Below are 57671 nucleotides of genomic sequence, written 5' to 3'. Positions count from 1 at the left end.
TGCTCGACACCTACCACGACGAACGGCACCCGGTCGGCGCCCGCCTGCTGATGAACACCCGCGCCCAGGGCATGATCTTCCTCGGCGGCCCCGAGGCCGACCCCGTCCGGGCCGTGTTCGGCGAGCTGATGGAGCTGGAGGACGTCCGCCGCCGGCTCGCCGGCATCGTCAGCCACCTCGACGTCACCTACGACCTCGGCCCCGGCACCCACCCCCTGCTCGGCCGCCGCCTCCCGCCGCGCCCGCTGGAGCTGCCCGACGGCACCCGCACCGGCACCCCCGACCTGCTCCACCCCGCCCGCGGCGTCCTGCTCGACCTGGCCGGCGACCCCGCCCCGCGCGAGGCCGCGGCCCGCTGGACGGACACCGTCACCGTCGTCACCGCCCGCCCCGAGGACCCCGCCGCCTTCGCCGGGGCCACCGCCCTCCTCGTCCGCCCCGACGGGCACGTCGCCTGGGCGGCCGGCGGCGACAGCGCACGCGACGACGTGGCCGCCGGGGTCGACCGCCTCGTCGAGGCCCTGCACCACTGTTTCGGCAGCCCGGAGGTGGCGTGACGCCATGACCACCGCGTCCCTGTCCGTCGGCCCCCGCGTACGGCGGATCACCCTGAACGCCGCCGGGCACACCCTGTCCGCCCTGCTGAGCGCGCCGCCGGACACGCCACCGCGTGCCACCGTCGTCGCGCTGCACGGGGCCGGGATGAGCGCGGGGTACTTCGACGGCGGGGCCCAGCCCGACGCCTCCCTGTGCGCGCTCGGCGCGCACCTGGGCTTCCAGGTCCTCGCCGTCGACCGGCCCGGCTACGGCGACTCCGCCGCCGGGCTCCCCGACGGCCTGGACCTCGCCGGGCAGGCCCGCGTCCTCGGGGCCGCGCTCGACGACTTCCGCGCCGGGTACGACACCGGCGTCGGAACGTTCCTCCTCGCGCACTCCTTCGGCGGCAAACTCGCCCTGACCCTGGCCGCCGAGGCACCGCCGCCCGGACTGCTGGGCCTGGACATCTCCGGCTGCGGACACCGCTACGCCCCCCGCTCGGAGGAACTGCTCACCGGCACCGACCGGGCCCGCTGGAAGCACAACTGGGGCCGGCTCGCCCTGTACCCGCCGGCCACCTTCCGGCACAGCGCCGACTTCGTCCGCCCGGTGCCCGAACGGGAACTGCGGGCCGCGTCCGCCTGGCCCGACGTCTTCGACGCGCTCGCCCCGCGCGTGCGCGTCCCCGTCCGGCTGACGTTCGCCGAGCACGAACTGTGGTGGCGGCACGACGCCGACGCCCTCGACGACCTGCGCGCCCGGCTCAGCTCCGCCCCGCGCGTGGTCGTCGACCGGCAGCCCGACGCCGGGCACAACATCAGCCTGGGCCGCACCGCCCGCGCCTACCACCTGCGCGCGCTCGCCTTCTTCGAGGAGTGCCTGCCCGAACGGGACGGTCCATGACCGGGTCCCACGCCGGGAAACGGGGGCCGCGGGGGCTGCTCGCCGCGGGGACGCGCTCGCTGGGCGTGCGCAACTTCCGGCTCTTCGCCGGCGGGCAGATCGCCTCCGTCACCGGCACCTGGATGATGGTCGTCGCCCAGGACTGGCTCGTCCTCGACCTCACCGGCGACTCCGGCACCGCCCTCGCGACCGTCACCGCCCTCCAGTTCACCCCGATGCTGCTGCTCACCCTGTACGGCGGCCGGATCGCCGACCGGTACGACAAGCGGGCGCTGCTGACCGGGGCCAACATCGCCTCCGGGCTGCTCGCGCTGCTGCTCGGCCTGCTCGTCACCGGCGACGCCGCCCGGCTGTGGCACGTGTACGCGTTCGCCCTGGCCCTCGGCGTCACCAACGCCGTCGAGGTGCCCGCCCGGCTGTCCTTCATCGCCGAGCTCGTCGGGCCGGAGCTGGTGCCCAACGCCTCCGCGCTCAGCGGCGCCTACTTCAACATCGCGCGGGTCGTCGGCCCCTCGCTCGCCGGGCTGCTGATCGAGGCCGCCGGCACCGGCGCCGTGATGCTGCTCAACGCGGCCAGCTACGCGGCGACCGTCGCCGGGCTGCGCGCCATGCGGCCCGGCGAACTGCACCGGCCCGAACGGCCCGCCGCCCGCGACGCCCGGGTCAGGGAGGGACTGGCCCATCTGCGGTCCCGGCCCGACCTGGTGGCCACCCTGTCCCTGCTCGCCGCCGTATCCCTGTTCGGCCTCAACCTCCAGCTGACCCTGCCGCTCATGGCCCGGACCGTCTTCCACACGGACGCCGCCGCGTTCGGCCTGCTCACCGCCGCGCTCGCGGCTGGCTCCCTGCTGGCCGCCTTCACCAGCACCCTGCGCCGGGGCCGCCCCCCGGCCCGGCTCGTCATCGGCTGGGCCTGCGCCTTCGGCGCGCTCGCCGCCGCCACCGGCTGGGCGCCGAACCTGACGGTCGCCCTGCTCCTGCTCGTCCCCACCGGCTTCGCGTCCCTGTACTTCGCGCAGGCCGCCAACCACCGCGTCCAGCTGGGCAGCGACCCCGCCTACCGGGGCCGCGTCATGGCCCTCTACACCCTCATCCTGCAAGGCACCGCCCCGCTCGGCGCCCTGTTCGTCGGCGCCGTCACCCAGTACCTGGGCACCCGCGCCGCGCTGTGGGCGGGGGGACTGATCTCCCTGGCGGCCGCGCTCGTGGCGGCGGCCGCCGACCGCCGCGGCGCGCACGACGCCGGTACCGCAGGGACCGAGCGGACGACCCACCCCACCACCCGGACCGGGAGCCGCCCGTGAACCACCGCCTCGACCCGCACCCCGCCCGCGGCGCCCGCCCGCTCGGCCCGGCCGACCTGCATCTGTGGCTGCTGCCGGCGCCGGTCTCGGCGCGCGACGCGCCCGTCGGCGAACTCGACGACGACGAGCGCCGGCGCGCCGCCGCCTACCGCCGGCACGCCGACCGGCAGATGTACGTCGCCGCCCATGTGGGCCTGCGCCGGGTGCTGTCCGTCTACACCGGCGTCGCGCCCCGGCGCCTCGTCATCGGCCGCGAGTGGTGCGAGGAGTGCGGGGAACGGCACGGCCGGCCCGTTCTGCTCGACCTGCCGGGCGCCCCCGAGTTCTCCCTCTCCCACAGCCACGGGCTCGCCCTGGTCGCCGTCGCCCGCACCCGGGTGGGCGTCGACGTGCAGGCGCTGCCGTCGCCCGCGACCGTCGACGCCTGCCTGCCCCTGCTGCACCCGGCCGAGCGCCAGGAGATCGCCCGCGTCCCCGCCGACCGGCGGCCCACCGCCTTCGCCCGGCTGTGGTCCCGCAAGGAGGCCTACCTGAAGGGCCTCGGCACCGGGCTCGCCCGCGCCGCCGACCTCGACTACCTCGGCGAGGGCGCCGAGTCCTGGCGCCCGGCCGGCTGGACGGTACGCAACATCCCGCTGTGCGAGGGCCACGTCGGCGCCGCCGCGCTGGCCGGCGCCGGCGACCGGCGGGCCGCCCTGCACCCGGTGCCCGCCGACTGGCTGCACGCCCGGGACGCCGTGGAGCGCATCCACGCCGTCGAACCGGGACTGCGCACCGTGCTGCGCGCCCACGACCCGTCGTCCGTCCGCCCGCACGACCTCATCGACACCAGGAACAGGAAGGAAAGGGCCCAGGCATCATGACCGTCGTCGATCCCGAGACGCTGCTGCCCGACACCGACGCCCCCGGGGCGGACCGGTTCTCCGAACTGGCGGCCATCAAGGAACTCGCCCGCACCGGCCCCGACCCGAGGGCCACCGAACGCCAGCACACCAAGGGCAAGCTCACCGCCCGCGAACGCATCGAACTGCTGCTGGACCCCGGCTCGTTCACCGAGGTGGAGACCCTGCGCCGGCACCGCGCGCAGGGCTTCGGACTCGAGGCCAAACGGCCGTACACCGACGGTGTGATCACCGGCTGGGGCACGGTCGAGGGCCGCACGGTCTTCGTGTACGCCCATGACTTCCGCATCTTCGGCGGCGCGCTCGGCGAGGCCCACGCGCAGAAGATCCACAAGCTGATGGACCTCGCCATCGCGGCCGGCGCCCCGCTCGTGTCGCTCAACGACGGCGCGGGCGCCCGCATCCAGGAGGGCGTCTCCGCGCTCGCCGGGTACGGCGGCATCTTCCGGCGCAACACCAAGGCGTCCGGGGTGATCCCGCAGATCAGCGTGATGCTCGGCCCGTGCGCGGGCGGCGCCGCGTACAGCCCGGCGCTCACCGACTTCGTGTTCGCGGTGCGGGACATCTCGCAGATGTTCATCACCGGGCCCGACGTCGTGAAGGCGGTGACGGGGGAGGAGATCACGCAGAACGGCCTCGGCGGCGCCGACGTCCACGGCGGCACCTCCGGCGTCGCCCACTTCGTCTACGACGACGAACGCACCTGCCTGGAGGAGGTCCGCTATCTGCTGACCCTGCTCCCCTCCAACAACCGCGAACTGCCGCCCGCCCATCCCACCGGCGACCCGGCGGACCGCCCCGGCGACGCCCTGCTCGACCTGGTCCCCGCCGACGGCAACCGCTCCTACGACATCCGCAAGGTCGTCGAGGAGATCGTCGACGACGGCGACCACCTGGAGGTGCACGCCGCGTTCGCCACCAACCTCGTCTGCACGCTCGCCCGGATCGACGGGCACGTCGTCGGCATCGTCGCCAACCAGCCCGCGGCCATGGCCGGCGTCCTCGACATCAAAGCCAGCGAGAAGGGCGCCCGGTTCGTCCAGTTCTGCGACGCCTTCAACATCCCGCTGGTCACCCTCGTCGACGTACCCGGCTTCCTCCCCGGCGTCGACCAGGAGCACGAGGGCATCATCCGGCGCGGCGCGAAACTCCTGTACGCGTACTGCAACGCCACCGTGCCCCGCGTCTCCGTCGTCCTGCGCAAGGCGTACGGCGGCGCCTACATCGTCATGGACTCCCGGTCCATCGGCGCCGACATCGCCCTCGCCTGGCCCACCAACGAGATCGCCGTGATGGGCGCCGAGGGCGCGGCCAACGTCGTCTTCCGCCGCGAGATCGCCGCGGCCGACGACCCCGAGGCGATGCGCCGCCGCAAGATCGAGGAGTACCGCAGCGAACTCGTCCACCCCTACTACGCGGCCGAGCGTGGCCTCGTCGACGACGTCATCGACCCCCGCGAGACCCGCCTCGCCCTCAGCCGCGCGCTGACGATGCTCGCCACCAAGTCCGAGTCCCTGCCCACCCGCAAGCACGGCAACCCGCCCCAGTGAGGAGGAGCACCCCGTGAACCCCACCGACCTGCTCGCCGCCACCTCGGTCCGCGTCCTGCGCGGCGCCCCGAGCCCCGAGGAACTGGCCGCCTTCACGGCGGTCCTCACCCTGCGCCTGACCCCGGCCGCGGACCCGGTGCGGCCCCGCCCCTCCACAGCGGCCTGGTCCCGCCCCGACCGCACCCGCCCCTACACAAGCCCTCGGGCCTGGCATACCTGACAGATCCGCTCGGCAGTACGAGCGCCTGCCGCCGGGCCACACAGGCGCCACCGGCCCGCCTCACACCCCGCCTCGGCCGCAACATCCGCGCACTCGGCCGAGGGCGGGGGACAGAGGTACGGGCCGTCGGGACGCCTCGACGCCACCGGCCTGCCTCACATTCCGGGCCCTTCGCCGCAGCGTCCGCGGATCCGGCCGCCTGGGGGGCAGGGGTGCGTGGTCACCGGGTCGCGCTGGTGCCACCGGCCTGCCTCACATCCCTGGCCCTGCGTGGCAGCATCCGCGGACCCGGCCGCTCGGGGGCTCAGGGGTACGGGGTCACCGGGTCGCCCCAATACCGTCGACCGCCTCACATCCCCGCCTCCGCCGCAGCACTCGGTGCACCCGGCCCCCTAAGGCGCAGGGATGTGGGGCCGCCCCCGTCGCAGCGCCTGCGCCCCCGCCGACACGAGCAGTGCCACCCCCGCCGCCACCACCGGCACCGCGTACCCCGCGGACGCGGACACGTGTTCCACCGTCCAGCCGCCGGCCGCGCTGCCGCAGGCTATGCCGCCGAGGAGGGCCGTCACCGCCAGGGTCATGCCCTCGTTGAGGCGGCCCGGCGGGGTGCGGCGCTGGACCAGGGCCATTTTGGTGATCATCGTGGGGGCGGTGGCCATGCCGGCCAGCAGCAGGGCCGCGGCCAGCACCAGCAGCGAGCCTGTGGTGGACGCGGCCAGGGCCGGCAGGAGGAGCAGCGCGGTCATCGCCGCCACGCACCACGGGTAGCGGCGCTCGGGCGAGCCGGTCAGCCGCAGCCGGCCGTACACCAGGCCCGCCACGCAGGACCCGGCCGCCTGGAGCCCCAGCACCACGCCCGCCGCGGCCCGGTACCCCTGCTGGTCGGCGTACGCGATCGTGACGACCTCCGTCGCCCCGAACACCGCGCCCAGGGCGAGGCAGACGGCCAGCAGCGCGGGCATGCCGGGCGCGCGCAGCGGCGCCGGGCCGGGCGCCGACGCCGGGCCGTGCGCGGGCGGCTCGGTCGACCGCTGGGCGGCGAAGGCCAGCACCCCGGTCACCAGCAGTGTCACGGCGACGAGTGTGCCCGCCTCGGGGAAGAACGTCCCGCACAGGAAGGCCGCGAGCACCGGGCCCAGCATGAAGCACAGTTCGTCGACGGACTGCTCGAGGGAGTTCGCGGTGTGCAGGGCCCCCGGGTCGTCCTTCAGCAGATGGGCCCACCGCGCCCGGGACATGCCCCCGGTGTTGGGCGTGCTCGCGGTGGCGGCGTACGCGGCGAACAGCGTCCACGTCGGGGCGCCGTACCGCACGCACAGCAGCAGGGCGAGGCTGCCCAGCGCCGCGAGCAGCGTGGCCGGCACGGCGACCCGCGCCTGCCCGTACCGGTCGACGAGCCGCGCGACCCCGGGCGCGACCACGGCGGTCGCCGCGAGCCCGGTCGCGGTGACGGCGCCGGCGAGGGCGTACGACCCGCGCGTTCCGGCGATCATCACGACCGCGCTCACGCTGAACATGCCCATGGGCAGCCGGGCCGCCAGGTTGGCGACGGTGAAGGCGAGCGCGCCCGGCCGGGCGAACAGCCGCCGGTAGGGCCCCGGCGGACGGGGCGTCCGTCCACGGGAAGGGATCCCGGCAGCACCGGAGGGGGAGGGGACTTTCCGGACTTCCCCGGCATCAGGGGCACTTGGGGCACTCGTGGTGGTCGGTCTCGGCATGCGCCCAGCCTCGGCCGTCGCCGATCACGCGGTCCAACACCTGCTCCGCACCGATTCACGCACTCCTGTTGTAAGTTCGGCGCATGCCGGCTCCCGCCCACCTCGACCCCCGCCTCCTGCGCGCCTTCCTGGCCGTCGCGGAGGAACTGCACTTCACCCGTGCAGCCGCCCGCCTGTACGTCGCCCAGCAGGCGCTCAGCCGGGACGTGCGCCGACTGGAGCGCGAGCTCGGCGCCGAGCTGTTCGTGCGGACCACCCGTCAGGTCACCCTCACCCCCGACGGCGAGCGCCTCGTGCCGTACGCCCGCCGCGCCCTCCAGGCCCAGGACGACCTGCTCGCCGCCTTCGGGCAGGTCCGCCCCCTGCTCGTGGACCTGAACTCGCCCGGACTGCGCACCACTCGCGCGGTCCTGCACCGGGCCCGCGAACTCGCGCCCGAGCTGGAGCTCATGGCCCGCTTCGAGAGCGGCCTGACGGGCGCCGCCGCCGATCTGCTCGCCGGGCGCCTCGACGCCTCGTTCGGCCGGTTCGCCGGCCTCGACCCGGCGCTGCGGGCCGGCCTCGACCACCAGCCGGTCCGCCTGGAGCCGATGGCCGTCGTCCTCCCCGAGGACCACCCCCTGGCCGCCCGGGAGACGGTGCCGCTGGCCGTGCTCGCCGGCGAGACCGTGTACGCCGGCGCCGGCAACCCCCGTACCCCCGAGTGGACCGCGCTGGCGCGAATCCTCTTCGAGGGGCGGGGGGTGGAGGTGGCCGCCCCGGCGCCCCTGGCCGTCGGCGACGAGGAGTTCCAGCGGGTCATGGCGAAGACGCGGACCCCGGTGCTCGCGGTCGTCGACTTCCCCCCGATGCCGGGCACGGTGCTCCGTCCGCTGACGCATCCGGTCCCACTGTCACCAGTATCACTTGTATGGAGAAAGGGTCTCGAACATCCCGGACTTATCGCCCTTCGGCGGGCAGCCTCCCAGGTCACAGGCGAGGAAGGATGGCTGGATCGACCACCTGAGGGATGGATTCCGGCCACCGACGCATGCGTCATGGGCGTCCATTAGTTGGCACGTGGCAACCACGAAACCTCCGCGTGCGCTACATTCTTCGCCTGAGCACAGTGTGGTAAAGGGGGGCGCTCGGCCGGGTGGGGGCTCGGTGCGACGACGCGTGCTCGGAGTCGTGTGCGCACCCGGAACGGTCCCGTGGGGGGATGTGCGTGCGCGTGAAGAAGTGGCGAGAAGACGCCCAACCGGAGTGGCCCCAGGCCGCGTACCGGTCTGTGGGCAATTCTCCCGCGGGGGGCGCCAGGGTGGACACCCAGGCCTTCCCGGCGACCGGGGAGACCGGGCTCCCGGGTCGGGGGCCGCGCTCCCGGACCGAGGCGAGGGAGACGGACATACTCCAGGGTGACAGGCGTGCCTCGACGGACGCCGACAAGACGGAGATCCTGCGCGGCGTACCCGCCGCGGCCGGAGACGAGACCGCGGTCCTGCCCGGCGTCGGAAGACCGGCGGGACCGCCCCGGCACGGCCGCCACGCGGCCGGCGCCGCCGACCCGTTCGCGGCGTCCGGCGGCCCCCGCACGGCACCCGTGCGCGACCCGTGGGCCGAGCACGAGCAGGCGGCGGGCCCCGCGGGCGCCGGCGCCACCCACGACCCGCACGAGGTCACCGTCCAGCTCGACGGCATAGGGCTCCAGCTCGACGGCATGATGCGCGCCGCCAAGGACGCCCCCGGCCCCGAGGGCTCCGACGGACCCGTGTTCGTCGACGAGACCGGCCGCCGCAGCCGCCGCTTCCGCCGGCTCGGCATGGCCGTCGCCCTGGCCTGCGCCGTCTACGCCGTGGTCATCGTCGCCACCCTCCTGTCCGGGAACTCCGACGCGCCCTGGCTGCCCGTCGAGGGCCCCGCGGAGAAGCCCGCCGGCCAGGTCGACACCTCGCCGCTGCCGGCCGACTCGGTGACGCCCACCGAGTCCTCGGACGTCTCCCCGGGCGCCTCCCCGTCCACGTCCGCGGACGAGAGCCTGCTGCCGGGAACCGGCGGCACCACGTCCGGCGCGACCGCGGGCGCCGAGGACCCGGCCGCCTCCGGCGAGCCGAAGCCGAGCAACAGCAAGGCGACGTCCAACCCCGGCGGCACCAACCCGACGCCCGACCGGCAGACACCCACGAACCCGGTCACCAACAACCCCGCACCGAGCCCGACGGACGGCGGTGGCACCACCACGGAGCCGACCGCACCCACGACCACCGAAGACCCCGGAACGGGGACGGTCGCCAACGGCCCGAGCAACCCTGAGCCCGTCGCGCAGGAGCCCGGAGGCACCACCTCCGCTCCCGCCGCCCCGTTCCCGGAGAACAACGTCTGATGGCATCCCGCAACCGCCGCCGTGGGGCAGAGCACGGAGCCCGCGGCGGCTCCTCGCGTCGCCACGCACCCGATCACCGCGCCCGCGCCGCGGCCCAGCGCCGCCGACGCGTACCCATGCGCCTGCTCCTGCCCTGCCTCGTCCTCGTCGCCCTGATGGCGATGCTGATGCTGCGGGGCTACGTCCACAGCGAGATCCTCGCCGACCACCGGATCGCCCCCGCAGCCGCCAACGACAAGGTTCCGCGGGACGTGCTCACGGGCGGCCCCGTCATCGACACCCGCAACGGCAAGGCCACCACCCTCCGGGTGCCGGACAACAAGGTGGTCCTCACCTTCGACGACGGTCCGGACCCCGAGTGGACGCCCAAGGTGCTCGACGCCTTGAAGCGGAACAACGCGCACGCGGTGTTCTTCATCACCGGCACCATGGCCTCCCGCTACCCAGACATCGTCAAGCGCATGGTCGACGAGGGCCACGAGATCGGGCTGCACACCTTCAACCACCCCGACCTCTCCTACCAGTCCAAGAAGCGCATCGACTGGGAACTCTCCCAGAACCAGCTGGCGCTCGCCGGTGCGGCCGGCATCCGCAGCTCCCTGTTCCGCCCGCCGTACTCCTCCAAGTCCAAGCACATGGACAACACCTCATGGCCGGTGACGGAGTACATCGGGAGCCGGGGCTACCTCACGGTGGTCAACGACAGCGACAGCGAGGACTGGCGCAAGCCGGGCGTGGACCAGATCGTCCGGAACGCCACACCCGAGAAGGGTGAGGGCGCCATCGTCCTGATGCACGACTCCGGCGGCGAGCGGCATCAGACCATTCAGTCGCTGGACAGGCTCATTCCCCAGCTCCAAGCGCAGGGCTACGAGTTCCGGAACCTCACCGAGGCTCTGAAGGCGCCGAGCGCGCACACCGAGGTCACCGGTCTGGAACTGTGGAAGGGCAAGGCCTGGGTCTTCCTCGTCGGAGCATCCGGCAGCATCACCTCGATCCTCGTCGTCGGCCTCGCCGCGATCGGCTTCCTCGTCATCGCCCGGTTCGGCCTGATGCTGCTGCTGTCCGCGATCCACGCCCGCCGGACGCGTCGCCGTGGCTTCACCTGGGGCCCGAACGCACCGATCACCGAGCCGGTTTCGGTGCTCGTCCCCGCGTACAACGAGGCCAAGTGCATCGAGAACACGGTGCTCTCCCTGACGCGCAGCGAGCACCCCATCGAGATCATCGTCATCGACGACGGCTCCAGCGACGGCACGGCCCGCATCGTCGAGGCGATGGGACTGCCCAACGTCCGGGTCGTCCGCCAGCTCAACGCCGGCAAGCCCGCGGCGCTCAACCGCGGCCTCGCCAACGCCCGGTACGACCTGATCGTGATGATGGACGGCGACACGGTGTTCGAACCGTCCACGGTCGGTGAACTGGTGCAGCCCTTCGCCGACCCGCGCGTCGGAGCGGTGGCGGGAAACGCCAAGGTGGGCAACAAGGACACGCTCATCGGTGCCTGGCAGCACATCGAGTACGTGATGGGCTTCAACCTCGACCGCCGTATGTACGACGTCCTCCAGTGCATGCCGACCATCCCTGGCGCGGTCGGCGCGTTCCGCCGCTCGGCCCTCGAGCGGGTCGGCGGCATGAGCGATGACACCCTCGCCGAGGACACCGACATCACGATGGCGCTTCACCGGGACGGCTGGCGGGTGGTGTACGCCGAGAAGGCCCGAGCCTGGACCGAGGCACCCGAATCGGTGCAGCAGCTGTGGTCCCAGCGCTACCGCTGGTCGTACGGCACGATGCAGGCGATCTGGAAGCACCGCCGCGCCCTCGTGGAGAAGGGGCCCTCGGGCCGCTTCGGCCGGGTCGGCCTGCCGCTGGTGTCGCTCTTCATGGTCCTGGCGCCGCTTCTCGCCCCGCTCATCGACGTCTTCCTGATCTACGGCCTGATCTTCGGCCCGACGGAGAAGACGGTCCTCGCCTGGTTCGGCGTACTCGCCATCCAGGCGGCCTGCGCCACGTACGCGTTCATCCTCGATCGTGAACGCCTCACCCCCCTGATCTCGCTGCCCCTCCAGCAGATCCTCTACCGACAGCTCATGTACGTCGTCCTGCTGCAGTCCTGGATCACCGCCCTCACCGGCGGCCGCCTGCGCTGGCAGAAGCTGCGGCGCATGGGCGGGGTGTCCGCCCCGCCGACCGTGCCGGCCCAGGACCGGCAGATCTTGGACGAAAGGCCCGTGCGATGAACCCTCCTTACGACCCCGCGGGGGCCACCGTCCCCGGCGGGGTTCCCGCAGCGCGCCCTGCCGCTGACGCGACCATGGCCGCCCAGCCCTATGCCGCCGACATCGCGGTACCGACTGCTCCGGCTGCCCCGCAACCGGCCCGGCAGGCTCCGAAGCGGGACCGCTACTTCGACCTCCTCAGAGCCCTCGCGCTGTTCCGTGTGGTGCTGTACCACCTGACCGGCTATGCCTGGCTCCCCCTGGTCTTCCCGTCCATGGGCGTCATGTTCGCGCTCGCCGGCAACCTCATGGCCCGCTCCCTGAAGCGCCCGGCGATCCAGGTGATCCGGAGCCGCATCCGCCGCCTCCTGCCTCCGCTGTGGCTTCTGGGAGTCATCGGCGTCACGGGGATGGTGATCCAGGGCTGGGGCCCCGACCCCGACAACCACCCCGGCTGGTGGTGGATCCACCTCGCCTACTGGATCGTCCCGTTGAGCGATCCGCCGTATGCCGAGGGCCTCCCGGGCCTGCACGGCATCATCGGTGACAACTGGGCTTCGGACCTCGCCGGCCCGCTCTGGTACATCCGTGCCTACCTCTGGTACGTGCTTCTCTCGCCGTTCCTGCTGAAGGCGCTCCGCGCGGTGCCGGTTGCGACCATCCTCGCGCCGCTCGCCCTCTCGCTGGCTTTCGACCAGGGATGGATCCAGCTCCCCGGTGAGCGGTTCCCGTCGGCACTCACGGACTTCAGCACCTTCGGGGCCTGCTGGATCCTCGGCATGGCACACAATGAGGGCATCCTGAAGCGACTTCCGCGGTACATCGTGCCGTCGGTCGCACCGATCTTCGCCCTCGTGGGCCTCTGGTACGCGCTGACCCACGACTTCTCCATGGAGAACGATCTGGACAGCATGCCGCTGGCCCAGGCGCTCTGGTCCTTCGGAACGGTCCTCCTGCTGCTGCACGTGAGCCCGTCCTGGTCGGAGTGGCCGCGCAGGCTGCGGCGCTGGGACCGCGTGATCACTCTGCTCAACTCCCGAGCGGTGACGATCTACCTCTGGCACAACATCTGCATCCTCATCGCCGCCACCCTGTGGGACCAGCTGTGGGGCTTCGACGTGATGTGGATGCACTTCTCCTGGCTCCTGGAGAGCCCATGGCCGGTGCTGGCGCTCACCTGGGTCCTGATCTGCAGCTGCATCGTGTGGTTCGGCTGGGCGGAGGACCTCGCCGCGAAGCGGAAGCCGCAGCTGTGGCCGGACGGGTCGAAGAAGCAGGGGCACCGCCGGGCTCGGTGATGACACTGTTCCGGACCGGCCGTACGGCCTGACCACTTAGGGGCACCACGACCGAGGGCCCGCTTCCACTGCGGAAGCGGGCCCTCGGTCGTTCCTGGTGAAGGTCACCCGATGGTGATGCGCTTCGGCCACCAGGTGTTGGTGCCGATCACTTGGGTTCCAGGCTCGGCGATGGCTGTCTTGCCGCCCGCGTGGAAGAACACGGTGCCGTTCGGGCGCACGGACCAGATGTCGGGGATGCCGTCACTGTTGGCGTCCGGAGTGCCGTGCAGGAAAGGCATGCTGCTGCTGGACCAACCCGTACCGCTGTAATAGGTGTCCACACCGCCCGCGGAATTGGCCGCTGTCGCCAGAGAGTTCAGGTCGACAGCGTCGGAACCGTCAGCGATGCCCTTGCGCAGGAGCAGCCGCCCCGACGTGTCCGAGCGATAGACGAGGTCCGTGACGCCGTCGCCCGAGACATCCCCGACGATGACGATGTCGCGCCCCTTCCAGGCGGAGCCTGACAGACGAACCGCCTGATTCACGGTCGCTCCGTGGTAACCGGTGAACGCCCACAGCTCATCGTCGGTCCCGGCGGCGTTCTCCACCGTGACGAAGAAGTCGGTCCGGCTGTCGCCCGTTACGTCGCCCGCGGCCACGATCTGGGTGAAGGACGCCGGGTCCGGCGCACCGGCGGGTAGCAGGATCTCCTGACGTCGATCGATGTTCACCGCCCCGTATCCATCCCCGGGGTAGACCCACAACCTGCCACCGACCCGGACGACAAGGTCCTGAAGGCCGTCGCCCCCGTAGATGTCGCCGTTGTGCGTGATGAGGGCGCCCTTGAAGTGACCACTGGGCGGAGCTGAGTACGGGGGTTTGTCGTCGTCGCCGTTCGGGTCCTTGTCGGGGTTGGCCCGGTAGGCGCCGGCCATGGAGTAGTCCAGGTCGCCCGTTCCCTCGGTCAGGTCGGAGCTCTTGGCCTGGGACGGGTACATGGCGAGGTTGCCGGCCTCGGTGACGGCCATGAGGTCAGGTAGCTGATCGCCGGTGAAGTCCCCAGCCTTGTCGGCCTGGTCACGTGGGGTGACGTAGAAGAAGTACTTCGTCGGCTCCGAGGGGTTTCCGGAGCTGTCGACGGCCCGGACATAGAGCACGTTCGGCCCGGCGGTGGGCGGCTTGGCGCCCGAGATGGTCGCGCTGACGGTGGTGGCGGTGCCCGCGGTGCGGGCCACGCTCCCGGTGTAGCTGGGCGAGTTGAAGCCGTACTCGTAGCGCACGACGTCCGTGTTCAACGCTCGCACCGTGAAGGAACCCGGCGTCCCGAACTTCTTCTCGGACCAGTTGCTGTCCTCGCCGTCATTGCCGAAGCCGTCTTCCTCACCGTCGGCGTTGGGGAAGTCGGTTGAGCTGACCTTGGGAGGCCGCGGCGCCGTTGTGTCGAGCACGAACCGGCAGGGCGTCTTCGGGTACCAACTGGAGGTGGAACCGGCGTCGTCGACAGCGCGCACTCGCCATGAGTACGTGGCTCCGCTCTTGAGAGAGCTGGTGGAGAACTTCGACGTGGTGCGCAGTGCCGTGTCCTTGTCACCACCCACGGACACCTTACCGGTGGACTTCAGCAGGTCACCGGTGCTGTCCCACTGTCCTGTCGGCCAGAGGTCGAAGTCGAAGAAGTCGAGGTTCTTGTCCTTGTCCGTGCTCTTGGCCGTGAACGTCAGGTCACCCGACCCCATCCGGACGTAGGGCTTGGTCGTGGTGCACTTGCCGTCCGGCCCCATGTCCAGGGAGTTGGCCACGATCGACGGCTTGCGGTTGTAAACCAGCTCGAGCACCGGCGCGTGATCACCGTTGGCGTGGAATTTCTTCCAGGCGTACTGCGCGTGCTCGTCCCGGGCCCGGAGCCCGAAGGTGATCATGTCGCCGCCCTTGTCGGCGGTCTTCTGCGCGCCCTTCTTGACGTCGAAGGTCTCGTAGGCGTCGCGGCAGTGGGACTTGTAGCCGTGGGCGAAGCTCTTCGTGGCCAGCTTGTTGCCGTCGTGGAGCTTGGGGGCGTTCTTCCAGTTCGTGTGAGAGTCGATGTCGCCGGTGAGGTGAACGCTCATCGAGCGGGACTGGCAGGACCAGGAGTAGCTCTCCAGCATGCGCAACTTCGCGCTGGTGATTTTCGTGCCCTTCAGATCCTTGTCGAAGGAGATGTTGAAGAACGAGCGAGAGGTGCCCCATGTGTCGGACTCGAAGCCGACACGCGCTTCCTGGGTACCGCCCTTGTTGAAGCCCTTGCCGTTGTAGAACGTGGCATTGGGATGCCGGTTGTAGGCCGTGGTCCAGTTCTGGGTGTGCTTCTTGACCGACGGGTCGATGAAGACCGGGTATGTCGTGTCCGGGTCGTTCAGGAAGTCCTGGTCGGGTGTGAGTGTCCACCGGCCCACCGCCAAGTCGGCCTCCACCAGGTTGCCGCGCGAGTCGGGCGACGGCCCGTCCAAGGAGGTCAGGCTCAGAGTGGAGGCAGGCCCCGTCTGTGACGGGCTGGGTGTCGGTTCGGCGGGTGCCGGAGGCAACGAGGTCTCTGTGTCGGTGGGCGCCGGACCGTCGGTCGCGTCGGGCAGCGACTCGACGTCCGTGTCCCCTTGCTCGTCGGACTGAGGAGCCTCTTCCTCAGTGGGGGTGGGGTTCTCCGAGGGCGATTCTGTCGCCGTGTCGGTCGGATCCGGTGACTCCTCCTCGGTCGGCTGGGCGCTGGCCCCGACACCGCCGTCGGTGACGGCGGGCTGCCCACTGTTGTCCCACATCAGGGGGGTGGGTGACAGCGCGACTTCCTCGCCGTAGGCGTTCTCCGCACCGACGATGCCCGAGACCGGATCGAGCCGGAACGTCAGACTCGCGGAGTGCAGACCGTAGGAGAGCTGCTGCGCGTGAGGGTCGGACGCGGCTTCTCGGTTCTTCAGAACCAGGACCTGCCCGAAGCCGTCGTCGTCGGCGGTCAGCACCAGGTCGCCGCCGGGGAAGATCTCCGGATACAGGGCCCGGCTGCCCTCGATGATCGGAGCGGGTACCGGGCCGGGCCAGGTGAGCTGGATCGCGTGCTGTTCGCCATCACTGCCCACGTACAAGGTGACCAGGGGCGTTCCGTCGTCGTCTGCCGCGTCGCGTACGAGGGGGACGCGGCGCACAGTCGAGCGCGAAGAACGAGATGCGTCGCGTGCCTCCGAACCGGACGAGAAGACCATCCGCGTGTTGGTGGCTCTCGGTTCCCAGCCGGCCTTGGTACGGCGCAGGCTGGGATCGATCTTCTTCCACTCACCCCCGACCTTCGCCCGGACAGGGGAGGACCGCAGATGCTTCTCCATCAGGCCGTCGGGTCTGGCCCAGGTGGTCGAACGCTCGGTCCGCGCGCCGGTCACCTCGACGTTTCTGCCTGTTGCGGCGGCTCGTGCCAGCGCTGCGGACTCGGTCACCGCTCGTGGGTGACGGCCGCCGGACTCCTCGGCGTTGTCGTCGGTCATATGGAATCCGGCATACACCACACCGGTGGCCGCGACCGCGGCTGCGACCAGCGCGGCGATGGACCGACGGCCGGGTGTGCGACGCCAGTTGCGCGTCATCGGGCGAGTTCCCCTTCCCAGAAGGCCGACGGCAGGCTCCCGCGCCGCCGGTGCGATCGGCCGGCCAAGGCCCATTCGACTCTGGTCCCGAAGCGGGTCCCCCGATTCAAAATGGATATGGCGAGGCGAGGCGATGATGACTCATGGAGACGCTGTCGTCATCCAGTGGCTTTCCTGTGCGAGGGACAGCAGTTGACTCGTGAACCGTGAAAGACCGACGGGGCCGGGCCTTCCCGAAAGCCGAACTCGTTTGAAGACGGAATCAAAAAGTCACACCTTCAGGCGGGAAACGGTCAAACCGCCTGCGGTTTTAGGGCGTTGGGTACGAGGTTCCGTTTGTGCGTCATATTGCAGACGAAGGTGCCCTTTGGGCAGCATGCAGTTCTGTATGCCCAGCTTGATGGAAGGCGTCCAATTACGTGGCGTGACCATGTTCACATCGTGCGTGACGATCTAGCGTTCCTTCACAGTGGGGCCACAGAATCTCCGGGTCTGACAAACATCTTGCGTGGCCCCTAACCGGTCCCGCCTCGAGTGGTCCGGGGGGACCCCGTCGTGTTCGGCCACATCTCGCCCAGTCGTCGCCGCGTTGCGCGCACCGCCGTTCCCACGGTGGCCGCAGCACTGTTGCTGGCCCTGCTGCCCACCCAGTCGCTGGCTTTGCCGCCCGTCCCGAGCCCGTCGCAGGACGATGTGGCGCGCGAGACGGTGGAGTTGGAACGGCTGGAGAAGGAGGAGCCCGTTCCCGGGCAGGCCTTCTCCCGTGATCTTGAGTCCCTGAAGGCAGACGTACCCAAGGATCTGCTCCAGGCTCCTACGGACAGCACCACTCCGCCGTCCAACCTGACGGGTACGGTGAACTTCGGTTCGACGACGACGCAGGCATCCACTGGTGCAGCCCGCCAGACCGCCACGACTCCGGTCGGGACCCTGCCTGTCAGCCTTGGCCGGGCACCCGACCAGCCTGCGCCCACGGGTACGTGGCAGGTGACCATTCCAGACCGAACGTCAGCCGTTAGCGAGGGCGTTGACGGAGCCGTCCTGACGGTGCGTGGTCCGGAAGCCGGCGCGGTCCCGGTCAACGTGACCCTCGATTACGGGAAGTTCGAAAGCCTCTACGGAGCAGACTGGGCCTCCAGACTCCATTTCGTTCAGTTCCCCGAGTGCTATCTGACGACGCCGGACGATGAGGCGTGCCAGGAGTACGAAGAGCTGGAGACCACCAACGACACCGCGTCCAAGTCGATCACCGCAACGGTTGATCCGGCGGCTGACGGGACGGTCACACCTGCCGCTGCCGCTGCCGACTCCGGGTCCGGTGCGGGGGTGGTCCAGGCTGCCTACAGCTCCTCGGCGAAGGTGACGCCGGCGGCAGCCGGGGACACTGCCGTGATCGGAGCCATGGACTCGGGTGGCGGCAGTGGCGGCACCTTCAAGGCGACGTCCCTCGCGTCCAACGGCAAATGGGAGGCTGGGGGATCATCCGGTGCGTTCACCTGGTCCTACCCGCTGGACATCCCACCAGCGCCTGCCGGTCCCACGCCCAAGGTGTCGTTCGACTACAACTCGCAGAGCGTGGATGGCCGCACCGCCGTCTCCTCGCCTCAGGCCTCGTGGATCGGCGAAGGCTGGAACTACGACGCCGGCTACATAGAACGCCAGTACCGCAGCTGCCAGGACGACCGTAAGGCGTTCGACGCGGGCACTCCGAACAACACGGCCAAAAAGGACAAGACGTCCGACCTGTGCTGGGTGTCCTACAACGCCGTAATGTCCTTCAACGGCAAGACCACCGAGCTCGTCCGAGATGCCTCCGCGTCCAGCAACCCCGAAACCGACACGGAGCTGTACCGTCCACAGCACGATGACGGCACCCGCGTCGAGCACAAGGTGGGCGGAGCCAACGGTGACAACAACGGTGAGTATTGGCTCGTCACGACCCGGGACGGGACGAAGTACTACTACGGCTTGGACGAGGTCGGAGGAGGTCACGCCGACACGAACTCCGTCTCCACCGTTCCCGTCTTCGGGAACCACCCGAAGGAACCGTGCCACGCCGACAGCTTCGCCGGCTCGCGTTGCGGTGCCGGGAAGCAGCAGGCCTGGCGGTGGGGCCTTGACAAGGTGGTCGATGTCCACGGCAACACGATGGTCGTCAACTGGAAGCAGGAGACGAATTACTACGCCGTCGGCAAAAAGACCAAGACACCCGAGCAGTACGACCGCAATGCGTACCCGACGTCTATCGAGTACGGCATGCGCAGCGACCTCACCAAGCCGTCAGCGAAGGTCGAGTTCAATGTCGCCCAGCGTTGCTTGAAGTCCACCGCTGCTTGCGATGCGGCCAACTTCGCCAAGACAACCGATCCGGGCGCCTATCGTCCATGGTGGGACACCCCTGGCAACCTCAACTGCAAGTCGACCTCCAAGCTCTGCCCCCGATTCCCCTCCTTCTGGACGCAGATGCGTCTGGATTCCGTGACGACGAAGGCTGCCCGTGCGGGGCAGACAGGACTTGGCCTCGTCGACAAGTACTCGTTGCACCAGTCCTTCCCCGAGGACTGGTACGACACGGCGCCCGGCCTGTGGCTCAACTCCATCAGCCGCACCGGCTATGCGCCCGGTGACACCACCGGCACGCTGCAGTCCAAGGACGGGATCAGCTTCTCCGCCTACACGGTCGGCTCCACCTCGCCGTTGCACACAAGGTTGCTGGATCGCCAGCTGCCCAACCTGGTCCTCACGGGCAAGAGCGATCAACGACCTGCGTTCACCCGGCCCCGTATCGGCACGGTCGCCACTGAGTACGGTGGTGACATCGAGGTCGAGTACGAGGGCGGCTGTGCGACCGAGCCGAAGGACGACAAGGGGAAGAACAACAGCACCTGCTTCCCGGTTCGATGGTCCCCCGACGGTGATGAGCGAACGCCGGCCAAGGCGTGGTTCAACAAGTACGTCGTCCACTCCGTGACGGAGATCGACAAGGTCGCCTCGCCCGACGAAGCCATCATCTCGCTGTACTCCTATGCCGGACCTGCCTGGGGCAAGAGCGACGACGAGTTCACGCGCCCAGCGCTGCGCACGCACCGCGATTGGAAGGGCTACCAGCAGGTCTCCTTCCGCAAAGGCAGCGAGAGTACTTCCGAACAAGGGGACGTGAACTCGCAGTCGTACACCGTCACTCGCTATTTCCGAGGCGTCGGCGGCGAGGTGAAGGACAGCACCGGACAGTACGTCCTCCTGGCGGACGACGCTCCACAGTTCGCGGGCATGGAAGCGGAGAAGATCACCTACCGGGACTCCGACGGCAAGGTGCAACGGCGCGCCCTTACCTTCCCGACCTCGAAGGAGACTGCTTCCCGGGCGCGTGAGAACGAGGATGGTACTACCGGAGAACCACTGGTCGCCCATCGCGTCGGAGTGAAGAGAACCGACGAAATACAGACGGCCGATCCCAGTTGGCGCGCCGTGCGGACGCTGACCACTTACGACGACACCTACGGTCTGCCCAAGCAGGTCGAGACGTCTGTCGTCAAGCCCAACGGAAGTGGCGGAGAGACTTTCTCCGACCGTAGCTGCACCACCACGACGTACGTGCACAACACCTCGGCATGGCTGATCGGCCTGCCCAAGGAGCAGCGCAGCACTGGCACCTCCTGCGCGGACGAGGCAACGGCCGATCCGTCCACACAGCTCAAGGCAGCACTGCGGAACACGTACGACGACAAGTCCTTCGGTGACGCACCGACCCGCGGTCTGGTGACCACACAGGCCGAGATCGACGGCACCGGAACGTCGTACTCCGTCGCTACCAAAACGACCTACGATCCGCTGGGCCGCATCCGCACCGTCACCCGCCCCGGCAAGGGCACGGAGGAGACCAAGTACACCCCCGGTGACGCCGGCGGCCCGGTGACCGGGGTGCAGTTCACCAATGCCAAGGGGCACACCACCACCACGACCTACGAACCGGGGCGCGGCCTCGCCCTGTCGAGCACCGACCCCAACGGCCGCGTCACGCGGATCGAGTACGACGCCCTTGGCCGCCTGGTGAAGGGCTGGTCGCCCTCGCGCTCCGCCGTCGGGCAGTCGCCGAGCGTGCAGATCTCCTACCAGACGGCGATCGCGACGCCTGACAAGAACCGTCCGGCGGCCGTCACGGTCCGGACGCTGAAGGACGACGGTAGCTACGCGCAGGAGACAACGCTCTACGACGGCCTCCAGCGGGAGGTCCAGAAGCAGACCGAGGCCCATGGCCCGGGCCGCATCATCGTGGACACCAAGTACAACGACCATGGCCTTCTCTACGAGAAGACCGCGGGGTACCTGGCGAAGGGCGAACCAAGTACCGAACTCTTCGCCCCTAGGTCGAAATCCCTGGTCCCCAGTTGGACCAGATACCGCTACGACGGCATGGAGCGCGTGATCCGTGCCTCCGTCTACCACAGTGGCCACTACAAGTACGCGACATACACCAGCTACAGCGACACCAGTACATATGTCGACCCGCCCGGATCCACGGCTCCCCGGATCCGCACCTACCAGGACGCCCTTGGGCGCGTCACCTCCGTCAAGCACTACAGCCAGGGGGACAGCGCGTCGTCAGCGGGCCGCACCACGACGTATGACTACGACGCACGCGGTAACCAGGCCAAGGTCACCGACCCGGCCGGCAACGCCTGGTCGTACGTCTACGACGCACGAGGACGCGTCACATCGGCCGTGGACCCGGACACGGGCACCACGGAGACCTGGTACGACGCGGCGGACCGGCCCATCCGTGTGAAGAACGCCCGCGGCCAGGAGACGTTCACCGAATACGACGTCCTCGGCCGGGTGTTGAACGTTCGTGAGGAATCGGCGTCCGCCACTCCGACCAAAGAATTCACCTACGACGCGGCGACAGGCGGTATCGGACAACCTGCCACGAGCAAGCGTCACACCGACAGCGGCGACTACGAGAACCGAGTCACCGGCTATGACGCGGAATACCGCGTCACCGGCAGTGAGACGGTCATCCCGGCCAACTCCATGACCACTGGACTCTCCGGCACCTACTCATACGCCTACGCGTACACCCCCACCGGGAGGCAGCACTCGGTCACGCTGCCCGCCGCGGGCGGTCTGGCGCGCGAGAAGGTCGTCACGCGTTACAACAGCGACGGTCTGCCGGAGACGACCTCGGGCCTGGCCTGGTACACCTCGGACGCGACCTACTCGCCCTTCGGTGAGTTGCTGCGCTCCGTCTCCGCCGCCCAGCCGTACCGGGTCTGGACGACCAATTTCGTCGACCCGCACACAGGCAGCCTCCAGCGCACGGTCACCGACCGGGAAACGAGCGGCGAACACCGGATCACCGACAGCTACTACTCCTACGACGCCTCCGGGACCATCACCTCCAACGCCCGCAGGCTGACGGAGTCCACCGGTTCGACGTGGGACACCCAGTGCTTCACCTACGACGCCATGGGCGAACTGGTGCACGCCTGGACGTCCAAGGTCACACCGACCGGAAGCGGGACAGGATGCAAGGCCGCGAACGGCGCCACGTGGGGCTACCGCACCGACTACGCCGCCTCCACCGGCCCTGTCGCGGACGCCCCTGACGAAGCGACGGACGCGAGCAGCCCGGATTCGTCACTGGCGTCGGGGCTCACCTCGACGGCGCCGGACGGCGGGACGGTGTCCACGGGCGCCACGGCGTACCGCCAGTCGTACACGTTCGACTGGATCGGCAACCGCGCGACGATGACCGAGCACGACACGGCTGACGCGACGAAGAAGGTCGCGCTGACGTACAGCTACGGAAAGTCGGGCTCGAGCGGCAAGATCCAGCCGCACACCATGGCCTGGGCCAGTTCCACTCCCTCGGGCAAGGGCGGTTCCTTCACCTACGACGCCTCGGGCAACACGACCGTCAGGGACCTGGCGAGCACCACGCAGCGCCTCGTGTGGACGCCCGAGAACAAGGTTGACTCGATCACGGACGACGGCAAGAAGACGACGTACGTCTATGACGCACAGGGCGATCGCCTTCTGGAGAACTCGCCGGCCGGGTCGACGCTGTACCTGGGCGAGACGGAGCTGACCACGGACGCATCGGGGACGCTGGTCCGTGCCTCCCGCTCCTACAGCCAGCCCGGCGCGCCCACCGTGGTCCGCACGACGACGAACGGCGCCACCACGGGCCACAAGCGCAGTGTGCTGCTTTCCGATCACCTCGGCACGGCGAACACATCCGTGGACGTCGCCGCCGGTCAGGCGGTGACCCGCAGGGCTTTCAAGCCGTACGGCGAAGTGCGCGGCACGAAGCCGAGCACCTGGCCCAACAAGCGGAGCTACCTGGGCACAGGCGTCGACGACGCGGCAACCGGTCTGACGCACATCGGTGCGCGCGAATACGACCAGGACTCCGGCCGTTTCCTCTCGGCCGACCCGATCATCGACATGGCAGACCCACTCCAGATGAACGGGTACGCCTACAGCAACAACAGCCCGGTGAGCAAGAGCGACCCGACTGGGCTGATGCTGGACGTCGGCCATGGGAGCGGAGCCCGGTGTACATCTGATTGCGTTCATGACGTCTCTGACGACAAACGTCCCAAGGTGGACTGGACATTTGAGGGAGAGGTTCAGCAGGACGTCAACGGGGACGGTTACATCTCGATCTTCCCCACAGTAAACGTCGACGCCAGGTGGAAATACGCCAGCAAGTACATCAACGCCTTCTACAAGCAGATAGATGAGGTCTGCAGCGATTACGGCCGTGACTCATGTGCAGATCTGTCCAACGCGGCGAATTCGGCGACGGTAACCGTTGCGAAGGGTGGCGCCTGCCTCGCCGCGGGGAGGAAGTGTCCAGCAGGCCTCGGCTATGGACTGTCTGCGGCAACAGGGCCCTTGCTTATGGTTGCTGCAGAAGAGAGCGAAGGGCGAGGGGGCGCCCGACTTGGTGGGAGTCGTAAACAGACGGCTTCTAGTGGCTGCAAGTGTTTTCTCGCTGGCACCGACGTCCTTATGGCTGATAAAAGCACGAGAGATATTGAGGATGTAGAGGTCGGCGATGAAGTGATTGCGACGGACCCTAAAACCGGTGAAACCGGTCCGCGCAAGGTAACTCGCCTGATCGTCACCGATGACGACAAGTACTTCAACGAGCTGTCCATCGCCACGGCGGACGGTGTCGAGAAGCTGACAGCCACGCACGAGCACCCGTTCTGGTCCCCGTCCGAGCGACACTGGGTTGAAGCGGGAGACCTGAAGAAGGGCTCTACCCTCCTCACGGAGGAGGGTGAGACGGTCATCGTCACGGCCAACCGCCCCTTCGCCAAGCATGCGCGGACGTACAACCTCACAGTCGATGACCTGCACACGTACTATGTGCTGGCGGGGAAGACGCCGGTCCTGGTTCATAACTCTGGCGGATGCATTTCGATGTCGTCTGCTATCGGTCAGGATTCGCTACTGACGAAAGCGGCGCAGCAAGCAGGGAAGAACCAGGATGTACAAAGAGACTTGGACCACCTGTTTGAACAGCTTTCCCGCGGAAACATGAATCCGGGTAGGGGAAGTAGAGCGTTGACTGGCACGGATGTGACCTACGCGCGAGGGCGAAAAGGTGGGCGACTCTTCTTCCGGAATGTTGACGGCGGAATACAAGTTGTCGGCAAGGCGGACAAGGGGAACGAGTCCAAGGTGATCGCGAGGCTGAAGCAGATTTATGGACAGTAATCACGTAGAACCTGTGGAAGACGACATCTACCACGTCGTCAGGGAACCTGAGTTCACTGCGCTTTTCATGCTCGGTGCTGATGACTCGGCGGAAACAGTAGAGGATGTTGATGCCGAGTTGCGACTCCCTGACGGCACACGGTGGAGTGCGAGTTTCATGACTCTCGGTGCGATCGAAACGGTGATGAATCGATGGGGGGAAACCGGCGAGTATGGCGGTGGAGTCTTCTTCCAGTGTTCTGATCTGGTGATCGTGCCCGAGGGCGGAGTGGCAGCCATGGTCGAGGCTTTCCGCGCGATCGTGGCGGAGGGTCCGCAGGGGACTCTCGGTAATCTGGAGTAGCGCGATTCTGGCCCTCTTGCCGGGCCCTGCCGTCAAGTCTGGAAGCTCCACCGACGCATTGTTCGGTGGAGCTTCCGGTCGTTTGACGGCAACGCTGACGGCAACGTCAGCGGACGACGGCTGCGGCGGGCGGGTCGTCGGGGGTGTCGGTCGGGTTGAGGGCGTTGCCGAGGATGTCGATGGCCTGGCGCTGGAGGCGGAGTCGGACGTGGGCGTAGACGCCGGCGGTGACGCCGATGTGGGCGTGGCCGAGGAGTTCCTTGATGACGGCGAGGTCGACGCCTTGCTCCAGGAGCAGGGTGGCGGTCGAGTGCCGCAGGTCGTGGAAGCGGATGCGGCGCGGGCTGGCCTCACTGGTGAGCGTGGTGAAGGCGCGGGTGAGGTTGGTCGCGTCGATCGGTCTGCCCTGCCCTCGTAAGAACACCGCCCGTCGCGCTGGCAGGTGGTGCCTGCGCCTCGCGTTCATACTGTTGCTCGCGGTGAAGCTTCAGCGAGGGGAGGCGACAACTGGGAAGGGCGATGCGGCGTTCGGAAGCTCGCGCCTTGGGGACGTGGTGAGCCCGCCTGCGCTGATGCGCTGCAAGTTTCGGCAGAGGTGGTGGCGCCCGCCTCGAAGTCGAGGTCTTTCCAGCACGGCTCGGGAGTCAGTCCGCCGTCCCCGATGTCGGACCCGCATGGAAGACTGGCCCGGTCGCGGTGGTGGACGGGGTCGCCGGGTGGTCCGGTGGGGGAGTGGGTGACGGGTGAGCAAGCGGCAGGTCCAGAAGATGCTGCGGTTGATCGCGAGCGGTCAGCCGGTGGAGCTCACGAGTCCCATGGCCTCGGTGAAGAAGCTCGCCCACCTCGCCTTCGTCGCCCAGCAGTTCGGCTACGAGTACCTGGACGTGAAGCAGGGCGGACGCAACAACGCCCTCGTGATGCTGATCGCGCCCGACCCCAGCCCGCAGGCCCGCGCCCGCGCCGCGCAGAACTGGGCGCAGTATCCCGACGCCGGTGACGGCGTCTCCCTGCCACCGCTCGTGCCCGACGCGCACGAACTGCTCAAGGCGCGCATCAACTTCGACCTCACCGGCCGGCATGTCGAGAAGCGCATGTACTGGGTGGCCGCCGGTATCACCGGTGGCTTCTTCCTCTCCGCCCTGAAGGCGGACATCGAGGGCGACTCCGCCTTCTTCGTCGTCCTCGGCTGGCTGGCGCTCATGGCGCTGCTCGCCGTCGGCGTCGTCGTCACCCGCAAGCGGAACGCCAAGTTCGCGGCGCGGCTCGAGGCCGCCGGGTTCACGCCCGTACGGGACGAGTCGGGCCGCCTGCGGTACCTGCCGGCCGGATACGCCGGCCCGTTCGGCGCGAGCGGGCCGTACGGCGGGCAGGCCCCGGCCGCCGCGCCGGGCGCCCCCGGCGGATACGGGCAGCAGGCCCCGGCGCCGGGCCCCGCTCCGTACGCCCAGCCCGCCGCGTCCGGTCCGTACCCCGCCCAGCCGGCCGCTCCCGGCCCGTACGGGCAGCAGCCCTACGGACAGGAGCCCTACGGACAGGCGCCCCAACAGCCCCAGGGCCCCTACGGCGTGCCTCCGCAGGCGCCGTACGGGCAGCCGCAGCAGCAGCCCTACGGCCAGGCGCCCCAGCAGTCCCAGCAGCCCCAGCAGCCCCAGGGGCCCTACGGCGTGCCTCCGCAGGCGCCGTACGGGCAGCCGCAGCAGCAGCCGTACGGTCAGGCGCCCCAGCAGCCCCAGCCGTACGGCCAGCAGCCGCCGTACCCGCAGCAGAACCCCCACTGGCAGCCCCCTCAGCAGCCCTGACGGGGCAGGCCCGGGACCTCTCATCCGCCCCGCCCGGCGGGTGAGAGCAACGTTCCTTGCCGGTCACCGGGTGCCACAGCCCGGAAACGCGCCCTCCCTACCTTCGGGATCAGCCACTCGCAGGCGACCGAGCCCGAAGACCGTGGAGGCGCCATGACAGCCCCGAGCACTGCCCCCGTCGCGAGCAGGGGAGGCCGCTGGATCGACCACTGGGACCCCGAGGACGAGACCTTCTGGAACACCACGGGTGAGCGGATCGCCCGCCGCAACCTGTTCTTCTCCGTGCTCTCCGAGCACATCGGGTTCTCGATCTGGACCCTGTGGTCCGTGATGGTGCTGTTCATGGGGCCGGAGTACGGCCTCACCCCCGCCGACAAGTTCACCATCGTCTCGATGGCCACCCTGGTCGGCGCCGTCGCCCGCGTCCCCTACACCTTCGCCGTCGCCGTCTTCGGCGGCCGGATGTGGACGGTGGTCTCCGCGAGCCTGCTGCTCGTGCCGACGGTCGCCGCGTTCGTGGTGATGGAGCCGGGGACCTCCTTCACCGCCTTCCTGATCTGCGCGATGCTGGCCGGCGTCGGCGGCGGCAACTTCGCCTCCAGCATGACCAACATCAACGCCTTCTTCCCGCTGCGGAAGAAGGGGTGGGCGCTCGGACTGAACGCCGGCGGCGGCAACGTCGGTGTCCCCGTCGTGCAGCTGGTCGGCCTCGCCGTGATCGGCGCCAGTGGCGGCCCGCGGCTGCTGCTCGGCATCTACATCCCGTTCATCGTGGTCGCCGCCGTCCTCGCCTGGCTGAGGATGGACAGCATCTCCTCCGTGCGCAACGACACCGGAGCCGCGAAGGAGGCCGCGAAGGACCCGCACACCTGGATCATGTCCTTCCTCTACATCGGCACCTTCGGCTCCTTCATCGGCTACAGCTTCGCCTTCGGCCTGGTCCTGCAGACCCAGTTCGGCCGTACGCCGCTCCAGGCCGCCTACGTCACCTTCATCGGCCCGCTGCTCGGGTCCCTGATCCGTCCCGTCGGCGGCTCGCTCGCCGACCGTTTCGGCGGCGCGCGGATCACGCTGTGGAACTACGTCGCCATGGCCGCCGCGACCGGCGTCGTCATCGTGGCGTCGGTGCGCGAGTCGCTGCCGCTGTTCACCGTGGCCTTCATCGCCCTGTTCGTCCTGACCGGGCTCGGCAACGGCTCCACGTTCAAGATGATCCCCGGCATCTTCCACGCCAAGGCCCTCGGCAAGGGCCTGACGGGCGAGGCGGCCGCCGCCTACGGACGCCGGCTCTCCGGCGCCTCGATGGGGCTGATCGGCGCGGTGGGCGCCCTCGGCGGACTCGGCATCAACATGGCCTTCCGGCAGTCGTTCCTCAGCGTGGGCTCCGGCACCGGCGCCTTCGTCGCCTTCCTCGCCTTCTACGGCCTGTGCTTCGCGGTCACCTGGGCCGTATACCTTCGCCGCCCGGCTCCCGCCACGGCCCCCACGGCTTCGGCGACGGAGACGAAGCCGCAGCTCAGCTATGCCGAGGTGTGACGTAACACCGCTGACACGTGGCCGATCCGAGCCTGTCACGCACCGTTGACAGGCTCGCTCGGCATGCGGACGCGTCTGTGCGGGCGTCCGGCGCAGGCACCACGACTCGAGTGCGGAACGAGAGTTATGTACGACGAACTGCAGCAACCCGAACACGGACCCCTCGCCGGGTTCACCGTGGGCGTCACCGCCGCGCGCCGTGCCGACGAGCTCGGGGCGCTGCTCCAGCGGCGCGGTGCCGCCGTCGTGCACGCACCGGCGCTGCGCATCGTGCCGCTGTCCGACGACAGCGAACTGCTCGCCGCGACCAAGGAGATCATCCAGCGGCACCCGGACGTCGTGGTCGCCACGACGGCGATCGGCTTCCGGGGCTGGATCGAGGCCGCCGACGGCTGGGGCCTCGGCGAGGACCTGCTGAACCGGCTGCGCGAGGTCGAACTCCTCGCGCGCGGGCCCAAGGTGAAGGGCGCGGTGCGGGCGGCCGGACTGACCGAGGAGTGGTCGCCGTCCAGCGAGTCCATGGCCGAGGTGCTGGACCGGCTGCTGGAGGAGGGCGTCGACGGGCGCCGGATCGCCGTCCAGCTGCACGGTGAGCCGCTGCCCGGCTTCGTGGAGGCGCTCAGGGCGGGCGGGGCGGAGGTGCTCGGCGTGCCGGTGTACCGGTGGCTGCCGCCCATGGACATCGGCCCGGTGGACCGCCTGCTGGACGCGGCCGTGTCCCGTTCCCTGGACGCCGTGACCTTCACCAGCGCCCCGGCCGCCGCGTCCCTGCTGACGCGGGCCGAGGAACGCGGACTGCTCGGCGAGCTGCTGGCCGCGCTCGGGCACGACGTCCTGCCGGCCTGCGTCGGCCCGGTCACCGCGCTGCCGTTGCAGGCGAGAGGCGTCGACACCGTGCAGCCCGAACGCTTCCGGCTCGGCCCGCTGGTGCAGTTGCTCTGCCGTGAACTGCCGGGCCGTGCGCGGACGTTGCCGATCGCCGGGCACCGGGTGGAGATCCGTGGCCACGCGGTGCTGGTGGACGGGGAGTTGCGGCCGGTGCCGCCCGCCGGGATGTCCCTGCTGCGGGCGCTGGCCCGGCGGCCGGGCTGGGTCGTGTCCCGCGCCGACCTGCTGCGCGCGCTGCCCGGCGCCGGGCGCGACGAGCACGCCGTGGAGACGGCGATGGCCCGGCTGCGGACGGCGCTGGGGGCGCCGAAGCTGATCCAGACGGTGGTGAAACGGGGGTATCGGCTGGCGCTGGATCTGGCCGCCGATGCGAAGTATGGGGGCGAGTGAGGGCGTTCTGGTTGCCCTCAGGTGGGCTGCACTCGGCGTGCGGGGTGCCGTCTTCCGGGGGCTGCCGCCCCCGGGCCCCCGCTTCGGCCCTGGACGGGCCTCGTCCTCAAGCGCCGGACGGGCTGGAGTGGCGCGCCTGGCCTTCAAAGGTCCCCGCCGGGTGGGGCGGATGCGCCCGAACAGCAGCCACCGCACAACGGGTTCACGGCACGAGGGGTTCCCGCCCACGGCCCTGGCGGGCACTGTGGGAGGGAACGGTTCCCCACAGCCTCCGCTAGGCGGTGACAGGCACATGGCACCGGGTACGGCCACGGTCGCGTACGACCTGCGTTTCGGCGCGGGGCGGGTGAGTCTCGACCTTCTCGCGACCGCGCATCCCTGTGAACGGTTCGTGTCCGTCGAGGTGTTGTGCGCGTGGATCGGCGAGAGCGGGCTCGTGCCGCCGCACACGCCGCTGGGGCACGCCGACGCCTCCTGGGTGACCGGGTTCCGTGAGGTACGCGCTTTCCTGGATCAGTTGGTGCGGGGGGCGCTGCCGGGGCCGGCGCCCCGGCCGTCGTACGACCGGGTGCTGGAGCGGGTGAACGACGTCGCCCGGGCCGCGCCGCCCGCCCCGCGCGCCGTGCGGGGCGGGGACGGCACGCTGGTGCGGCGGCTGGAGCGGCCGCCCGCGTGCGCGGAGTTGCTCGGCGCCCTCGCGCGGGACGCCCTGGAGCTGCTCACCGACCCCGTCGCGCGGGCCGGGCTGAGGGAGTGCGAAGGGGACAATTGCCCGCTCGTCTACCTCGACACCTCCCGGGGCCGGCGGAGGCGCTGGTGCTCCAGCGAGGTGTGCGGAAACCGCGAAAGAGTGGCCCGGCACCGTCGCCGCGCGGCCCTCACCCGCACCTGACCGCCCGTTATGTCCCTTACGCGTCACGGTCGTCGAAGTGATTTCGATTACACGTTGTTTACCTACGCCACCGTAGGGAAGCGTGAAGACGATCTTGCCGATGTGACGGAAATGTAAAGATCGCACGGTGGGAATGTGGCGCCATGTCCCGCTCGTCACGTCACTCCGAAGAAAACTGTCGCCTCACTTTGAACACGCAACCCGCCGTCTGCGTACGGGTGGTCGAGCGACCGACTGGGGGAACCCCCGGACATCGGAGGTGGGCGTGCGCAAGGATTCCGTCGTGGCCAATGAACGTGGATCGAGGGCCCGACATCGCATGTCCCAGCCCTCGGAACCTGATGAGGAGCTGATGCGTGCGCTGTACAGAGAGCACGCCGGACCCCTCCTTGCGTATGTCCTCCGTCTGGTCGCCGGTGATCGGCAACGAGCAGAGGACGTCGTGCAGGAGACGCTCATCCGTGCCTGGAAGAACGCCGGACAGCTCAATCGAGCGACCGGATCGGTACGCCCCTGGCTGGTGACGGTCGCCCGGCGCATCGTCATCGACGGCCACCGCAGCCGGCAGGCCCGGCCGCAGGAGGTCGATCCGTCGCCGCTGGAGGTCATCCCCGCGGAGGACGAGATCGACAAGGCGCTGTGGTTGATGACGCTGTCGGACGCGCTCGACGACCTGACTCCCGCCCACCGGGAGGTGCTCGTCGAGACGTACTTCAAGGGGCGTACGGTCAATGAGGCGGCCGAGACCCTGGGCATACCCAGCGGAACCGTCCGCTCAAGGGTTTTCTACGCCCTGCGGTCGATGAAGCTGGCTCTGGAGGAGCGGGGGGTGACGGCGTGATGAGCGGGTACGGGGGAAACCAGGGATTCGGCATGGGCGGGTCGGGTATGTCTGGGTCCATGAGCCCCACGCAGGGACGACCGGGCCCCAGTGAGCACGAGACCGTCGGCGCCTACGCCCTCGGGATTCTCGACGACGCCGAGGCAACCGCTTTCGAGGCTCATCTGGCCACCTGCGAATGGTGCGCCCAGCAGCTCGACGAACTCGCCGGGATGGAACCGATGCTGGCCGCCCTCGCGGACCTGCCCGGTGCCGGCACACCCGCCATCGGCGACTCGCTGTCGGCGAAGCCCAGCCCGCGTCTGGTGAACAAGCTGGTCGACGAGGTCGCCGAGCGCCGCGCCCAGAAGCGCCGGCGTGGCTTCTACCTGGTGGCAGCGGCCGCCGCGCTGATCATCGGCGGACCAGTCGTGGCCGTCGCGACGAACGGCGACGGCGGAGGCGGCGGCACCGAGGGGAACCGGACCGTGCAGGCGGCCAACCCCGCCAAGGAGCTGTTCGCCGGCATCAAGGACAAGGTCACGGGCACCGACTCGTCGACCGGCGTCACCGCGACCGTCGGCCTGAGCGAGAAGCTCTGGGGCACGGAGACCGGCCTGGAACTCAAGGGCGTCAAGGGCCCGCTGAAGTGCTCCATGGTCTTCGTCAGCAAGGACGGCGCGCGCGAGACGGCGGCCTCCTGGTCCGTGCCGAAGTGGGGCTACGGCCTCCCGGACGCGAAGACCGAGCAGGCGAGGAACCCGCTCTACGTCAGCGGCGGAGTCGCCATGTCCCCGGACAAGATCGACCACGTCGAGATCATCGACTTCGACGGGAACAAGCTCGTCCAGGTCGACGTCTAGGCACCCCTCAGGGCCTGTCGTAGCGCCACCGGCCCCCCTTCGCGTACCTTTGACGGCTGCCCAGCACGTCAGAAGGGGGCCCGGTGGCCGCTCAGGCGCAGGACAGTGCGCTCGACTCCCTGCGAGACCGAGAGATCGGCGTCGAACAGGAACACCTCGACCGGGTGTACCGGCGTCTCGAGGAGAAGATCCACGAGGCCGAGTTCCTCATGAACGACGCGGCCCAGCGCGGCCAGGTCGGCACACCCGGAGCGCTCGCCGAACGGGACGCGCAGGTCTTCCGGGCCGGCGTCCACCTCAACCGGCTGAACAACGAGTTCGAGGACTTCCTCTTCGGCCGGATCGACCTGCTCCTCGGCAAGGACGGCAAGAAGGGGCCCGACGGCGCCTACACCGCGGTCGAGCCCGCCGAGGGCGCGGTCCGCGACGACAACACCGCCGACATCGCCGAGACCCTGCACATCGGGCGCATCGGCGTGCTCGACCAGGACTACGCCCCGCTGGTCATCGACTGGCGGGCCCCGGCCGCCGCCCCCTTCTACCGCTCCACGCCGGTCGACCCCGGCCGGGTCGTACGGCGCCGCGTCATCCGCTCCAAGGGCCGCAAGGTCCTCGGCGTCGAGGACGACCTGATGCGCCCCGAGCTCACGGCGTACCTCGACGGGCGCGAGCTGCCCGTCATCGGTGACGGCGCGCTGATGGCCGCCCTCGGCCAGGCCCGCACCCACACCATGCGGGACATCGTGGCGTCCATCCAGGCCGAGCAGGACATGGTGATCCGCGCCCCCGCCGCCTCCGTCACCTACGTCGAGGGCGGCCCCGGCACCGGCAAGACCGCCGTCGCCCTGCACCGCGCCGCCTACCTGCTCTACCAGGACCGGCGCCGGTACGCGGGCGGCATCCTCATCGTCTCGCCGACCCCGCTGCTCGTGGCGTACACCGAGGGCGTGCTCCCCTCGCTCGGCGAGGAGGGCCAGGTCGCCATCCGCGCCATCGGCTCGCTCGTCGACGGCGCCGAGGCCACGCTCTACGACTCCCCGGCCACCGCCCGCGCCAAGGGCTCGTACCGCATGCTCAAGGTCCTGCGGAAGGCGGCGCGCGGCGCGCTGGAGCTGGGCGCGGGCGCCCGCGCGGCCGGCGGGGACCGCGGCGGGCAGCTCGCGTTCGGCGACGACCCCGCCCCCGTGCCCGCCGGCCCCCCGACCCGGCTGCGCGTGGTCGCCTTCGGGCGCCGGCTGGAGCTGGAGGCCGACGCCCTCGACCGCGTCCGGCGCACCGCCCTCGGCGGGACCGCCCCCGTGAACCTGCTGCGCCCGCGCGCCCGCAAGCTGCTGCTCGACGCCCTGTGGGAGCAGTCCGGCGGCGCCAAGCGGCACAGCGACCCCGAACTCGCCGCCGAGCTGCGCTCCTCCTTCGACGAGGACGTCACCTCGGAGGACAGCTTCATCGCGTTCCTGGACGCCTGGTGGCCGGAGCTCACCCCGGCCGCCGTCCTCGCGGCGATGGCCGACGAGCGGCGGCTCGGCCGCTGGGCCCGCCGGGTCCTCAACCCCGGTGAGATCCGCAAGGTCGCCCGCTCGCTGCGCCGCGACGGCCTGTCCGTGCACGACATCGCCCTGCTGGACGAGCTCCAGGCGATCCTCGGCACCCCGGCCCGCCCCCGCCGCAAGCGGGAACTCGACCCGCTCGACCAGCTCACCGGCCTGGAGGAGCTGATGCCGGTGCGCGAGGAGACGCAGCGCGAGCGCGCCGAGCGGCTGGCCGCCGAACGCGTCGAGTACGCGCACGTCATCGTCGACGAGGCCCAGGACCTCACGCCGATGCAGTGGCGCATGGTCGGCCGCCGCGGCCGGCACGCCACCTGGACGGTCGTCGGCGACCCGGCCCAGTCCTCCTGGTCCGACCCGGACGAGGCCGCCGAGGCGCGCGACGAGGCCCTGGGCAGCCGTCCCCGCCGCCGCTTCCAGCTCACCGTGAACTACCGCAACCCCGCCGAGATCGCCGACCTCGCCGCGAAGGTGCTCGCCCTGGCCATGCCGGGCTCCACCTCGCCGTCGGCGGTGCGTTCGACGGGCGTGCGGCCCCGCTTCGCGGTCGTGGAGGACTCCCTCGCCGGGACGGTCCGCGCGGAGGCGGCCCGGCTGCTGGACCGGGTCGACGGCACCGTCGGCGTCGTCGTCGCCATGCAGCGGCGCGAGGAGGCGGCCCGCTGGCTGGCCGGGCTGGGCGACCGGGTCGTCGCGCTCGGCAGCCTGGAGGCCAAGGGCCTGGAGTACGACGCCACCGTGGTGGTCTCCCCGGCGGAGATCGCCGACGAGTCCCCGGCCGGACTGCGGGTGCTCTACGTGGCGCTGACCCGCGCGACGCAGCAGCTCACGGTCGTGTCGGGGGAGCGGGACGAGCCGGACGCCGCCGGGGTCCCAGATCTGCTGAGGGACTGATGAGAAGGAACACCGCCGGAGGGAATGGCCTCACGGCATCCGTTTGTTAGCCTGGATGCGACACCGGCTCGATCCAAGCCCCCGGGCCCAACCTTCGTCGCTACGAGCGACCACTTGCCGCGAGGCGAGCATGGCGGGTCGGTGTCACCTACGTAGGGGAGAGGCCCGCGTCACGAATGTGACGCGGGCCTCTTCTCCTTTTGAAGGCGTGGCGAACAAAACGTTCGCAATCCCGGCCCGGCTAACTCCTACTCGACGGTAGGTGCGACGATCGGACGGCAGATCGCAGTAAACGGTGAAAGCAGAGGAAGTCGGCCATGGCAACGGCGCCCAGCGTCTCCTACTCGATGACGGTCCGGCTGGAGGTGCCCGCGAGCGGAACCGCGGTCTCCCAGCTCACCACGGCCGTGGAGTCCCACGGAGGCTCGGTGACCGGCCTCGACGTCACCGCGTCCGGCCACGAGAAGCTCCGGATCGACGTCACCATCGCCGCGACCTCCACCGCGCACGCCGACGAGATCGTCGAACAGCTGCGCCAGATCGAGGGCGTCACGCTCGGCAAGGTCTCCGACCGTACGTTCCTGATGCACCTCGGCGGCAAGATCGAGATGGCGTCCAAGCACCCCATCCGCAACCGTGACGACCTGTCCATGGTCTACACGCCCGGCGTGGCCCGCGTGTGCATGGCGATCGCCGAGAACCCCGAGGACGCCCGCCGCCTCACCATCAAGCGCAACTCCGTCGCGGTCGTCACCGACGGCTCCGCGGTCCTCGGCCTGGGCAACATCGGCCCGAAGGCCGCGCTGCCGGTCATGGAGGGCAAGGCGGCCCTGTTCAAGCGGTTCGCGGGCATCGACGCCTGGCCGATCTGCCTGGACACCCAGGACACCGACGCGATCGTCGAGATCGTCAAGGCGATCGCCCCCGGCTTCGCGGGCATCAACCTGGAGGACATCTCCGCGCCCCGCTGCTTCGAGATCGAGGCGCGGCTGCGCGAGGCCCTGGACATCCCGGTCTTCCACGACGACCAGCACGGCACGGCGATCGTCGTCCTGGCGGCGCTCACGAACGCCCTCCGGGTGACGGGCAAGGCCATCGAGAACATCCGCGTGGTGATGTCCGGCGCCGGCGCCGCCGGTACGGCCATCCTCAAGCTGCTGCTCGCGGCGGGCGTGAAGAACGCCGTGGTGGCCGACATCCACGGGGTCGTGCACACGGGCCGTGAGGACCTGCGCCAGGCTCCCGCGGACTCGCCGCTGCGCTGGATCGCCGACAACACCAACCCGGAGAACCTGACCGGCACCCTCAAGGAGGCCGTGCGCGGCGCCGACGTCTTCATCGGCGTCTCGGCCCCCAACGTGCTCGACGGGGACGACGTGGCCGCCATGGCCGAGGGCGCCATCGTGTTCGCGCTCGCGAACCCGGATCCCGAGGTCGACCCGGCAATCGCCCGTCAGACGGCCGCAGTTGTGGCCACGGGCCGCTCGGACTTCCCGAACCAGATCAACAACGTGCTGGTCTTCCCTGGTGTGTTCCGCGGTCTGCTCGACGCGCAGTCCCGCACGGTCAACACCGACATGATGCTCGCGGCCGCGAAGGCGCTCGCGGACGTGGTGACCGAGGACGAGCTCAACCCGAACTACATCGTCCCCAGCGTCTTCAACGACAAGGTGGCGGGCGCCGTCGCCGGCGCGGTCCGCGAGGCCGCGAAGGCCGCGACCGCCTCGCAGGGGGCGTAAGCCCCGTGCGGCGGGGTAACCGGCACGTGTGACCGGGCTGTGAGGATCGCCACGGCAAGCCCTTGTGACGGCGCGTCGCGGAACCTGACGCCTGTTTTCGCCGTTTATCGTGACGGCCAGGCTCAGGCCCTCTCTTCGTGTGACTCCCAAGGGTGTTCTCACGACTCCTCCGGGTGCCGGATTGGCTTTCCCGCCGCAGGTAGGGGCAGGATGCGTCCCTGGGCGCGAGGGTCTGGCCACGGACCCGGTCCGGGGACCGACCGAGGACCCTGGCAGCATCGACACCGCTGTGCCCGACATGCGGCTCCGCCGCGTGGCACGCCTCAAGGCAATTGAACACGGGAGTAAGAACATGAACCGCAGTGAGCTGGTGGCCGCGCTGGCCGACCGCGCCGAGGTGACCCGCAAGGACGCCGACGCCGTGCTGGCCGCGTTCGCCGAGACCGTCGGCGAGGTCGTCGCGAAGGGCGACGAGAAGGTCACCATCCCTGGCTTCCTGACCTTCGAGCGCACCCACCGTGCCGCTCGCACCGCCCGCAACCCGCAGACCGGCGACCCGATCCAGATCCCCGCCGGCTACAGCGTGAAGGTCTCCGCGGGCTCCAAGCTCAAGGAAGCCGCCAAGGGCAAGTAAGCGCTCCGCCTCGAGCGAGAGACGCCGAAGGGGCGGTCACCCGAACCGGGTGACCGCCCCTTCGTCATGCCTCAGCCGAGCGCCTTGCCCGGCAGCTCGACCTTCGCCCCCAGCTCCACGAGCTTCTCCATGAAGTTCTCGTAGCCGCGGTTGATCAGTTCGATGCCGTGGACCCGGGACGTGCCCTGGGCCGCCAGCGCGGCGATGAGGTACGAGAAGCCGCCCCGCAGGTCGGGGATGACCAGGTCGGCGCCCTGGAGCTTCGTCGGGCCGGAGACGACCGCCGAGTGCAGGAAGTTGCGCTGGCCGAAGCGGCAGTCGGAGCCGCCCAGGCACTCGCGGTACAGCTGGATGTGCGCGCCCATCTGGTTCAGGGCGGACGTGAAGCCGAGCCGGGACTCGTAGACCGTCTCGTGGATGATGGACAGGCCCGTCGCCTGCGTCAGCGCGACCACCAGGGGCTGCTGCCAGTCGGTCTGGAAGCCCGGGTGCACGTCGGTCTCCAGCGCGATGGACTTCAACTGGCCGCCCGGGTGCCAGAAACGGATGCCCTCGTCGTCGATCTCGAAGGCCCCGCCCACCTTCCGGTAGGTGTTGAGGAACGTCATCATCGAACGCTGCTGCGCGCCGCGGACGTAGATGTTGCCCTCGGTCGCGAGCGCCGCGGACGCCCAGGAGGCGGCCTCCAGGCGGTCCGGCAGGGCGCGGTGGGTGTAACCGCCGAGCTTGTCCACACCGGTGATGCGGATCGTGCGGTCGGTGTCCATCGCGATGATGGCGCCCATCTTCTGCAGGACGCAGATGAGGTCCTCGATCTCCGGCTCGACGGCCGCGTTCGAGAGCTCGGTGACGCCCTCCGCGAGGACGGCCGTCAGCAGCACCTGCTCGGTGGCGCCGACGGACGGGTACGGCAGCCGGATCTTGGTGCCGCGCAGCCGCTGCGGGGCCTCCAGGTACTGCCCGTCGGCCCGCTTCTCGATCCGCGCGCCGAACTGCCGCAGCACCTCGAAGTGGAAGTCGATGGGCCGGCCGCCGATGTCGCAGCCGCCGAGACCGGGGATGAAGGCGTGGCCGAGGCGGTGCAGCAGGGGGCCGCAGAACAGGATCGGGATACGGCTCGAGCCCGCGTGGGCATCGATGTCAGCGACGTTGGCGCTCTCGACGTGCGACGGGTCCATCACCAACTCGCCCGGCTCCTCGCCCGGACGGACGGTGACACCGTGCAGTTGGAGCAGGCCGCGGACGACCCGGACGTCCCGGATGTCCGGGACGTTGCGCAGTCGGCTGGGGCCACTGCCCAGGAGGGCGGCGACCATGGCCTTCGGTACGAGGTTCTTCGCACCGCGGACACGGATCTCGCCCTCGAGCGGGGTTCCGCCGTGGACAAGCAGTACATCGTCATTGCCGTTGACGGTCATGTATCTCGCGTTCCGATGAGTTGGGCAGGGGCCAGAAGGGAAAGGGTAATCGCCGCGCACCCCCCTGGAGTAAGCCCGAGCGGGGCTCAGCAACGTCATAGTCGTGTCACAACACGAACGGTTCCGTGCCGGGCACGAGCGGTCACCGGACGGGCCCCCGCGCGGGGTGCGGCCCCCGTGTCCCAGGCGCCCCGCCGGACCCGGCCCCACCAGGACGCTCGCTCCCGCGGTGCCGCGTTCCCCCGCGAAGCGGCATTGCCTCCCCACACGGGGGGAAGATGCGGGATCATGTCTGGCATGACCGAGGTGTCCTCGCTCACAGGGCGGCTGCTCGTGGCCACGCCCGCCCTGGCGGACCCGAACTTCGACCGCGCGGTGGTGCTCCTTCTCGACCACGACGAGGAGGGCTCCCTCGGTGTCGTCCTCAACCGGCCGACCCCCGTCGACGTCGGCGACATCCTGGAGGGCTGGGCGGATCTCACCGGTGAGCCCGGTGTCGTCTTCCAGGGCGGCCCGGTGTCGCTGGACTCGGCGCTCGGCGTCGCCGTGATCCCCGGCGACGCGGACGGGGACAGCGCGCCGCTGGGCTGGCGCCGGGTGCACGGCGCGATCGGCCTGGTGGACCTGGAGGCGCCGCCGGAGCTGCTGGCCTCGGCCGTCGGGTCGCTGCGGATCTTCGCCGGGTACGCCGGCTGGGGGCCCGGCCAGCTGGAGGACGAACTGGTCGACGGCGCCTGGTACGTCGTCGAGTCCGAGCCCGGTGACGTGTCGTCCCCGGCGCCGGAGCGGCTGTGGCGGGAGGTGCTGCGCCGCCAGCGCAACGAGCTGGCGATGGTGGCCACGTATCCGGACGACCCGTCGCTCAACTGATGGCTGTGAGCTTCAGTACCCTTGGCGGTATGAGCACTCTCGAGCCCGAGCGCGGGACTGGTACGGGGACCCTCGTCGAGCCCACGCCGCAGACTTCCCACGGCGACGGTGACCACGAGCGCTTCGCCCACTACGTCCAGAAGGACAAGATCATGGCGAGCGCCCTCGACGGCACCCCCGTCGTGGCGCTCTGCGGCAAGGTCTGGGTGCCCGGCCGCGATCCCAAGAAGTATCCCGTGTGCCCCATGTGCAAGGAGATCTACGAGTCCATGGGCGCCGGCGGCGACGACAAGGGCAAGGGCAAGGGCGACAAGTAGGACCGTCCTCCCCGCGCCGGCGTGACCGAGGCCCCCCAGGTGTGTTTCGCGCACCTTGGGGGCCTTTGTGCTGTCCGGGCGTTGCACGGGGTGCGTCCGCCGGTCACAGAGTGGTTGAGACCTCTTGTGGTCGTGTTCATGAACTCCCTAGCCTCCCGGTGTTGTGCATAGCGAAACCGTCATTGCGCATGATGCAACGCCTCATCGGAGGAGTGCCATGAACACCCGGAAGCCAGCTGTCCGTGTCCTCGGGGCCACGGCCCTCGCGGCCGCCACCCTGATCGTCTCCGCCTGCGCCCCCCAGACCACCGGCGACTCCTCCTCCGACAAGGACGAGAAGACCGGCACCCTGCGGGTCTGGCTGTTCCAGGAGGTCGGCAACAAGCCCAAGGAGAAGGTCGTCGACGCGGTCGTCGCCGGCTTCGAGAAGGAGCACGAGGGCACGAAGGTCGACGTCGAGTACATCCCCGTCGAGACCCGCGCCCAGCGCGTCAAGGCCGCCTTCAACGACCCCAAGTCCGCCCCCGACCTCATGGAGTACGGCAACACCGACACCGCCGGCTATGTGAAGGACGGCGGACTCCTCGACGTCAGCGAGGAGTTCGCGGCCTGGGACGAGGCGAAGGACACCGACCCCACCGCCCGCCAGTCCGTCACCGTCGACGGCAAGGTCTACGGGGCGCCCTTCTACGTCGGTGTCCGCGCCCTGTACTACCGCACCGACGTCTTCGACGAGCTCGGCCTGGAAGTGCCGAGGACGATGGACGAGTTGGCCACCACCGCGCGCAAGATCCGCGCCGAGAAGCCCGAGTTGTACGGTCTCGTCGTCGGCGGCGCCTACACCTACGGCGCCATGCCCTTCGTGTGGGCCAACGGCGGAGAACTCGCCGAGGGCAAGGGCGGCTCGTACGCCTCCGCGATCGACAGCGCCCAGGCCCAGAAGGGCATCAAGGCCTACACCTCGCTCTTCTCCGACGACAACTGCCCTGCCGCGAAGTGCGCCGGCATGGGCGGCAACGACACCGTGACCGCGTTCGCCGCCGGCAAGGCGGGCATGGCCATCGGCGGCGACTTCAGCCACGCCGCGGTCGAGGCCGGCAAGGTCAAGGGCAAGTACGGCGTCGTCCCCCTGCCCGGCGTGAAGGCCGGCACGGTCGCACCCGCGTTCGCGGGCGGCAACAACATCGGCGTCCTGAAGAGCACCTCCCACCGCACGCTCGCCGTCGAACTGATGGAGCGGCTGGCCGCCAAGGACACCCAGGAGTCGATGTTCGAGGCGATGGGCTTCCTGCCGACCTTCGCCGACGTACGCCGGCAGGCCGCGGCGAAGAAGCCGTACGTGAAGCCGTTCGTCGAGACGCTGGCCGCCGGGACCAAGTTCGTGCCCGCCTCGCCCGCCTGGGCCCAGATCGACTCGTCGCTGGTCCTGCCGACCATGTTCCAGGAGGTCGTCAGCGGCAAGAAGGACGTCGCCGGGGCCTCGCGCGACGCGGCGAAGAAGATGGACGCGGCGTTCGGCTCCGCCGGATGACAGCGCCCGCCCGGCCGCGGGCCCGCCGCCCGCGGAGCACGACACCCTGGCTCTACCTGGCCCCCGCCCTCGTCGTCATCGGCGGACTGCTCGTCTACCCCGTCTACCAGCTCGGCCTGATCTCGTTCTTCGAGTACACCCAGGCCCAGGTCAGCGGCGGGGAGCCGACCACCTTCCAGGGGCTGGGGAACTACGCCGAGCTGTTCTCCGACGAGCAGTTCTGGCAGGTGCTGCTCGCCACCGTCGCCTTCGCGGCGGCCTGCGTCCTGTCGACGCTGGCCGCCGGCTGCGCCCTCGCCGTCCTGCTGACCCGGGTACGGGCCGTGCCGCGGCTGGCGCTGATGCTGGCCGCGCTCGGCGCCTGGGCCACTCCCGCCATCACCGGCTCCACGGTCTGGCTGTTCCTGTTCGACCCGGACTTCGGCCCGGTGAACCGCCTGCTCGGGCTCGGCGACCACTCGTGGACGTACGGCCGCCTCAGCGCCTTCTTCCTGGTGCTGCTCGAAGTGGTCTGGTGCTCCTTCCCGTTCGTGATGGTGACGGTCTACGCCGGCATCCGGGCCGTCCCCGCCGAGGTGCTGGAGGCCGCCGCCCTGGACGGCGCCTCGCAGTGGCGGATCTGGCGCTCGGTGCTCGCGCCGATGCTCCGGCCGATCCTCGTGGTCGTCACCATCCAGTCGGTGATCTGGGACTTCAAGGTCTTCACCCAGATCTACGTCATGACGGGCGGCGGCGGCATCGCCGGCCAGAACCTGGTGCTGAACGTGTACGCCTACCAGAAGGCCTTCGCGTCCTCGCAGTACAGCCTGGGCTCGGCGATCGGCGTCGTCATGCTGCTGATCCTGCTGGCGGTCACGCTCGTGTACCTGAGGCTGCTGCGACGGCAGGGAGAGGAACTGTGAGGCCGATGAACGCGACGCGCCTCGTACGGCGCCCCTGGCGGCTGCTCGCGGAGGCCACCGCGCTGCTGATCGCCGTGGTGGTCGCCTTCCCCCTGTACTGGATGGTGCTCGGCGCCTTCAAACCGGCCGGGGAGATCGAGTCCACCGAGCCGCGGCCGTGGACGCTGTCCCCCTCTCTCGATTCCTTCCGGAGGGTCTTCGAGCAGAACGAATTCGGCCGCTACTTCGTCAACAGTCTCGTCGTCGCGTGCACGGTCGTGGTCGTCTCCGCGCTCATCGCGTTTCTCGCCGCGACCGCGGTGACACGATTCCGGTTCCGCTTCCGCACCACCCTGCTCATCATGTTCCTGGTGGCCCAGATGGTGCCCGTCGAGGCCCTGACGATCCCGCTGTTCTTCCTCATGCGGGACTTCGGCCAGCTGAACACGCTCGGGTCGCTGATCCTGCCCCACATCGCCTTCTCGCTGCCCTTCGCGATCTGGATGCTGCGGGGCTTCGTGAAGGCCGTTCCGGAGGCCCTGGAGGAGGCCGCCTACATGGACGGCGCGAGCCGGTCGCGATTCCTGTGGCAGATCCTTTTCCCGCTCGTCTTCCCGGGCCTCGTGGCCACGAGCGTGTTTTCCTTCATCTCCGCCTGGAACGACTTCCTGTTCGCCAAGTCGTTCATCATCAGCGACACCTCCCAGTCGACCCTTCCGATGGCCCTGCTCGTCTTCTACAAGCCCGACGAGCCGGACTGGGGCGGCGTGATGGCGGCGTCCACGGTGATGACGATTCCGGTGCTCATCTTCTTCGTCCTCGTGCAGCGGCGACTCGTGTCGGGGCTGGGCGGGGCGGTAAAGGACTGACGTGACTGACCTGACTTCCGCGAGGGAACTGATTCCGGCACCGCGCACGGTCGAGAGCCCGGGCGAGGGCCCGGGAGGGGCGCCGGGGGAGGCACCCGGGGAGCGCACCCTCACCCTCGACGCCGGCACCACCCTGTGGGCGGCCGACGGCACCGGCACCACGGAACGCTGGCTGCGCGCCACCCTCGGCGCGGCGTTCGGCCTGCCCCTGCGACCTGGGCCGCCGGACGCGCCGGGCGCCGTCAGGCTGCTCCTGGACGGCACCCTGGACGCGGAGGCGTACCGGCTCACCGCCGGCCCGGACGGCGGCGTGGAGATCCGCGGAGGCGACGCCGCCGGCGTCTTCTGGGGCGCTCAGACCCTGCGTCAGCTCCTCGGCCCCGACGCGTTCCGCCGCGCCCCCGTCCGCCCCGGCGCCCTTCCCGTCCTCGCGCCCGGGACCGTCGAGGACGCCCCCCGATTCCGCTGGCGCGGCCTCATGCTCGACGTGGCACGGCACTTCATGCCCAAGGACGGCGTGCTGCGCTATCTGGACCTGATGGCCGCCCACAAACTCAACGTCTTCCACTTCCATCTGACGGACGACCAGGGCTGGCGCGTCGAGATCAGGAAGTACCCGAAGCTCACCGAGACGGGGTCCTGGCGGGCGCGCACCAAATTCGGCCACCGCGCCTCCCCGCTCTGGGAGGAGAAGCCGCACGGTGGCTTCTACACCCAGGACGACATCCGCGAGATCGTGGCGTACGCCGCCGAGCGGCATATCACCGTCGTCCCGGAAATCGACGTGCCCGGTCACTCGCAGGCCGCGATCGCCGCGTACCCGGAACTCGGCAACACCGACGTCGTCGACACCACGGCCCTCTCCGTGTGGGACTCCTGGGGCATCTCCCCGAACGTACTCGCCCCCACCGACACCACCCTGCGCTTCTACGAGGGGGTGTTCGAGGAAGTCCTGGAACTCTTCCCGGGCGAGTTCGTGCATGTCGGCGGTGACGAATGCCTCAAGGACCAGTGGCGCGGCTCGCCCGCCGCGCAGGAACGCGTCCGGGAACTCGGCGTGCAGGACGAGGACGGTCTCCAGGCGTGGTTCATCGGCCATTTCGACCGGTGGCTGTCCGCGCGCGGGCGCCGGCTCATCGGCTGGGACGAGATCCTGGAGGGCGGGCTCGCGCCGGGCGCCGCCGTGTCGTCCTGGCGCGGCTACGCGGGCGGTGTCGCGGCGGCCCGCGCGGGCCACGACGTCGTCATGTGCCCCGAGCAGCAGGTGTACCTGGACCACCGGCAGGACGCGGGCGCCGACGAGCCGGTGCCGATCGGGTACGTGCGCACCCTGGAGGACGTCTACCGGTTCGAGCCGGTGCCGGGGGAGTTGACGCCCGAGGAGTCCCGGCACGTGCTGGGCACGCAGGCCAACGTGTGGACCGAGGTGATGGAGGACGCCTCGCGCGTCGACTACCAGACGTTCCCGCGGCTGGCCGCGTTCGCCGAGGTCGCCTGGAGCCGCCTGCCCGCCCCGGCCGAGCGGGACTTCGCCGGCTTCGAGCGGCGGATGACGGCCCACTACGCGCGCCTGGACGCCCTCGGCGTCGCCTACCGGCCGCCGGCCGGGCCCCGGCCCTGGCAGCGGCGCCCCGGGGTGCTCGGCCGTCCCATCGACGGACCGCCACCGAACAGATGAGGGAAAAACCGGCGACGGGTCACCGAAGAGTGTCAATCGGCACTCATCGGTGAAGCCGTCCCAAAACGGACCATCTCCCCGATGAGGTGGGCGAATGCCTCCTAGCGGACCCGTGTCCGCGTGCCCTGGGAAGATGTGCCAGAGTTGCCACGTCCGCCCTGTCAGCACGTACCGTACGGCAACACAGGTGGGACCAGGTGGGGCAGCGGGAAGGGGCAGCCGGTTTGACCACGCACGCACCGCAGGCGGCGCAGGCCGTCACGCTGCCCACGACGCTGGACGAGGCCGTGGCGGCGCTCACCGCCATGCCCGCCGCCGTGCCCGTCGCGGGCGGCACCGACCTCATGGCCGCCGTCAACTCCGGACAGCTGCGGCCCGCCGCCCTCGTCGGCCTCGGCAAGATCAGCGAGATCCGTGGCTGGCAGTACCAGGACGGGCACGCCCTGCTCGGCGCCGGACTCACCCACGCGCGCATGGGCCGCCCCGACTTCGCCGCCCTGATCCCGGCGCTCGCGGCCGCCGCGCGCGCCGCGGGCCCGCCGCAGATCCGCAACGCCGGCACCCTCGGCGGCAACGTGGCCTCCGCGTCCCACACCGGTGACGCGCTGCCCGTCCTCGCCGCCCTGGAGGCGACCCTGATCATCGCGGGCCCGGGCGGGGCCCGCCGCGAGATCCCCGTGTCGCACCTGCTGGCGGGCGTGGACACGCTGCGCGCCGGTGAACTCATCGGCTACGTGCGCGTGCCCCTGCTGCACGCCCCGCAGGTCTTCCTCAAGGCCACCGGGCGCACCGGCCCCGGGCGTGCCCTCGCGTCCGTCGCGGTCGTCCTCGACCCGGCCCGGCGCGGCATCCGCTGCGCGGTGGGCGCCATAGCGCCGATGCCGCTGCGGCCCCTGGAGGCCGAGCAGTGGGTCGCCCAGCTGATCGACTGGGACAACAGCCGCGCGATCGTCCCCGAGGCCCTCCAGGCCTTCGGCGAGTACGTCGCCGCGGCCTGCATCCCCGACCCGGCCCCGGCCGAGGACGGGAGCGTGGCCCAGCACCCGCCCGCCGTACTGCACCTGCGGCGCACCGTCGCCGCGCTGGCCCGACGAGCACTGGGGAGGGCGCTGTCGTGACCGACGACCGGCACGGAGAGGGCGCGCCCCGCGGCAACGGCCGCTGGGACCCGCTGCCCCAGGGCGAGTACGACGACGGCGCCACGGCCTTCGTGGAGCTGCCCGAGGGCGGCATCGACGCCCTCCTCGCCTCCGCCGACAGCCCGCTCGCCGCCCCCGGCCAGGGGTACGTGCCGCCGCGGATCACCGCCGCGCCCGGCACCACCGACCCGGCCGCCACCGGCGGCTGGCCCGCCGCGGGCACGCCCGGCGAGGGCGCCGGGTGGCCCGACCCCAACGCCGCCCCCCAGGACGGCGGCGACCGGTTCACGTACAACCCCGCGGCCACCCAGCAGTGGAACCTCCCGGACGCCCAGAGCCGGCCGCCCGGGCAGGGCGTCACCGGGCAGGACGCCACCGGGCAGGACGTCACCGGTCAGTGGTCGATCCCGCTCGCCGGAGGGGACCTTCCGGACGAGTCGGGCGAGTTCACCACCTCCTCCCTCGTCGAGCAGTGGGGCGGCGGCGCCCCGGCCACCCTGCCGGGCGGCGCCTCCGCCCCGTGGGCGCCCCAGCAGCCCGAGCAGCCCTGGGAGCGGTCCGCGGCCCCCGGCGAGCCCCTGGCCGACGGCCCGGGCGACGCCCACGCGGCCGCCCCCGCGCAGCGGTCCGCACCCGACGCCGCACAGGCCGCCGAGAACGCCGCCCAGGCGGCCCGTGAGGCGGGCGAGGCGGTGGCGGCCGTGGAGGACGCCCAGGACGCCCCCGAGGCCGCCCAGAGCCCCGCGGAGCCCTCCGACGGCCCCGCCGACGGCGACACCGACGCCACCCGCGCCGAGGAGCCCGGCGAGACGCCCCCGCCCCCCGGCGAGGAACACCCCCTGGCCTCCTACGTCCTGCGCGTCAACGGCGTCGACCGGCCCGTCTCCGACGCCTGGATCGGCGAGTCGCTGCTGTACGTGCTGCGCGAGCGGCTCGGCCTCGCGGGCGCCAAGGACGGCTGCTCGCAGGGCGAGTGCGGCGCCTGCAACGTCCAGGTCGACGGCCGGCTCGTCGCCTCCTGCCTGGTGCCGGCCGTGACCGCCGCCGGCAGCGAGGTGCGCACCGTCGAAGGGCTCGCCGAGGACGGGCACCCCTCCGACGTGCAGCGCGCGCTCGCCCGTTGCGGCGCCGTCCAGTGCGGCTTCTGCGTGCCGGGCATGGCGATGACCGTGCACGACCTGCTGGAGGGCAACCCGGCCCCGAGCGAGCTGGAGACCCGCCAGGCCCTGTGCGGCAACCTCTGCCGCTGCTCCGGCTACCGGGGCGTCGTCCGGGCCGTCCAGGAGGTCGTCGCCGAACGCGCGGCCCACGCGGCCGAGTCCCCCGACGGGGACGAGGACGAGCCGCGCATCCCGCACCAGGCGGGCCCGGGAGCCGGCGGCGTCCACGCCTCGGCGTTCGAGGCGCCCGGCGCCATGGGACCGCATGACCCGTACGGCCAGGACGGAGGCCAGGCGTGAGCAACGAAGCCGCCACCGCGACCACCGCCGCGGAGGCAGCCCCCGCCCCCGAGCAGGTCCCGCACGGCCTCGGCGCCTCCCTGCCGGCCGCCGACGCCCGCGCCAAGACCGAGGGCACCTTCCCGTACGCGGCCGACCTGTGGGCCGAGGGCCTGCTGTGGGCGGCCGTCCTGCGCTCACCGCACCCGCACGCGCGCATCACGTCCATCGACACCTCCCACGCGCGGGAGATGCCCGGCGTCCGCGCCGTCGTCACCCACGAGGACGTCCCCGGCAGCCCGCTGCTCGGCCGCGGCCGGGCCGACCGGCCCGTCTTCGCCTCCGACGTCGTACGCCACCACGGCGAGCCCATCGCCGCCGTCGCCGCCGACCACCCCGACACCGCGCGCCTCGCCGCCGCCGCCGTCATCGTCGAGTACGAGGTGCTCGACCCGGTGACCGACCCCGAACAGGCCTTCGAGGCCGAGCCGCTGCACCCCGACGGCAACCTGATCCGGCACATCCCGCTGCGCCACGGCGACCCCGACGCGGCCGGCGACATCGTCGTCGAGGGCCTGTACCGCATCGGCCGCCAGGACCCGGCGCCCATCGGCGCCGAGGCCGGACTCGCCGTGCCCCGTCCCGACGGAGGCGTGGAGCTGTACCTCGCCTCGACCGACCCGCACACCGACCGCGACCGCGCCGCCGCCTGCTTCGGCCTGGAACCCGAGCGCGTCAAGGTCGTCGTCACCGGCGTCCCCGGCGCCACCGCCGACCGCGAGGACCAGGGCTTCCAGCTGCCCCTCGGGCTGCTCGCGCTCAAGACCGGCTGCCCGGTGAAGCTCACCGCCACCCGCGAGGAGTCCTTCCTCGGCCACACCCACCGGCACCCCACCCTGCTGCGCTACCGCCACCACGCGGACGCCGAGGGCAAGCTGGTCAAGGTCGAGGCGCAGATCCTGCTGGACGCAGGCGCCTACGCCGACACCTCCTCCGAGGCGCTGGCCGCCGCCGTCGCCTTCGCCTGCGGCCCGTACGTCGTCCCGAACGCCTTCATCGAGGGCTGGGCCGTCCGCACCAACAACCCGCCCTCCGGCCATGTGCGCGGCGAGGGCGCCATGCAGGTGTGCGCCGCGTACGAGGCGCAGATGGACAAGCTCGCCAAGAAGCTCGGCGTGGACCCGGCCGAACTGCGCCTGCGCAACGCGCTCGCCACCGGCGACATCCTGCCGACCGGCCAGTCCGTGACCTGCCCGGCCCCGGTCGCCGAACTGCTCCAGGCCGTACGGGACCACCCGCTGCCGCCGCTGCCCAAGGACACCCCCGAGGAGGACTGGCTGCTGCCCGGCGGCCCCGAGGGCGCGGGCGAACCGGGCGCCGTGCGCCGGGGCGTGGGCTACGGCCTCGGCATGGTCCACATGCTCGGCGCCGAGGGCGCCGACGAGGTGTCCACGGCCACCGTGAAGGTCCACGACGGCGTCGCGACGGTGCTGTGCGCCGCCGTCGAGACCGGCCAGGGCTTCACCACGCTCGCCCGGCAGATCGTCCAGGAGACCCTGGGCGTCGACGAGGTGCACGTGGCGCCGGTCGACACCGACCAGCCCCCGGCCGGAGCGGGCTGCCGCGGCCGGCACACCTGGGTCTCCGGCGGCGCCGTCGAGCGGGCCGCCAAGATGGTCCGCACCCAGCTCCTGCAGCCCCTGGCGCACAAGTTCGGCATGTCCACCGAACTGCTCCAGATCACCGACGGCAAGATCACCTCGTACGACGGCGTCCTGTCGACCACCGTCACCGAGGCGCTGGAGGGCAAGGAACTGTGGGCCACGGCCCAGTGCCGCCCCCACCCGACCGAGCCGCTGGACGGCGCCGGCCAGGGCGACGCGTTCGTGGGCCTGTCCTTCTGCGCGATCCGCGCGGTCGTCGACGTCGACATCGAGCTGGGCTCGGTGCGCGTGGTCGAGCTGGCGCTCGCCCAGGACGTCGGCCGGGTGCTCAACCCCGCCCAGCTGGAGGCGCGCATCGAGGCGGGCGTCACGCAGGGCGTGGGCATAGCGCTCACGGAGAACCTGCGCTCCGCGCGCGGGCTGATCCGCCACCCCGACCTGACCGGCTACGCGCTGCCCACGGCGCTCGACGCCCCCGACATCCAGATCGTGAAGCTGGTCGAGGAGCGGGACGTCGTCGCGCCGTTCGGCGCGAAGGCGGTGAGCGCGGTGCCGGTGGTGACGTCGCCCGCGGCCGTCGCCTCCGCCGTGCGCGCCGCGACCGGCCGCCCGGTCAACCGCCTGCCGATCCGCCCCCAGGCCGCGGTCGTCCACACCCAGTGACCGGACCCGGCGGACATGCCGCCGGGCCCGTCTCCCTCCGGAAATCGGCGCGTTGTGGGAACGTACCCGGGGTGCTGGGGCGTCTACTGAGGTGAAGCGCTCTCCGTGGCCGTTCCGGGCCGGTGCGATGTCAGTGGTGGCGCGTAGTGTTCTGGGCAGTGGGGACGACGGCCGGGTGCGGTGGTGCCGGCCCGTCAGGACGTGTCGTGCCCAGGGGTGGCGGCGAGCAAGCGCATGCGGGGGAGCCATGAGCACGACGATCACGACCCAGGCGGGTGACCGGACGATCATCCTGTCCGAGCCCGAGCTCGACCCTTACGTCACCCACGCGTCCACGCGGCGCTGGCTGACCGGCCCCGGACTCCCCGGCCGCAACGCGGTGCTGAGCTTCGCCGAGCTGTCCCGCGCCGGGCTGCGCACGGTCGCCGACTCCACCGGGGACACGGGCCGGCTCGCGTCCGGGCTGCGCGACCAGCTGGTGATAGGCGGACTGCTCGGCCCCGGCGGCCGGGAGACCGAGTCCGTCCTCCTCGACGGCGCGACCGGCGAGGTCTCCACGACCCATCTGCTGCACGACCGGCCCGACCTGATGGACCGCCGCGCCCTGGCGCCCTCCCTGCGCACCCTGGTCCGCTTCGCCGAGGCCACGGACGAACTGGCGGGCCTGCGAGGCCAGTTCGCCTCCTACGCCGGGCGGTACGGCACCAAGGCGGTCGCGGAGGCGTCCCGGCATCTGCTGTCGGTGTTCGAGGAGGGCACGGACGGCGAGCCCGCCCCGTTCTGGAAGATGGCGGCGCTGATCCGGCCGCTCGCCCTCGTCGCGGGCCGCGCCGGGCAGTCCGGGCTGGCCCTGGACCTGCCGCCGCGGCTGCTGGACGAGGAGTTCGGCCGGCGCGCGGTGGTCCGCTTCGAGGAGGTCGACTTCCCGGCCACCCTCCACCACGAGCCGACCCGCCGCTTCCTGCGCGAAGTGGGCCTGCCCGAGGGCGGTTTCCTGTTCACCCTCGACACGGACGCGCCGCTGGCCACCCTGGACGAGTACGAGACCGAGTGCGGCACCCCGGCCGAACTGCCTTTGTCCGCCGCGTCCTTGATCCGCCTCGGCGACCTCGCGGAGGACGGCAGCCTCGTCCTCGACGGCATGACGGGCGCCGTCCTGCACTGGAGCGAGCGCGAGGGGCGCCTGTACCCGCTGAACACGGACGTCTCGACGCTCGCCTTCACCCTCTGGCTGCTGCACCGCGAGCGGGCGATCGACGCGGCGTCGAACCACGAACTGACGACCGCCACCTACGACCAGCTGGCGATGACGATGCTCCAGGTCCTCTCCACGGTCGACCCGACGGGCACCGCCACGGACGGCGCGGCCCGCCACTACTGGACCGAGGCGTTCCAGGACGAGACGGTCGGCGTACTGGAGTCCTGCGGCCACTGACCCCGGCGGGGGTGCTCCTGGGACCGGCGGCCCCAGGAGGGGGTGGTGTCCGTCAGTCGGCGACGCGGCGCCGGCGCACGGCCAGGAGGACCCCGGCGCCGAGTGCCGCGGCGGCAGCGGCGGCGCCCGCGATCAGCGGGGTGCCGTCCGAGCCGGTGCTCGCGAGGTTCCCGTCGACGGAACCGGTGCCGGAACCGCCGGTGGAGGATCCCCCGGTGCCGCCGGAGCCGCCGGTGGTCTGCCCGGACGGGTCGTTGCCGCCACCGGTGGAGCCACCGCTACCCGAGCCGCCCCCGGTCGAGGACGAGCCGGAGGGTGTCGGCTCGGGCTCGTTGTCGGTCGGGATGGCGACCCGGATGACGTCCTTGTCGTTGGCGGGGTTCTTGTCGAAGAAGGGATGGATGTCGTACGCCGACGTCGCCTTGACCTCGCCCGTCGTCGTCTTCGTGTCCTTGCCGATCTCCAGCGTGAAGGTGAACGACACCTCCTCGCCGACGTCGAGCGTGCTGTCGTCCGGCTGGCAGACGTACGTCGGCTTGCCCGGCGTCCCGCCCGGCCCGTTCGGGCCGTCGATGCCGAACGGCGCGCACGCCTTCGGCACGGCCGAGGCGGTGGTGCCCTTCGGAATGCGGACCATGAGCGCCGTCTGGTCGTCGCTCTCCTGGTTCTGGATCCAGCCGGGTCCGTCGTTGCGCAGCCGCACGGTGATCGACTGCCGGTCACCGGCCAGGGCCTCGGTGTCCTCCCCGACGGCCGCCAGGTCGGCCGAGCTGTCCGCCGTCAGAGCGAGCCGGCGGTGGCTGTCGCCGTACCCCTCGCCCGGGGCCTCACCGGTGGCGGAGGTGCCGTACTCGACGGCCTCCATCAGGGCGTTGGGCAGCGCCTTGAACCGCACGGGCGTCTCGATGGAGGCGCCGGGCTCGATGACCTCGTCGATCTCGCACAGCGCCTGGCGGACCTGGTCCTCGACGGTCGAGTAGGTGCAGCCCGGCACCTGCGACGGGAAGTCCAGCCCACGGGTCAGCCGGACCCGGAAGGTGAGCCCGTCCGCGGCGGCGGTGCCCTTGTTGGTGACGACGACGTTCTCGTCGTACACCTCGCCGGGCTTGGGAGACGTCTTGGGCAACTCCGATATCACGAGGTCGGCCGCGCCCTCCTCCGCGTACGCCGAGGGAGCGGCGAGCGCGGGAACGGCGGCGGCGATCGCGGCGGCGGCCACGAGGGCGGCCGAGGTGCGAAGGTGCGAGGTGCGGATGCGCTGGCGCACGGGTGGGTCTCCTCGATGAACGGAAAGCACGGCCGGCCGAGGCCACAACCCCGACACCAAGAGGACCCCCCGCGGCAGCGGAGGGTTGTGCTCCTGTTTGGGGAGGGACGGGGGAGGAGTTGTGGGCCAGCGGTCCGGCCGACGTGGCCGCGAGCGGGCGGAAGCCTTCTCAGCTCAAATGGATGTTGGGGCGTGTCGGTCGGCGCTCGGCGCCGCGCATGAGCGCGAGTACACGTTCATGCGTGTCGCCGACTCGGTCCACGACACGTAGCCGCACATACACATCTGCAACCTCTGTCATTGCCGCCTCGGTGAACCACCCCACATATAAGCGCCTGCCGGCCGTGATGGGCAGACCAGGGCTGATGAGGTTCAGGTGGAAATCCGAGCCGCTTGTCAGCCCTCGTCCTTCCAGGACAGAAGCGGCATGTTCCATGCGCGTCCACCTGCCGGAGTCGGAGGCCGAATTCCCGGTGAGGACGACCTGATAACCGACGTCGGACACCGTGCACGAGTCCTGTGCACCGTTCAGCGCGTAGCAGATCCAGGCCAACCGACCGGCTGGGGCAGCATCGGCGGTGACACGACCGAACCAGCCGATGCTCGGCCTGACCGCGCGTGCGTACTGCCCTCGCGCCAGGATCGCTCCAGTCGCCCCCAGGACGGCGGTGGTGGCGCTCTGGACGTCCAGCAGTTGAGGCAACTCGTCCTGTCGGTTCGACCAGATGACCGCGTAGATCAGCAGACCGAATGCCACAGCTGCCACGGCGATCAGTGCTCGTGAATAGGGCGTGCTGCGTCGAACAACCCGTTGCTCGGTGTCCACATCTCCCCCTCGACACTTCTCGTCCTGCTGGTGACGGGACAGGGTGGGCCGGTGTCTCCAAGCCGCGGGACACCGGCGCTCGCATGTGCGGTGAACCAGGTGGCTACCTGTGTGAGACGAGCAGAAGCTTCGTATCCCTTGACTCAGGCCGGCCGAGGCTCATGGTCACCCCCGTTGGGAAGGAGCGCGCCAGGTCCGTGTCACACCACGTACTTCAGCGGCCGCGAGGACGTCGTCCGGCACTTGCTGCTCGCTGGATGCCCTCGCCAGATCCCGATACATGAGAGCTGCTGCTGCACCACCGAGTTGAGTTCCGTGCCCCTCGACCCCCCAGCGGGCCAGGTGGCGCGCCCCGGCGTCGAGGCCGTCCTCGGTGGCGTTGGGAAAGATTTCACTCAGGGCGGCGCGGGCGATCTCCACGGCGCTTCGTGTCTGCATCGGAACCGTCCTTCCGGAACGTCAAGGTTGGTTGGCGCGTGCCGTACACACGAGGCATGTGTCCTGGTACCCGGTCATGAACATCACGGCGCGGGCGAAGCTCTCGGCGGATTCGAGTGCTTCGTTGCGGTCCAGCTCCGCGAGTTCGACTGTGCAGAGCACGTCTCGGACGAGGATTTCCCAGTGGTCCTGAGCCTTCTTCCAGTCTCCCCAATGAGCCCGCCTCACATAGCGGTCCAGGAACTCCTGGTCCTCAGCGCTCTTCGCATGGAGCGACTCCAGGAAAGTGATCTTTCCCGGCAGCTTGAAGCGGCGTTTGAGGCTTCTCCGTTGGAAGAGGTGATTGGTAGCGATGTCCTTGACCCGCTGCATCCGGGCCGCGATGACATGACCTGCCACACCACCGATCAGGGCGGGTACCAGCAACCAGCCCAGTACTGACGCACCTCGGGCGACTGCGTGCGCGGGCGGGTCGACGAGTGTGAACACCCGATAGATGCCGCTCCAGCTCTTCTCGGATCGACCGGCACCCACCACCCACACAACGCCGATGATCAGGGCGATGGGGACACCCCAGTCGATGAACCATTGGGTGACGCCCGACAACGCCTTGCGTGAGCGGAACGTGCGACGTATCCACACCACCGCCGACTGCCCTTGCAGCGGGTGCAGGGCCGCCGGCATGGGTGGCTGAGCTGGCTGAGGCGGTACGGACAACGGCGCCCTCCTCAAGTGTGACGGGGCTCAGTCACCGCATGTGACGCCTGGGTGCATTCCGTGGTTGCACGGCGTGGCCACTTTGATTGCGGGTCGGGCACGGGTGCCGCCGACCACAATGCACGGCCGAGGGGGGCGGGTGCCGCCCCCCTCGTCTCACCGGGGGGAGGAAGAGGCCGTGGCGGGGATCGAACCGCGTAACTCGCTTTGAAGGTTTGTCCGGGCTGGTCAAGGCGTGATCCAGATGCGTTCGCTGGCGTTCAGTCCCGTGCGGACGTTGCGCCGAGAGGGGTGGAGCGAACGGCCGCGTACGACGATGAATGAGACGGGAACTGAGACGGACCCGCTCGGCTCACGACCTCCGACGGCATAGCCGTCACCTGTCCAGTAGGGAATGCAGCAGCGCCATCACTCCGACACCAACCAGGAGGGCCGCACCGAACTGTGGGTGCTCAAGAGCGGCATACACCGCGCCACCGCCAACGAGCAAGAGCAGCACCGTCCGCTGATCTGTGTGACCGTTCATGGGTAGGCCCTCCCTGGGTCTGCGCCGCCGACGGCTCGGCTACCTTCTGCGGGTACTCCGCATCGGAAGGAAACAACGATTGGAATCCGGACAGTTTTCCCGAGCTGGCCCCGGTCTTTTAAGATCTTGCAGTACACTCCCGCGCGAAATCTTCGCCGTCTGCGGAGCTACTGGTCAGCAATGCCGATGGCGCTCCCGCCGCCCTTACTGGTCCGGCGACCACCACGCAGGTGTGGCGCCCGTCACCTTGATGCCGCCGCCTTTTCGTCGGAGGAGAGTCGTCCTTGGCTGCTCTCCCACCCTGAAGGCGGCCCAGATGGATTGGCCCGGCGGTGCACCACCCTGCTCTTTGCGGTAGTCGACATGGGAGCCTTGAGGGCGACGACGGGTGAGCAGAGAGGAGGATCGAGTGCGGCAGCAGGCCAATCCTCGGGGAACCTTCTCTACGCGGTAACTGGCGTGAGCCCACCAACCTCTAGACGGTGGCGGCCCTGCCGCCCGGCAACCGCAAGTCCGCCGTGTTCGCCCTGCTCGCCAACCCCCTCTACGACGCTGAGAAACAGCTCAAGGCCGCGATGCAGCTGGCCATCGTCGAGCGCAGGTGACCGCCCGCCTCGCGAAGGAAGCGGCAGACAAGGCCGTCGCCCGTGCCGCGTCCCCCGACGACGACAAGCGGCAAGAGGTGGTGGCCGCCGCCGTCGGTCTCGCGCAGACCACCGAGACGCTCACCGTCCCGGCCGAACCCGTGCTGCTCGCCGACCACTCCACGCCCGAGACGGTCACCTCCCTTATGCATAGCAGGGCGGTCGGCTGTCCGTGATGAGCGCGGAGGGCGGCGTCTTCGACATCATCGCGGGGCGCTACTCCGGGGCCCCGAGCATGGTCGCGTTCTTCAAGGGGCATGCCGGGGACCGGCTGAGGGTCAACCGGCAGTCATGCCGCGAGCACATCGACGCGCCCCGCCCTGGCCGTGCAGCTCAAGGTGCTGCAAGACATCGCCAAGTGAAGAGGGTTCGACGGACGCGGGTTCCTGGCCCGCTTCCTGTTCTCCCTGCCCAAGTCCATGGTGGGCGAGCGGAAGTCGTCACGGACCCCATCTCCGAGCAGAGGGCCGCTGCCTACGCCGCGAGGGTCATCGACCTCACGCTGTCCCTCGCGGAGTGGGCCGACCCGGCTGTCATCCAACTCAGCCCGGGGGCGGACGCGGCCCTGATCTCCTATCAGGAACGGGTGAACCGCAGCTCAAGAAGCGTGGCGGCGAGGGTGTCCACATCACCAACTGGGCTGCGGAACTCGCCGGCGCCACCGCCCGGATGGCCGCGCTGCTGCACCTCGCCGAAGACGGCGGCACCGGCTACGCCCACTGTTGCCGAAGACACCATGCGCGGCGATCGAGCTGGGGGATTACTACACCGCCCACGCCCTCTCCGCGTTCGACGCCATGGGCGCGGACTCGGTCATCGGCCGCGCCCGCAGCGTGCTGACGCGGTGCGGGACAACCGGTGGGAGACGTCAGCCGACGGGACGTCTTCACCGCCCTGTCCCGTAGCGAGGTGCCGACCGTCGCCGACATTGAACCTGCCGTGGCATTTGCTGGAAGATCATGGATACCTGCGGCACCCCTGGAGGGTGCCGCCCTTCAGGGGTGCCTGCTCAGGCAACGGAGGCCGTGGCGGGAATCGAACCCGCGTAACTCGCTTTGCAGGCGAGTCCCTGAGCCACTCGGGCACACGGCCGTGCGCAGGTCCGGAAGCCGGGCCTGGTCGGTGGTTCGACCGTACGGGCGGGGTGCTGAAGGGCTCAAGGGGAGCGGGTGGGGTGCAACGTGATCGCCATGCCGCGTTCATGAAGCGGGGCGGTCGTACGACCAAGGTCTCAGGGGAGGTGCGGCCCCCGACAGGGGTCAATGTCGGTCACGGCCCTTACTCTGGCGACCATGACTGCCCTCGAGCCGCGCGACACCGATGTCGCCAAGACGTCCGCCGTTCCCTCCGCCGCCGTATCGGAGGAGACCGTGCTGGGGCGGTCGTACCGGGCCCTGAGCATCGGGATCGTCTCCGTCGTGCTGCTCATCGCCTTCGAGGCGACCGCCGTCGGGACGGCGATGCCGGTCGCCGCGCGCGAGCTGAACGGGGTGTCGCTGTACGCCTTCGCGTTCTCCGGGTACTTCACCACCAGCCTCTTCGGCATGGTGCTGTCCGGCCAGTGGTCCGATCGGCGGGGGCCGCTCGCGCCGCTGACCACGGGCATCGCCGCCTTCGGGGCGGGGCTCCTGCTGTCCGGCACCGCCGGGGCCATGTGGCTGTTCATCCTCGGGCGGGCCGTCCAGGGGCTCGGCGGCGGACTCGTCATCGTCGCCCTGTACGTCGTCGTCGGCCGCGCCTACCCCGAGCGGCTGCGCCCGGCGATCATGGCGGCGTTCGCCGCGAGCTGGGTCGTGCCGTCCATCGTGGGGCCGTTGGCCTCCGGTGCCGTGACCGAGCATCTGGGCTGGCGGTGGGTGTTCGTCGGCATCCCCGTGCTGGTGCTGCTGCCGCTCGGCCTCGCCCTGCCCCAGATACGCCGCCGTGCTGCCGGACCCGTGCCGGGCGCCGGGAGCGACGCCTCCTTCGACCGGCGCCGCATCCGGCTCGCCCTCGCGATCTCCTTCGGCGCCGGGCTGCTGCAGTACGCCGCCCAAGACCTCAGGTGGATCTCCCTCGTCCCCGGCGCCCTGGGCGCCGCGCTCCTCGTGCCGGCCGCGCTCGGACTGCTCCCGCGCGGCACCTACCGCGCCGCGCGGGGCCTGCCGTCCGTGGTCCTGCTGCGCGGCGTGGCCGCCGGGTCGTTCATCGCGGCCGAGTCCTTCGTGCCGCTGATGCTGGTCACCCAGCGGGGCCTGTCGCCGACGCTCGCCGGGTTCTCGCTCGCGGCCGGCGGTGTCACCTGGGCGCTGGGCTCCTGGGTGCAGTCCCGGCCACGCGTGGAGCCGTACCGGGAGCGGCTGACGACCGCCGGCATGGTGCTGGTCGCCGCGGCCGTCGCGGCGGCGCCGAGCGTGCTGATCCACTCCGTGCCCGCCTGGACGCTCGCCGTCGCCTGGGCCTTCGGCTGCTTCGGGATGGGCCTGGTGATCTCCTCCACGAGCGTGCTGCTGCTCAAGCTCTCCGCCCCCGAGGAGGCAGGCACCAACTCCGCCGCCCTCCAGATCTCCGACGCCCTCTCGAACGTCGTCCTGCTGGCGGCGGGCGGCGCCGCCTTCGCCGCGCTCGGCGGCGGCGCGCTGAGCCACGCCCCGCTCGACGCGTCCGGCGCCGGTTCCCAGCACCCGGCGG

General features: G+C 70.6%; 43 protein-coding genes, 1 tRNA gene and 2 pseudogenes (2 of these 46 cut by a window edge). 36 read left to right on the top strand and 10 right to left on the bottom strand.

Going from position 1 to position 57671, the window contains the following annotated elements; all coding sequences use genetic code 11:
- The 6 genes in view from F8R89_RS13910 to F8R89_RS13885 are tightly spaced (at most 13 nt apart) and all read left to right on the top strand, a layout consistent with a single transcriptional unit that may run on beyond the window.
- On the top strand, positions 1-557 hold the 3' portion of the coding sequence (locus F8R89_RS13910) for a hypothetical protein (protein ID WP_318841298.1). The gene continues 28 nt to the left of window position 1, outside the view; the window shows 557 of its 585 coding nt (coding positions 29-585); its start codon lies beyond the left edge, outside the window; the stop codon is at positions 555-557.
- 4 nt (positions 558-561) lie between these two features.
- Complete coding sequence (locus F8R89_RS13905; RefSeq protein ID WP_151784272.1) at positions 562-1440, top strand: alpha/beta hydrolase; 879 nt, start codon at positions 562-564, stop codon at positions 1438-1440.
- Complete coding sequence (locus tag F8R89_RS13900; protein ID WP_192806121.1) at positions 1437-2744, top strand: MFS transporter; 1308 nt, start codon at positions 1437-1439, stop codon at positions 2742-2744. The genes F8R89_RS13905 and F8R89_RS13900 overlap by 4 nt, the downstream gene beginning before the upstream one ends.
- Positions 2741-3607, top strand: coding sequence for a 4'-phosphopantetheinyl transferase family protein (locus F8R89_RS13895; RefSeq protein ID WP_192806120.1), 867 nt, complete (start codon positions 2741-2743; stop codon positions 3605-3607). The genes F8R89_RS13900 and F8R89_RS13895 overlap by 4 nt, the downstream gene beginning before the upstream one ends.
- On the top strand, positions 3604-5196 hold the full coding sequence (locus F8R89_RS13890; RefSeq protein ID WP_151788117.1) for an acyl-CoA carboxylase subunit beta: 1593 nt from the start codon (positions 3604-3606) through the stop codon (positions 5194-5196). Before F8R89_RS13895 ends, F8R89_RS13890 begins: the two co-directional genes overlap by 4 nt.
- 13 nt (positions 5197-5209) lie before the next feature.
- On the top strand, positions 5210-5416 hold the full coding sequence (locus F8R89_RS13885; protein WP_225994392.1) for an acyl-CoA carboxylase subunit epsilon: 207 nt from the start codon (positions 5210-5212) through the stop codon (positions 5414-5416).
- Positions 5417-5808: 392 nt separating this feature from the next.
- Here the strand turns inward: F8R89_RS13885 and F8R89_RS13880 are convergent, their stop codons facing one another.
- Entirely contained in the window at positions 5809-7134 is a 1326-nt protein-coding gene (locus F8R89_RS13880; protein WP_151784271.1) for an MFS transporter, read from the bottom strand.
- Between the two features lie 83 nt (positions 7135-7217).
- On the opposite strand from F8R89_RS13880, the gene F8R89_RS13875 reads away from it, so the two are divergent.
- The 4 genes from F8R89_RS13875 (at position 7218) to F8R89_RS13860 (ending at position 13016) form a co-directional block, all read left to right on the top strand.
- Positions 7218-8186 (top strand): LysR family transcriptional regulator, encoded by a 969-nt coding sequence (locus F8R89_RS13875; RefSeq protein WP_151784270.1) that lies wholly within the window; start codon positions 7218-7220, stop codon positions 8184-8186.
- 248 nt (positions 8187-8434) lie between these two features.
- Positions 8435-9496, top strand: coding sequence for a hypothetical protein (locus F8R89_RS13870; RefSeq protein ID WP_225994391.1), 1062 nt, complete (start codon positions 8435-8437; stop codon positions 9494-9496).
- On the top strand, positions 9496-11739 hold the full coding sequence (locus F8R89_RS13865) for a bifunctional polysaccharide deacetylase/glycosyltransferase family 2 protein (RefSeq protein WP_151784268.1): 2244 nt from the start codon (positions 9496-9498) through the stop codon (positions 11737-11739). Before F8R89_RS13870 ends, F8R89_RS13865 begins: the two co-directional genes overlap by 1 nt.
- 74 nt (positions 11740-11813) lie before the next feature.
- Positions 11814-13016: an acyltransferase family protein gene (locus F8R89_RS13860; RefSeq protein WP_151784267.1), complete on the top strand. Its 1203-nt coding sequence runs from the start codon at positions 11814-11816 to the stop codon at positions 13014-13016.
- Positions 13017-13120: 104 nt separating this feature from the next.
- Here the strand turns inward: F8R89_RS13860 and F8R89_RS13855 are convergent, their stop codons facing one another.
- Entirely contained in the window at positions 13121-16603 is a 3483-nt protein-coding gene (locus F8R89_RS13855) for a DNRLRE domain-containing protein (RefSeq protein ID WP_151784266.1), read from the bottom strand.
- Positions 16604-17158: 555 nt separating this feature from the next.
- Here F8R89_RS13855 and F8R89_RS13850 point away from each other — a divergent pair.
- Both F8R89_RS13850 and F8R89_RS13845 read left to right on the top strand, forming a co-directional pair.
- A complete protein-coding gene (locus F8R89_RS13850; protein ID WP_225994390.1) occupies positions 17159-24334 on the top strand; it encodes a polymorphic toxin-type HINT domain-containing protein in 7176 nt (2391 codons plus the stop codon).
- Between the two features lie 13 nt (positions 24335-24347).
- Positions 24348-24677 (top strand): hypothetical protein, encoded by a 330-nt coding sequence (locus F8R89_RS13845; protein ID WP_052318855.1) that lies wholly within the window; start codon positions 24348-24350, stop codon positions 24675-24677.
- 106 nt (positions 24678-24783) lie between these two features.
- On the opposite strand, the pseudogene F8R89_RS13840 reads toward F8R89_RS13845, so the two are convergent.
- Positions 24784-25307, bottom strand: a pseudogene (locus F8R89_RS13840) (tyrosine-type recombinase/integrase); the annotation flags it as partial.
- 113 nt (positions 25308-25420) lie between these two features.
- Here F8R89_RS13840 and F8R89_RS13835 point away from each other — a divergent pair.
- The 9 genes from F8R89_RS13835 (at position 25421) to F8R89_RS13795 (ending at position 36679) form a co-directional block, all read left to right on the top strand.
- Entirely contained in the window at positions 25421-26476 is a 1056-nt protein-coding gene (locus F8R89_RS13835) for a hypothetical protein (protein WP_192806119.1), read from the top strand.
- A gap of 153 nt (positions 26477-26629) precedes the next feature.
- Entirely contained in the window at positions 26630-28012 is a 1383-nt protein-coding gene (locus tag F8R89_RS13830) for an MFS transporter (protein WP_151784265.1), read from the top strand.
- Between the two features lie 126 nt (positions 28013-28138).
- Positions 28139-29290: a uroporphyrinogen-III synthase gene (locus tag F8R89_RS13825; protein WP_151784264.1), complete on the top strand. Its 1152-nt coding sequence runs from the start codon at positions 28139-28141 to the stop codon at positions 29288-29290.
- 292 nt (positions 29291-29582) lie between these two features.
- Positions 29583-30182, top strand: coding sequence for a CGNR zinc finger domain-containing protein (locus tag F8R89_RS13820; protein ID WP_151784263.1), 600 nt, complete (start codon positions 29583-29585; stop codon positions 30180-30182).
- Positions 30183-30501: 319 nt separating this feature from the next.
- Positions 30502-31023, top strand: coding sequence for a sigma-70 family RNA polymerase sigma factor (locus F8R89_RS13815; RefSeq protein ID WP_010039908.1), 522 nt, complete (start codon positions 30502-30504; stop codon positions 31021-31023).
- Between the two features lie 59 nt (positions 31024-31082).
- Positions 31083-31865 (top strand): anti-sigma factor family protein, encoded by a 783-nt coding sequence (locus tag F8R89_RS13810; protein WP_192806118.1) that lies wholly within the window; start codon positions 31083-31085, stop codon positions 31863-31865.
- Positions 31866-31948: 83 nt separating this feature from the next.
- Entirely contained in the window at positions 31949-34306 is a 2358-nt protein-coding gene (locus F8R89_RS13805) for a HelD family protein (RefSeq protein ID WP_151784261.1), read from the top strand.
- 317 nt (positions 34307-34623) lie between these two features.
- Entirely contained in the window at positions 34624-36045 is a 1422-nt protein-coding gene (locus F8R89_RS13800; RefSeq protein WP_151784260.1) for an NAD-dependent malic enzyme, read from the top strand.
- 352 nt (positions 36046-36397) lie between these two features.
- On the top strand, positions 36398-36679 hold the full coding sequence (locus F8R89_RS13795) for an HU family DNA-binding protein (protein ID WP_007498188.1): 282 nt from the start codon (positions 36398-36400) through the stop codon (positions 36677-36679).
- A gap of 71 nt (positions 36680-36750) precedes the next feature.
- Here F8R89_RS13795 and murA read toward each other — a convergent pair whose 3' ends face one another.
- Positions 36751-38097: a UDP-N-acetylglucosamine 1-carboxyvinyltransferase gene (gene murA / locus F8R89_RS13790; RefSeq protein WP_151784259.1), complete on the bottom strand. Its 1347-nt coding sequence runs from the start codon at positions 38095-38097 to the stop codon at positions 36751-36753.
- A 297-nt stretch (positions 38098-38394) separates the two neighbouring features.
- Here murA and F8R89_RS13785 point away from each other — a divergent pair, with 297 nt between their 5' ends.
- The 10 genes from F8R89_RS13785 to F8R89_RS13740 all read left to right on the top strand — a co-directional run bounded on the left by F8R89_RS13785 (position 38395) and on the right by F8R89_RS13740 (position 50583).
- Complete coding sequence (locus F8R89_RS13785; RefSeq protein ID WP_181890372.1) at positions 38395-38967, top strand: YqgE/AlgH family protein; 573 nt, start codon at positions 38395-38397, stop codon at positions 38965-38967.
- 29 nt (positions 38968-38996) lie between these two features.
- Positions 38997-39284 carry a DUF3039 domain-containing protein gene (locus F8R89_RS13780; protein ID WP_019754409.1) on the top strand — a complete coding sequence of 96 codons (288 nt, stop codon included), beginning with the start codon at positions 38997-38999 and terminating at the stop codon, positions 39282-39284.
- Between the two features lie 217 nt (positions 39285-39501).
- Entirely contained in the window at positions 39502-40815 is a 1314-nt protein-coding gene (locus F8R89_RS13775; RefSeq protein WP_151784258.1) for an extracellular solute-binding protein, read from the top strand.
- Positions 40812-41717, top strand: coding sequence for a carbohydrate ABC transporter permease (locus tag F8R89_RS13770; RefSeq protein WP_151784257.1), 906 nt, complete (start codon positions 40812-40814; stop codon positions 41715-41717). Before F8R89_RS13775 ends, F8R89_RS13770 begins: the two co-directional genes overlap by 4 nt.
- 5 nt (positions 41718-41722) lie before the next feature.
- Positions 41723-42565, top strand: a complete 843-nt coding sequence (locus F8R89_RS13765) for a carbohydrate ABC transporter permease (protein ID WP_151784256.1) — start codon at positions 41723-41725, stop codon at positions 42563-42565.
- 1 nt (position 42566) lies between these two features.
- Positions 42567-44243 (top strand): beta-N-acetylhexosaminidase, encoded by a 1677-nt coding sequence (locus tag F8R89_RS13760; RefSeq protein WP_413251254.1) that lies wholly within the window; start codon positions 42567-42569, stop codon positions 44241-44243.
- 224 nt (positions 44244-44467) lie between these two features.
- Positions 44468-45361: an FAD binding domain-containing protein gene (locus F8R89_RS13755; RefSeq protein WP_151784255.1), complete on the top strand. Its 894-nt coding sequence runs from the start codon at positions 44468-44470 to the stop codon at positions 45359-45361.
- Entirely contained in the window at positions 45358-46842 is a 1485-nt protein-coding gene (locus F8R89_RS13750) for a 2Fe-2S iron-sulfur cluster-binding protein (protein WP_151784254.1), read from the top strand. The genes F8R89_RS13755 and F8R89_RS13750 overlap by 4 nt, the downstream gene beginning before the upstream one ends.
- Positions 46839-49148 carry a xanthine dehydrogenase family protein molybdopterin-binding subunit gene (locus F8R89_RS13745; protein WP_151784253.1) on the top strand — a complete coding sequence of 770 codons (2310 nt, stop codon included), beginning with the start codon at positions 46839-46841 and terminating at the stop codon, positions 49146-49148. Before F8R89_RS13750 ends, F8R89_RS13745 begins: the two co-directional genes overlap by 4 nt.
- A gap of 247 nt (positions 49149-49395) precedes the next feature.
- On the top strand, positions 49396-50583 hold the full coding sequence (locus F8R89_RS13740) for an SUKH-4 family immunity protein (protein WP_151784252.1): 1188 nt from the start codon (positions 49396-49398) through the stop codon (positions 50581-50583).
- A 52-nt stretch (positions 50584-50635) separates the two neighbouring features.
- Here F8R89_RS13740 and F8R89_RS13735 read toward each other — a convergent pair whose 3' ends face one another.
- The 4 genes from F8R89_RS13735 to F8R89_RS13720 all read right to left on the bottom strand — a co-directional run bounded on the left by F8R89_RS13735 (position 50636) and on the right by F8R89_RS13720 (position 53798).
- Entirely contained in the window at positions 50636-51850 is a 1215-nt protein-coding gene (locus F8R89_RS13735) for an LPXTG cell wall anchor domain-containing protein (RefSeq protein WP_151784251.1), read from the bottom strand.
- Positions 51851-52019: 169 nt separating this feature from the next.
- A complete protein-coding gene (locus tag F8R89_RS13730; RefSeq protein WP_151784250.1) occupies positions 52020-52676 on the bottom strand; it encodes a hypothetical protein in 657 nt (218 codons plus the stop codon).
- A gap of 165 nt (positions 52677-52841) precedes the next feature.
- Entirely contained in the window at positions 52842-53114 is a 273-nt protein-coding gene (locus tag F8R89_RS13725; protein WP_151784249.1) for a hypothetical protein, read from the bottom strand.
- Between the two features lie 21 nt (positions 53115-53135).
- Positions 53136-53798, bottom strand: a complete 663-nt coding sequence (locus F8R89_RS13720; RefSeq protein ID WP_225994389.1) for a DUF6313 family protein — start codon at positions 53796-53798, stop codon at positions 53136-53138.
- A 427-nt stretch (positions 53799-54225) separates the two neighbouring features.
- On the opposite strand from F8R89_RS13720, the gene F8R89_RS36190 reads away from it, so the two are divergent.
- The 4 genes and pseudogenes from F8R89_RS36190 to F8R89_RS37345 all read left to right on the top strand — a co-directional run.
- Entirely contained in the window at positions 54226-54363 is a 138-nt protein-coding gene (locus tag F8R89_RS36190; protein WP_192806117.1) for a hypothetical protein, read from the top strand.
- Between the two features lie 476 nt (positions 54364-54839).
- The gene (locus F8R89_RS36705; RefSeq protein WP_225994388.1) at positions 54840-54962 is read left to right on the top strand and encodes a DUF3987 domain-containing protein; all 123 of its coding nucleotides are present in this window, start codon (positions 54840-54842) and stop codon (positions 54960-54962) included.
- Positions 54959-55177, top strand: a complete 219-nt coding sequence (locus tag F8R89_RS13715; protein WP_151784248.1) for a hypothetical protein — start codon at positions 54959-54961, stop codon at positions 55175-55177. The genes F8R89_RS36705 and F8R89_RS13715 overlap by 4 nt, the downstream gene beginning before the upstream one ends.
- A pseudogene (locus tag F8R89_RS37345) lies at positions 55177-55542 on the top strand (DUF3987 domain-containing protein); the annotation flags it as partial. The gene F8R89_RS13715 and the pseudogene F8R89_RS37345, both read left to right, overlap by 1 nt.
- Positions 55543-55577: 35 nt before the next feature.
- Here the strand turns inward: F8R89_RS37345 and F8R89_RS36185 are convergent.
- Together F8R89_RS36185 and F8R89_RS13705 are read right to left on the bottom strand one after the other, a co-directional pair.
- Positions 55578-55721 carry a hypothetical protein gene (locus F8R89_RS36185; RefSeq protein WP_192806116.1) on the bottom strand — a complete coding sequence of 48 codons (144 nt, stop codon included), beginning with the start codon at positions 55719-55721 and terminating at the stop codon, positions 55578-55580.
- A gap of 300 nt (positions 55722-56021) precedes the next feature.
- Positions 56022-56093, bottom strand: a tRNA-Cys gene (locus F8R89_RS13705).
- 200 nt (positions 56094-56293) lie between these two features.
- Here F8R89_RS13705 and F8R89_RS13700 point away from each other — a divergent pair.
- A protein-coding gene (locus F8R89_RS13700) for an MFS transporter (RefSeq protein ID WP_151784247.1) crosses the window boundary here: on the top strand, positions 56294-57671 show its 5' portion. Its footprint extends 80 nt past the window's final position; only the first 1378 of its 1458 coding nucleotides appear in the window; its start codon is at positions 56294-56296; its stop codon lies off the right edge, out of view.

The sequence above is a fragment of the Streptomyces sp. SS1-1 genome (assembly GCF_008973465.1).
Lineage (GTDB): Bacteria > Actinomycetota > Actinomycetes > Streptomycetales > Streptomycetaceae > Streptomyces.
The sequence above is the reverse complement of the archived record's forward strand: the minus strand, read 5'-3'. Positions and strand labels throughout refer to the sequence as shown.

What these genes read in the sequence shown, in the direction of transcription:
- F8R89_RS13905 (WP_151784272.1), top strand. Translation starts at nt 562, where the DNA reads ATGACCACCGCGTCCCTGTCCGTCGGCCCCCGCGTACGGCGGATCACC.
- F8R89_RS13900 (WP_192806121.1), top strand. Translation starts at nt 1,437, where the DNA reads ATGACCGGGTCCCACGCCGGGAAACGGGGGCCGCGGGGGCTGCTCGCC.
- F8R89_RS13890 (WP_151788117.1), top strand. Translation starts at nt 3,604, where the DNA reads ATGACCGTCGTCGATCCCGAGACGCTGCTGCCCGACACCGACGCCCCC.
- F8R89_RS13880 (WP_151784271.1), bottom strand. Translation starts at nt 7,134, where the DNA reads ATGCCGAGACCGACCACCACGAGTGCCCCAAGTGCCCCTGATGCCGGG.
- F8R89_RS13875 (WP_151784270.1), top strand. Translation starts at nt 7,218, where the DNA reads ATGCCGGCTCCCGCCCACCTCGACCCCCGCCTCCTGCGCGCCTTCCTG.
- F8R89_RS13865 (WP_151784268.1), top strand. Translation starts at nt 9,496, where the DNA reads ATGGCATCCCGCAACCGCCGCCGTGGGGCAGAGCACGGAGCCCGCGGC.
- F8R89_RS13860 (WP_151784267.1), top strand. Translation starts at nt 11,814, where the DNA reads ATGGCCGCCCAGCCCTATGCCGCCGACATCGCGGTACCGACTGCTCCG.
- F8R89_RS13855 (WP_151784266.1), bottom strand. Translation starts at nt 16,603, where the DNA reads ATGACGCGCAACTGGCGTCGCACACCCGGCCGTCGGTCCATCGCCGCG.
- F8R89_RS13830 (WP_151784265.1), top strand. Translation starts at nt 26,630, where the DNA reads ATGACAGCCCCGAGCACTGCCCCCGTCGCGAGCAGGGGAGGCCGCTGG.
- F8R89_RS13825 (WP_151784264.1), top strand. Translation starts at nt 28,139, where the DNA reads ATGTACGACGAACTGCAGCAACCCGAACACGGACCCCTCGCCGGGTTC.
- F8R89_RS13820 (WP_151784263.1), top strand. Translation starts at nt 29,583, where the DNA reads ATGGCACCGGGTACGGCCACGGTCGCGTACGACCTGCGTTTCGGCGCG.
- F8R89_RS13815 (WP_010039908.1), top strand. Translation starts at nt 30,502, where the DNA reads ATGTCCCAGCCCTCGGAACCTGATGAGGAGCTGATGCGTGCGCTGTAC.
- F8R89_RS13810 (WP_192806118.1), top strand. Translation starts at nt 31,083, where the DNA reads ATGAGCCCCACGCAGGGACGACCGGGCCCCAGTGAGCACGAGACCGTC.
- F8R89_RS13800 (WP_151784260.1), top strand. Translation starts at nt 34,624, where the DNA reads ATGGCAACGGCGCCCAGCGTCTCCTACTCGATGACGGTCCGGCTGGAG.
- F8R89_RS13795 (WP_007498188.1), top strand. Translation starts at nt 36,398, where the DNA reads ATGAACCGCAGTGAGCTGGTGGCCGCGCTGGCCGACCGCGCCGAGGTG.
- murA (WP_151784259.1), bottom strand. Translation starts at nt 38,097, where the DNA reads ATGACCGTCAACGGCAATGACGATGTACTGCTTGTCCACGGCGGAACC.
- F8R89_RS13785 (WP_181890372.1), top strand. Translation starts at nt 38,395, where the DNA reads ATGACCGAGGTGTCCTCGCTCACAGGGCGGCTGCTCGTGGCCACGCCC.
- F8R89_RS13780 (WP_019754409.1), top strand. Translation starts at nt 38,997, where the DNA reads ATGAGCACTCTCGAGCCCGAGCGCGGGACTGGTACGGGGACCCTCGTC.
- F8R89_RS13775 (WP_151784258.1), top strand. Translation starts at nt 39,502, where the DNA reads ATGAACACCCGGAAGCCAGCTGTCCGTGTCCTCGGGGCCACGGCCCTC.
- F8R89_RS13770 (WP_151784257.1), top strand. Translation starts at nt 40,812, where the DNA reads ATGACAGCGCCCGCCCGGCCGCGGGCCCGCCGCCCGCGGAGCACGACA.
- F8R89_RS13765 (WP_151784256.1), top strand. Translation starts at nt 41,723, where the DNA reads ATGAACGCGACGCGCCTCGTACGGCGCCCCTGGCGGCTGCTCGCGGAG.
- F8R89_RS13740 (WP_151784252.1), top strand. Translation starts at nt 49,396, where the DNA reads ATGAGCACGACGATCACGACCCAGGCGGGTGACCGGACGATCATCCTG.
- F8R89_RS13725 (WP_151784249.1), bottom strand. Translation starts at nt 53,114, where the DNA reads ATGCAGACACGAAGCGCCGTGGAGATCGCCCGCGCCGCCCTGAGTGAA.
- F8R89_RS13720 (WP_225994389.1), bottom strand. Translation starts at nt 53,798, where the DNA reads ATGCCGGCGGCCCTGCACCCGCTGCAAGGGCAGTCGGCGGTGGTGTGG.
- F8R89_RS36190 (WP_192806117.1), top strand. Translation starts at nt 54,226, where the DNA reads ATGCAGCAGCGCCATCACTCCGACACCAACCAGGAGGGCCGCACCGAA.